Annotated in this window: 63 protein-coding genes and 1 pseudogene (2 of these 64 only partly in view); 58 read left to right on the top strand and 6 right to left on the bottom strand. The window is 55.4% G+C overall.

Features of this window, described 5'->3' with window-relative positions; all coding sequences use genetic code 11:
• Window positions 1-1,110: the 5' portion of a sporulation integral membrane protein YlbJ gene (gene ylbJ, locus CLV97_RS07860; protein WP_245891431.1), read on the bottom strand. Its footprint begins 147 nt before the window's first position; only the first 1,110 of its 1,257 coding nucleotides appear in the window; it begins with the start codon at window positions 1,108-1,110; the stop codon falls past the left edge of the window.
• Window positions 1,111-1,229: 119 nt separating this feature from the next.
• On the opposite strand from ylbJ, the gene CLV97_RS07865 reads away from it, so the two are divergent.
• The 27 genes from CLV97_RS07865 (at window position 1,230) to CLV97_RS08000 (ending at window position 23,733) form a co-directional block, all read left to right on the top strand.
• Window positions 1,230-2,039, top strand: a complete 810-nt coding sequence (locus CLV97_RS07865; RefSeq protein WP_106345039.1) for a patatin-like phospholipase family protein — start codon at window positions 1,230-1,232, stop codon at window positions 2,037-2,039.
• Complete coding sequence (locus CLV97_RS07870) at window positions 2,029-3,135, top strand: SepM family pheromone-processing serine protease (RefSeq protein WP_170070407.1); 1,107 nt, start codon at window positions 2,029-2,031, stop codon at window positions 3,133-3,135. Before CLV97_RS07865 ends, CLV97_RS07870 begins: the two co-directional genes overlap by 11 nt.
• Window positions 3,136-3,147: 12 nt before the next feature.
• Window positions 3,148-3,651: a YceD family protein gene (locus tag CLV97_RS07875; RefSeq protein ID WP_106344977.1), complete on the top strand. Its 504-nt coding sequence runs from the start codon at window positions 3,148-3,150 to the stop codon at window positions 3,649-3,651.
• A gap of 32 nt (window positions 3,652-3,683) precedes the next feature.
• On the top strand, window positions 3,684-3,857 hold the full coding sequence (gene rpmF, locus CLV97_RS07880; protein ID WP_106345040.1) for a 50S ribosomal protein L32: 174 nt from the start codon (window positions 3,684-3,686) through the stop codon (window positions 3,855-3,857).
• Window positions 3,858-4,009: 152 nt separating this feature from the next.
• Complete coding sequence (gene fapR / locus CLV97_RS07885; protein ID WP_245891432.1) at window positions 4,010-4,579, top strand: transcription factor FapR; 570 nt, start codon at window positions 4,010-4,012, stop codon at window positions 4,577-4,579.
• 12 nt (window positions 4,580-4,591) lie between these two features.
• The gene (gene plsX / locus CLV97_RS07890; protein WP_106344979.1) at window positions 4,592-5,590 is read left to right on the top strand and encodes a phosphate acyltransferase PlsX; all 999 of its coding nucleotides are present in this window, start codon (window positions 4,592-4,594) and stop codon (window positions 5,588-5,590) included.
• Window positions 5,587-6,588, top strand: a complete 1,002-nt coding sequence (locus tag CLV97_RS07895; RefSeq protein ID WP_106344980.1) for a beta-ketoacyl-ACP synthase III — start codon at window positions 5,587-5,589, stop codon at window positions 6,586-6,588. Before plsX ends, CLV97_RS07895 begins: the two co-directional genes overlap by 4 nt.
• A 31-nt stretch (window positions 6,589-6,619) precedes the next feature.
• Window positions 6,620-7,558, top strand: coding sequence for an ACP S-malonyltransferase (fabD, locus tag CLV97_RS07900; protein WP_106344981.1), 939 nt, complete (start codon window positions 6,620-6,622; stop codon window positions 7,556-7,558).
• Window positions 7,559-7,599: 41 nt separating this feature from the next.
• Window positions 7,600-8,343, top strand: coding sequence for a 3-oxoacyl-[acyl-carrier-protein] reductase (gene fabG, locus CLV97_RS07905; protein ID WP_106344982.1), 744 nt, complete (start codon window positions 7,600-7,602; stop codon window positions 8,341-8,343).
• A gap of 139 nt (window positions 8,344-8,482) precedes the next feature.
• Window positions 8,483-8,719, top strand: coding sequence for an acyl carrier protein (locus tag CLV97_RS07910; RefSeq protein ID WP_092040090.1), 237 nt, complete (start codon window positions 8,483-8,485; stop codon window positions 8,717-8,719).
• Between the two features lie 103 nt (window positions 8,720-8,822).
• Window positions 8,823-10,079 carry a beta-ketoacyl-ACP synthase II gene (fabF, locus tag CLV97_RS07915; RefSeq protein WP_106344983.1) on the top strand — a complete coding sequence of 419 codons (1,257 nt, stop codon included), beginning with the start codon at window positions 8,823-8,825 and terminating at the stop codon, window positions 10,077-10,079.
• Window positions 10,080-10,084: 5 nt separating this feature from the next.
• Window positions 10,085-10,777, top strand: coding sequence for a ribonuclease III (rnc, locus tag CLV97_RS07920; RefSeq protein WP_106345041.1), 693 nt, complete (start codon window positions 10,085-10,087; stop codon window positions 10,775-10,777).
• 110 nt (window positions 10,778-10,887) lie between these two features.
• Window positions 10,888-11,220 (top strand): tRNA-binding protein, encoded by a 333-nt coding sequence (locus tag CLV97_RS07925; protein WP_106345042.1) that lies wholly within the window; start codon window positions 10,888-10,890, stop codon window positions 11,218-11,220.
• A 35-nt stretch (window positions 11,221-11,255) separates the two neighbouring features.
• Window positions 11,256-14,843 (top strand): chromosome segregation protein SMC, encoded by a 3,588-nt coding sequence (smc, locus tag CLV97_RS07930; RefSeq protein ID WP_106344984.1) that lies wholly within the window; start codon window positions 11,256-11,258, stop codon window positions 14,841-14,843.
• Window positions 14,844-14,858: 15 nt separating this feature from the next.
• Window positions 14,859-15,851 carry a signal recognition particle-docking protein FtsY gene (ftsY, locus tag CLV97_RS07935; protein WP_106344985.1) on the top strand — a complete coding sequence of 331 codons (993 nt, stop codon included), beginning with the start codon at window positions 14,859-14,861 and terminating at the stop codon, window positions 15,849-15,851.
• Window positions 15,852-16,278: 427 nt separating this feature from the next.
• Entirely contained in the window at window positions 16,279-16,776 is a 498-nt protein-coding gene (locus CLV97_RS07945) for a hypothetical protein (protein WP_106344987.1), read from the top strand.
• A 112-nt stretch (window positions 16,777-16,888) separates the two neighbouring features.
• Window positions 16,889-17,260, top strand: a complete 372-nt coding sequence (ylxM, locus tag CLV97_RS07950) for a YlxM family DNA-binding protein (protein ID WP_245891433.1) — start codon at window positions 16,889-16,891, stop codon at window positions 17,258-17,260.
• Window positions 17,261-17,301: 41 nt separating this feature from the next.
• A complete protein-coding gene (gene ffh, locus CLV97_RS07955; protein ID WP_106344989.1) occupies window positions 17,302-18,654 on the top strand; it encodes a signal recognition particle protein in 1,353 nt (450 codons plus the stop codon).
• Between the two features lie 31 nt (window positions 18,655-18,685).
• Window positions 18,686-18,958, top strand: a complete 273-nt coding sequence (rpsP, locus tag CLV97_RS07960) for a 30S ribosomal protein S16 (protein WP_106344990.1) — start codon at window positions 18,686-18,688, stop codon at window positions 18,956-18,958.
• Between the two features lie 32 nt (window positions 18,959-18,990).
• Window positions 18,991-19,218: a KH domain-containing protein gene (locus CLV97_RS07965; protein WP_106344991.1), complete on the top strand. Its 228-nt coding sequence runs from the start codon at window positions 18,991-18,993 to the stop codon at window positions 19,216-19,218.
• A 37-nt stretch (window positions 19,219-19,255) separates the two neighbouring features.
• A complete protein-coding gene (rimM, locus tag CLV97_RS07970) occupies window positions 19,256-19,819 on the top strand; it encodes a ribosome maturation factor RimM (RefSeq protein WP_425440555.1) in 564 nt (187 codons plus the stop codon).
• A gap of 10 nt (window positions 19,820-19,829) precedes the next feature.
• Window positions 19,830-20,579 (top strand): tRNA (guanosine(37)-N1)-methyltransferase TrmD, encoded by a 750-nt coding sequence (trmD, locus tag CLV97_RS07975; protein ID WP_106345044.1) that lies wholly within the window; start codon window positions 19,830-19,832, stop codon window positions 20,577-20,579.
• 90 nt (window positions 20,580-20,669) lie between these two features.
• Window positions 20,670-21,017, top strand: a complete 348-nt coding sequence (rplS, locus tag CLV97_RS07980; protein WP_106344992.1) for a 50S ribosomal protein L19 — start codon at window positions 20,670-20,672, stop codon at window positions 21,015-21,017.
• 94 nt (window positions 21,018-21,111) lie between these two features.
• Window positions 21,112-21,660 (top strand): signal peptidase I, encoded by a 549-nt coding sequence (gene lepB, locus CLV97_RS07985; RefSeq protein WP_106344993.1) that lies wholly within the window; start codon window positions 21,112-21,114, stop codon window positions 21,658-21,660.
• Window positions 21,661-21,672: 12 nt separating this feature from the next.
• Entirely contained in the window at window positions 21,673-22,581 is a 909-nt protein-coding gene (gene ylqF / locus CLV97_RS07990) for a ribosome biogenesis GTPase YlqF (protein ID WP_106345045.1), read from the top strand.
• The gene (locus CLV97_RS07995; protein WP_106344994.1) at window positions 22,550-23,356 is read left to right on the top strand and encodes a ribonuclease HII; all 807 of its coding nucleotides are present in this window, start codon (window positions 22,550-22,552) and stop codon (window positions 23,354-23,356) included. The genes ylqF and CLV97_RS07995 overlap by 32 nt, the downstream gene beginning before the upstream one ends.
• A gap of 5 nt (window positions 23,357-23,361) precedes the next feature.
• Window positions 23,362-23,733, top strand: a complete 372-nt coding sequence (locus CLV97_RS08000) for a YraN family protein (RefSeq protein WP_245891434.1) — start codon at window positions 23,362-23,364, stop codon at window positions 23,731-23,733.
• Window positions 23,734-23,840: 107 nt separating this feature from the next.
• Here CLV97_RS08000 and CLV97_RS08005 read toward each other — a convergent pair whose 3' ends face one another.
• On the bottom strand, window positions 23,841-24,410 hold the full coding sequence (locus tag CLV97_RS08005) for a hypothetical protein (RefSeq protein ID WP_106344996.1): 570 nt from the start codon (window positions 24,408-24,410) through the stop codon (window positions 23,841-23,843).
• A 261-nt stretch (window positions 24,411-24,671) separates the two neighbouring features.
• Here CLV97_RS08005 and CLV97_RS08010 point away from each other — a divergent pair, with 261 nt between their 5' ends.
• From CLV97_RS08010 to CLV97_RS08025, 4 genes and pseudogenes are all read left to right on the top strand, one after another.
• Entirely contained in the window at window positions 24,672-26,012 is a 1,341-nt protein-coding gene (locus tag CLV97_RS08010) for an FAD-binding oxidoreductase (protein ID WP_170070408.1), read from the top strand.
• Window position 26,013: 1 nt separating this feature from the next.
• Window positions 26,014-27,306: pseudogene (locus CLV97_RS08015) on the top strand ((Fe-S)-binding protein); the annotation flags it as partial.
• Window positions 27,307-27,381: 75 nt separating this feature from the next.
• Window positions 27,382-28,800 (top strand): FAD-linked oxidase C-terminal domain-containing protein, encoded by a 1,419-nt coding sequence (locus tag CLV97_RS08020; RefSeq protein ID WP_425440556.1) that lies wholly within the window; start codon window positions 27,382-27,384, stop codon window positions 28,798-28,800.
• Window positions 28,801-28,945: 145 nt separating this feature from the next.
• A complete protein-coding gene (locus CLV97_RS08025; RefSeq protein ID WP_106344998.1) occupies window positions 28,946-30,004 on the top strand; it encodes a YifB family Mg chelatase-like AAA ATPase in 1,059 nt (352 codons plus the stop codon).
• On the opposite strand, the gene CLV97_RS08030 is transcribed toward CLV97_RS08025, so the two are convergent.
• The 3 genes from CLV97_RS08030 to CLV97_RS08040 are packed head-to-tail and all read right to left on the bottom strand — an operon-like array spanning window position 29,964 to window position 33,483.
• Window positions 29,964-31,580, bottom strand: a complete 1,617-nt coding sequence (locus CLV97_RS08030; RefSeq protein WP_106344999.1) for a recombinase family protein — start codon at window positions 31,578-31,580, stop codon at window positions 29,964-29,966. The genes CLV97_RS08025 and CLV97_RS08030 overlap by 41 nt on opposite strands.
• A 42-nt stretch (window positions 31,581-31,622) precedes the next feature.
• Complete coding sequence (locus CLV97_RS08035; RefSeq protein ID WP_106345000.1) at window positions 31,623-32,342, bottom strand: YdcF family protein; 720 nt, start codon at window positions 32,340-32,342, stop codon at window positions 31,623-31,625.
• On the bottom strand, window positions 32,332-33,483 hold the full coding sequence (locus tag CLV97_RS08040; protein ID WP_170070409.1) for a helix-turn-helix domain-containing protein: 1,152 nt from the start codon (window positions 33,481-33,483) through the stop codon (window positions 32,332-32,334). The genes CLV97_RS08035 and CLV97_RS08040 overlap by 11 nt, the downstream gene beginning before the upstream one ends.
• A gap of 296 nt (window positions 33,484-33,779) precedes the next feature.
• Here CLV97_RS08040 and CLV97_RS08045 point away from each other — a divergent pair, with 296 nt between their 5' ends.
• On the top strand, window positions 33,780-34,028 hold the full coding sequence (locus CLV97_RS08045; RefSeq protein WP_106345002.1) for a hypothetical protein: 249 nt from the start codon (window positions 33,780-33,782) through the stop codon (window positions 34,026-34,028).
• Here CLV97_RS08045 and CLV97_RS08050 read toward each other — a convergent pair.
• The gene (locus CLV97_RS08050; protein WP_106345003.1) at window positions 34,025-34,441 is read right to left on the bottom strand and encodes a helix-turn-helix domain-containing protein; all 417 of its coding nucleotides are present in this window, start codon (window positions 34,439-34,441) and stop codon (window positions 34,025-34,027) included. The two genes, CLV97_RS08045 and CLV97_RS08050, sit on opposite strands and share 4 nt — an antisense overlap.
• 138 nt (window positions 34,442-34,579) lie before the next feature.
• Here CLV97_RS08050 and CLV97_RS08055 point away from each other — a divergent pair, with 138 nt between their 5' ends.
• The 26 genes from CLV97_RS08055 to CLV97_RS08175 form a co-directional block, all read left to right on the top strand.
• A complete protein-coding gene (locus CLV97_RS08055; protein ID WP_106345004.1) occupies window positions 34,580-34,861 on the top strand; it encodes a helix-turn-helix transcriptional regulator in 282 nt (93 codons plus the stop codon).
• A gap of 13 nt (window positions 34,862-34,874) precedes the next feature.
• Complete coding sequence (locus CLV97_RS18090) at window positions 34,875-35,018, top strand: hypothetical protein (protein ID WP_170070410.1); 144 nt, start codon at window positions 34,875-34,877, stop codon at window positions 35,016-35,018.
• A 216-nt stretch (window positions 35,019-35,234) separates the two neighbouring features.
• Window positions 35,235-35,621, top strand: coding sequence for a DUF7667 family protein (locus CLV97_RS08060; protein ID WP_106345005.1), 387 nt, complete (start codon window positions 35,235-35,237; stop codon window positions 35,619-35,621).
• Window positions 35,622-35,684: 63 nt separating this feature from the next.
• Window positions 35,685-36,614, top strand: a complete 930-nt coding sequence (locus CLV97_RS08065) for a transcription termination/antitermination NusG family protein (protein WP_106345006.1) — start codon at window positions 35,685-35,687, stop codon at window positions 36,612-36,614.
• The gene (gene recD2, locus CLV97_RS08070; RefSeq protein ID WP_106345007.1) at window positions 36,611-38,800 is read left to right on the top strand and encodes an SF1B family DNA helicase RecD2; all 2,190 of its coding nucleotides are present in this window, start codon (window positions 36,611-36,613) and stop codon (window positions 38,798-38,800) included. Before CLV97_RS08065 ends, recD2 begins: the two co-directional genes overlap by 4 nt.
• A gap of 2 nt (window positions 38,801-38,802) precedes the next feature.
• Window positions 38,803-39,045 carry a hypothetical protein gene (locus CLV97_RS08075; RefSeq protein WP_146130434.1) on the top strand — a complete coding sequence of 81 codons (243 nt, stop codon included), beginning with the start codon at window positions 38,803-38,805 and terminating at the stop codon, window positions 39,043-39,045.
• Window positions 39,046-39,071: 26 nt separating this feature from the next.
• Window positions 39,072-39,413 carry a single-stranded DNA-binding protein gene (gene ssb, locus CLV97_RS08080; RefSeq protein WP_106345009.1) on the top strand — a complete coding sequence of 114 codons (342 nt, stop codon included), beginning with the start codon at window positions 39,072-39,074 and terminating at the stop codon, window positions 39,411-39,413.
• 73 nt (window positions 39,414-39,486) lie between these two features.
• Complete coding sequence (locus CLV97_RS08085) at window positions 39,487-40,146, top strand: helix-turn-helix domain-containing protein (protein ID WP_106345010.1); 660 nt, start codon at window positions 39,487-39,489, stop codon at window positions 40,144-40,146.
• 216 nt (window positions 40,147-40,362) lie between these two features.
• Window positions 40,363-41,094 (top strand): DUF5131 family protein, encoded by a 732-nt coding sequence (locus CLV97_RS08090; RefSeq protein ID WP_106345011.1) that lies wholly within the window; start codon window positions 40,363-40,365, stop codon window positions 41,092-41,094.
• 227 nt (window positions 41,095-41,321) lie between these two features.
• Window positions 41,322-41,840, top strand: a complete 519-nt coding sequence (locus tag CLV97_RS08095) for a Holliday junction resolvase RecU (protein ID WP_106345012.1) — start codon at window positions 41,322-41,324, stop codon at window positions 41,838-41,840.
• A 124-nt stretch (window positions 41,841-41,964) separates the two neighbouring features.
• Window positions 41,965-42,417, top strand: a complete 453-nt coding sequence (locus CLV97_RS08100; RefSeq protein ID WP_146130436.1) for a metal-dependent hydrolase — start codon at window positions 41,965-41,967, stop codon at window positions 42,415-42,417.
• A gap of 809 nt (window positions 42,418-43,226) precedes the next feature.
• Window positions 43,227-43,838: a class D sortase gene (locus CLV97_RS08110; RefSeq protein ID WP_106345015.1), complete on the top strand. Its 612-nt coding sequence runs from the start codon at window positions 43,227-43,229 to the stop codon at window positions 43,836-43,838.
• A gap of 158 nt (window positions 43,839-43,996) precedes the next feature.
• Window positions 43,997-44,269: a hypothetical protein gene (locus CLV97_RS08115; RefSeq protein WP_146130437.1), complete on the top strand. Its 273-nt coding sequence runs from the start codon at window positions 43,997-43,999 to the stop codon at window positions 44,267-44,269.
• 88 nt (window positions 44,270-44,357) lie between these two features.
• Complete coding sequence (locus CLV97_RS08120) at window positions 44,358-45,290, top strand: conjugal transfer protein (protein ID WP_106345017.1); 933 nt, start codon at window positions 44,358-44,360, stop codon at window positions 45,288-45,290.
• 19 nt (window positions 45,291-45,309) lie between these two features.
• Window positions 45,310-45,534 carry a hypothetical protein gene (locus CLV97_RS08125; protein ID WP_146130438.1) on the top strand — a complete coding sequence of 75 codons (225 nt, stop codon included), beginning with the start codon at window positions 45,310-45,312 and terminating at the stop codon, window positions 45,532-45,534.
• Window positions 45,535-45,539: 5 nt separating this feature from the next.
• A complete protein-coding gene (locus CLV97_RS08130) occupies window positions 45,540-45,941 on the top strand; it encodes a TcpE family conjugal transfer membrane protein (protein WP_170070411.1) in 402 nt (133 codons plus the stop codon).
• An 85-nt stretch (window positions 45,942-46,026) separates the two neighbouring features.
• Complete coding sequence (locus tag CLV97_RS08135) at window positions 46,027-48,612, top strand: ATP-binding protein (RefSeq protein WP_106345020.1); 2,586 nt, start codon at window positions 46,027-46,029, stop codon at window positions 48,610-48,612.
• 12 nt (window positions 48,613-48,624) lie between these two features.
• On the top strand, window positions 48,625-49,212 hold the full coding sequence (locus tag CLV97_RS08140; RefSeq protein ID WP_106345021.1) for a hypothetical protein: 588 nt from the start codon (window positions 48,625-48,627) through the stop codon (window positions 49,210-49,212).
• Window positions 49,213-49,307: 95 nt separating this feature from the next.
• Entirely contained in the window at window positions 49,308-51,242 is a 1,935-nt protein-coding gene (locus CLV97_RS08145; RefSeq protein WP_146130439.1) for a CD3337/EF1877 family mobilome membrane protein, read from the top strand.
• Window positions 51,242-51,874 (top strand): hypothetical protein, encoded by a 633-nt coding sequence (locus CLV97_RS08150; RefSeq protein ID WP_106345023.1) that lies wholly within the window; start codon window positions 51,242-51,244, stop codon window positions 51,872-51,874. Before CLV97_RS08145 ends, CLV97_RS08150 begins: the two co-directional genes overlap by 1 nt.
• Window positions 51,871-52,842 carry a peptidoglycan DD-metalloendopeptidase family protein gene (locus CLV97_RS08155; RefSeq protein WP_106345024.1) on the top strand — a complete coding sequence of 324 codons (972 nt, stop codon included), beginning with the start codon at window positions 51,871-51,873 and terminating at the stop codon, window positions 52,840-52,842. Before CLV97_RS08150 ends, CLV97_RS08155 begins: the two co-directional genes overlap by 4 nt.
• A 17-nt stretch (window positions 52,843-52,859) precedes the next feature.
• A complete protein-coding gene (locus CLV97_RS17865) occupies window positions 52,860-54,005 on the top strand; it encodes a hypothetical protein (protein ID WP_146130440.1) in 1,146 nt (381 codons plus the stop codon).
• Window positions 54,006-54,206: 201 nt separating this feature from the next.
• Entirely contained in the window at window positions 54,207-54,491 is a 285-nt protein-coding gene (locus CLV97_RS17870) for a hypothetical protein (RefSeq protein ID WP_146130441.1), read from the top strand.
• Window positions 54,488-55,162, top strand: coding sequence for a hypothetical protein (locus CLV97_RS08165; protein ID WP_106345026.1), 675 nt, complete (start codon window positions 54,488-54,490; stop codon window positions 55,160-55,162). Before CLV97_RS17870 ends, CLV97_RS08165 begins: the two co-directional genes overlap by 4 nt.
• Before the next feature lie 420 nt (window positions 55,163-55,582).
• A complete protein-coding gene (locus CLV97_RS08170; protein ID WP_170070412.1) occupies window positions 55,583-56,743 on the top strand; it encodes a replication-relaxation family protein in 1,161 nt (386 codons plus the stop codon).
• Between the two features lie 18 nt (window positions 56,744-56,761).
• Window positions 56,762-56,988, top strand: the beginning of a protein-coding gene (locus CLV97_RS08175; RefSeq protein ID WP_106345028.1) for a hypothetical protein. The gene runs 274 nt beyond the window's last position; 227 of the gene's 501 nt are visible here — the first part of the coding sequence; its start codon is at window positions 56,762-56,764; its stop codon lies beyond the right edge, outside the window.

Below are 56,988 nucleotides of genomic sequence, written 5' to 3' on the forward strand. Positions count from 1 at the left end.
CTGCTGCAAAAAGGCCGGTATGGCTGCATCGGACAGAAGATATTGATGAACGGGGTCCCAAATGATCAGGGTGATCAGGCCGGCGAGGGCCCCGTGCAGAATCCGGGCGAAAAAGTAAGGCGTGTAGCGGATGTCGGTGCTGCTCAGAATGCTGGCCACCTGGGCGTGGACCGAGAGGCCGCTCCAGGCGGTGACCATGCCGGCGATGGCGATTTTGTAGACCATGTCCACCGTTTCCGGGGCGACGCTGGCCTTCTGGGCTCCCAGGGTGATTTCAAAGGTTCCGGTAATCAGGGCAGGTGCCAGTTCCGTCGGTATCTGCAGCAGGGAAAGCAACAGGCCGAGGAAGCCGGAGAGCAGTTCGGTGACCCCGATTTTCGTCAAGACGTCGGTGATGACGGAGAACATGATGATGTACCCTCCGACGAGGAGAAGGGTTTGGATGGACGAAGTGACGGAGTCCCCCATCAGCTGCCCCAGGCTGCGCCCGTCCTTGAGCCGGGCTTGGTGCATGGCCCGGAACGCTCGCAGGAGAAAGAAGGATTGATCGGCGGGAACAGGCGGCGTCGAATCCCCCCGCGGGTCGTGGAAACGCATCGCCAGACCGACCAGCAGGCTGGAGGTGTAGTGGGCGATGGCGATCACCACGCCGAGGGAAACGTCGTGGAAAAACCCGACGGCCACAGCCCCGAACATGAACAGGGGATCCGCGGTATTGGTGAAGGAAACCAGTCTTTCGCCCTCGGAGCGGGAGAGCAGTTTCTGCTCGCGAAGTCGGGCCGTCAGTTTGGCGCCGATCGGATAACCCGATGCCAGCCCCATCGCCATGACAAAGGCGCCCGTTCCGGGAACGCGGAAAAGGGGGCGCATGAAGGGCTCCAACAGAACTCCCATAAAGTGGACGACGCCGAAACCCATCAGGATTTCCGATGCGACAAAAAAGGGAAGCAGGGCGGGAAAGACCACATCCCACCAGATTTTCAGCCCTTTCAGGGCCGAATCAAAGGCTTGCTCCGGATACAGGAGCAGCGATAGAACCAAAAAAGCCGCCACTGTTCCAAACAGGATCGTTTTCAATTGGTTTCTGTGTACAGACGTCCTGGGTTGCACCTTCTTTCCTCCCGTTCTTGCAGTGTTTGATAACATGTCTACGCGATGGGGGACGGAAATAGACCGCTCGTCTTATCCGTCAGTTGGAGGATGTTTGATGTGAAAAGGAGGCGAATTCCTTGTCACGGCCAAAAGTGGGGCTCGCTTTGGGATCGGGTGCCGCGCGGGGTCTGGCCCACATCGGGGTGCTGAAAGTGCTGGAACGGGAGGGGATACCGGTCGACGCGATCGCCGGGAGCAGCATGGGCAGCCTGATCGGGACGGTTTACGCCAACGGGGCGGATCTGGCGATGATGGAACAGTTGGCGATCCATTTGAAGCGGAACCAGTGGCTCGATTTTACCTTTCCGCGACGTGGATTGATCACCGGCGACCGGATCCGGGAGCTGGTCCGGCTCCTCACCCATGGAAAGAACCTGGAGGATTTGCGAATTCCCACCTCCGTGATCGCGACGGATTTGACCAACGGCGAGCGGGTGGTTTTCACGACGGGGCCGATCGACCTGGCGGTGCGGGCGAGCGTGTCGATTCCCGGAATTTTTGAGCCGGTGGAATGGGAAGGGCGGACCCTGGTGGACGGGGGCGTCATCGACCGGGTGCCGGTTTCGGTAGTCCGGGAGATGGGGGCCGACGTGGTGATTGCCGTCGATGTGATTCCGCCTACGGGCGGGCTCAAAATCCGAAATATTTTCGACGTGATTGCCCAATCCTTAGAAGTGATGGAAAGGCAAATCACCAGCCCGCAAATTTTGACGGCCGATGTGGCCATCTACCCCGAGCTGTCCGATATCAGCCCGACCGCATTCACCCGGGTTGAGGAGTGCATTCGCCGGGGGGAGGAGGCCGCCCTTGCCAAACTGGAAGAAATTCGACAGGTGATCGGCGAGGTAGTGCCGCATGGAAAAAGGTGGAATCCGAATGATCCGTAGAAGGTGGGGAACCCTCGGGTTCGCCGTCCTGCTTCTCGCGATTGCCGCATGGTTTATACCCACTCCCTATTTCGTGCTCCGCCCCGGCACGGCGGTTCCCGTTCTGCAACTCGTCAACGTGGCCGGGGGAGACCTTCGCGAGAAGGGGCAGTTTTTGCTCACCACGGTCAGCGTCAGCGAAGCAAGTGCGCTTCAGTACCTCTTTGCCTGGATGATTCCCGGGAGCAGTCTGGTGCCCCGGGAAAAACTGCTGGAGCCCGGGGAAAGCTCGGATGCGTACCGTCTCCGTCAACGGGAGTGGATGCTGCTCTCGCAACAGAACGCGATCATCGCCGCCTTCCGTTATGCCGGGCGGCCGGTCGAGGAGTTTCTCCTGGGAGTGAAGGTGCTTCGAACCTTGTCCGGCATGCCTGCCGAGGGCGTCTTGGCTTCCGGAGACCGGATCGTGGCGTTGGACGGCCATCCGATCCGTACCGTTCCGCAACTGCTCCGCGTCCTGGAGGGGAAGCGGGAGGGGGAATCGGTCCGCATCAGCCTGTGGCGGAAGGGGAGGAAATTGGAGAAGAGGCTCTCCCTGGTCCGGTTTTCCCGATCCGAGGGAGGACATGTGGGGATCGGCATCGTTCCGGTGACGGAGCGCCGCATCCAAACCGATCCCCAGGTCCGAATCCAGGCCGATCACATCGGAGGTCCCTCCGCCGGGCTGATGTTCGCCCTTGAAATCCTCAACCAGTTGACCTCCGAGGATTTGACGCGGGGGCTGAAGATCGCGGGCACCGGCACCCTCTCGGCCGAAGGGGAGGTGGGACAGATCGGCGGGGTGGAGCAAAAGGTGATGGCCGCGGATCGGGAAGGAGCCGACCTCTTCTTTGTCCCCGCCGATGTCCATCCCGGGGATTCCAACCAGTTTAAGGCGGAGGCGGTCGCCCGGGAGATCGGCAGCCGCATGAAGATTGTCCCCGTTCACTCCCTGGAGGAGGCCGTCGGCTATCTGAAACGATTGAAGGAAGAGCGAGCAAAGGTGTCGAACATTGACACACCCGCCAACTTGGCATATAATAACCCTGTTTTGGTGGCCCGGGCGGGTGCCCTGTGAGGTGTATAAGCCATGCGTCTCTATCTGCCGGAAATAGTCCGGGCAAACAAGCCCCTGGTTCGTGAGGAAACGATTGAACTGAGGGGGATTGAACGGGAAGTTCCGCAACTGGTACGGCTGGATCCCGTTTGGGTTCGTGTGACGGCATCGGAAGAGAGCGGTCTCTTTCACGTGCATGCCGAGCATCGGACCCGGGCGAGCCTCACCTGCTCCCGCTGTTTGTCCCCCTTCGAGAAAACCTTGTCGGGGCAGTGGACGCAGGAATTCACGAATCGGGCGGACCGGGCGGATCAGGATCAGATCTGCTTTGTCGAGGGAGATCACATCGATCTGACTCCCTATATTCGGGAAGCGGTTCTTCTTGAGCTTCCCTACGCACCTGTCTGCCGGGAGGGGTGCAAGGGTCTGTGTCCCGAGTGCGGCGTGGATCGAAACAGGGAGACCTGTTTGTGCCGCACCGAGCGGATCGACCCCCGGCTCGCCGTATTGAAGGAACTTCGAATCCCCGAGGATTGACGGGGCTTTTCGATCAAGGGGAGGTGATTCAGGTGGCGGTACCTTTCAGGAGAACGTCCAAAACGCGGAAACGCAAGCGTCGCACCCATTTCAAACTGTCCGTTCCGGGGATGGTGCGCTGCCCCCAGTGCGGCGAGTGGAAGCTCGCCCACCGGGTCTGCAAGGAGTGCGGTCATTACAAGGGCGAAGAAGTGGTGGAGAACTGATGGAAGCGGGGAACCGGAGCACAGGCCGGCTCCCCGCTTCTTTTTATGGATCTCCTCTGCCCGTGGGCGGCTTGTTTTTCAGAGGGGTTTTGTATATACTGAATTGGGACTTGGTATTAACACGTGGTCCTAAAAGGGTGGTGAACCCGGCAGTGCGACTCCCCAAAAAGGAACGGCAGCGGCAGTTGAAACTGGCGCTTCAAGCCAACCCTTTCCTCACGGATGAGGAGATGGCCCGGCGACACGGGGTCAGCGTCCAAACCATCCGCCTGGACCGGATGGAGCTGGGAATCCCGGAACTGCGCGAACGGATCAAGGACATGGCTGAAGGGAATTTTGACCGGATCCGTTCCCTGGCTCCGGAAGAGGTGATCGGCGAGATCGTGGATCTTCAGCTGAATCGAAGCGGCGTTTCCGTACTGGAGATTCGCGAAGAGCATGTGTTTTCCCGCAACCGGATCGCCCGGGGGCATCACCTGTTTGCCCAGGCCAACTCTCTGGCCGTCGCCGTCATCGATGCGGATGTGGTGCTCACCGCATCGGCGGCGATCCGGTTCGTGCGACCGGTGCATCTGGGGGAAAAGTGCATTGCCAAGGCCCGCGTCGTCAAATCCACCCCTCACCGGATTCAGGTGGACGTGGAGACCTTTGTCAACGAGGAGAGGGTGTTTCAGGGAGTGTTCGACATGTACCGCTCCAGGGAGGAGAAAGGCAGGAAGTGAGGAGGAGAAGGAATGCGGATTGCATTGGACGCCATGGGCGGTGATCACGCTCCGAAGGCGATCTGCGACGGAATCCGCTCGGCGGCTCAGGAGTGGAGGGACGACGAGTTCGTTCTGATCGGTCCTGAAGAGGTTCTGCGGCCGCTTTTCGCGGACGGGTTCCCGTCCAACGTACGGATTTTGCATACGGCGGAATGGATTGGACCGGACGAAGAGCCGGTGAAGGCCGTCCGACGAAAGAAAGGATCCTCCTTGGTAGTCGGTTGCCAACAGGTGAAGGAGGGGGAGGTTGACGCCTTCATCAGCGCGGGGAACACCGGCGCGTTGATGGCGGCGGGCCTCTTATATACCGGTCGGATTCAAGGGATCGACCGGCCGGCGCTCGCCCCGATGTTTCCGAGCGTATCCGGCAGGGGAACGCTGGTGCTCGACGTGGGGGCCAACCCCGATGCCAAGGCGCATCATTTGGCGCAATACGCACTGATGGGAAGCATCTATTCCGAAAAGGTGCTGGGATTTGAAAACCCCCGGGTGGGTTTGCTCAATATCGGGACCGAGGAGGGAAAAGGGACCGAGCTGATTAAAGAGGCTTACCGGTTGATCCAGGAATTGCCGATCCATTTTGTGGGAAATGTCGAGTCCCGGGACATTCTTCACGGCGTCTGCGACGTATTGGTTTGCGACGGATTCAGCGGGAACATCCTCCTCAAGACGTCGGAGGGCGTGGCCAAGGCGATTATGGACCGGCTCAAACAGGAGTTCACCCGAACCTGGTGGAACAAGCTGGCTGCGGCGGTGCTGAAGCCGGGTCTCAAGCGCTTCGCCCGGGAGATCAATTACAAGGAACACGGCGGAGCTCCCCTGTTGGGGCTGTCCGGTCCGATCATCAAGGCGCACGGTTCCTCGGATGCCAAAGCGGTCTTTCACGCCGTCCGCCAAGCCCGTCTGTTCGTGGAGCGGGGGGTTATCCCGCGGATCACCGAGGATTTACATAGAATCGAGAGGGGCTGAACAGCTTGAAACCGGTGGGGATCATCGGGACAGGTTCATATCTGCCGGAGAAGGTCTTGACCAACAAGGATTTGGAAACCATGGTAGATACGACGGATGAATGGATCGTCAGCCGGACGGGAATCCGGGAGCGGCGCATCGCCGCGGAAGAGCAGGCCTCTTCCGATCTGGCGGTGGAAGCGGGCCGCAGGGCGCTGGAGGCGGCGGGAGTGACGGCGGATCAGCTGGATTTGATCATCGTGGCCACCGTGACTCCCGACATGATGTTCCCGGCGACGGCCTGTCTGCTGCAGGACCGCCTGGGGGCGAAAAGGGCGGCCGCGTTCGACCTGTCCGCGGCCTGTTCGGGATTTTTGTACGGCATAGCGACCGCGACCCAGTTCATCCAAAGCGGCATGTACCGGTATGCCCTGGTGGTCGGTGTGGACTGCCTTTCCAGAATCACCAACTGGGAGGACCGGAACACCTGCGTGCTGTTCGGCGACGGAGCCGGAGCGGTCGTTTTGGGGCCGGTGGAGGAGGGACGCGGTTTCCTCTCCTTTGAACTGGGGGCCGACGGGTCCGGCGGGGATTTGCTGAAGCAGCCTGCGGGCGGATCCCGCATGCCGGCGAGCCGGCACACGGTGGATGAGCGCCTCCACACCATTTCCATGGCCGGCAGGGAGGTTTTCAAGTTTGCCGTCCGCGTGATGGGAAATGCTGCGGAGGAGGCGCTCTCGAAGGCGGGGATGACGAAGGAGGACATCGATTTCCTCGTGCCCCATCAGGCCAACATCCGCATCATCGATGCCGCCGTCAAGCGGTTCGGACTGTCGGAGGAGAAGGTGATCGTCAATCTGGACCGCTTCGGCAACATGTCCTCGGCGTCCATCCCGGTGGCCCTGGATGAAGCGGTGCACCAGGGACGGATCAAAAAGGGGGATACGCTGGTTTTGGTCGGCTTCGGCGGCGGTCTGACCTGGGGGGCGGCGGTGCTGAAGTGGTCGATGGACACCTGATGGATGCGTGCTGAGAGGAGGGGAGAGAAACATGGGGAAAACGGCATTTCTTTTTCCGGGCCAAGGCTCGCAGAAAGTGGGGATGGGGCGCGATCTCGTCGAGGCGCACCAGGGAGCCCGGGAGATTTTCGACAAGGCGGATGAGGCTCTCGGCTTTTCCCTGTCCGGGCTCTGTTTTGAAGGACCCGAGGAGAAGCTCCGTTTGACCGCATATACCCAACCGGCCATACTTACCACCAGCATCGCGCTGTACACGGCCTTTTCCGACGGGGGAATCGTCCCGGTTCTGGTGGCCGGGCACAGCCTGGGCGAGTACTCCGCCTTGGTGGCGGCCGGTTCGCTGGACTTTGCCGATGCCGTCCGCATCGTACACCAGCGGGGGAATTTCATGGAAGAGGCGGTTCCCGCAGGAAAAGGGGCCATGTCCGCCGTGATGGGCCTTGACCGGGAAGAGCTGGAGCGGGTGTGCCGCGAAGTTTCCCGGGAAGGCCGCGTGGTGGAGCCCGCCAACCTGAACGCACCTGGACAGATCGTCATCTCGGGGCACAAGGAAGCGGTGGAGGAAGCGGGAGAGCGCGCCCGCCAAGCCGGTGCCCGACGGGTGATTCCGCTGGCGGTGAGCGGTCCCTTCCACTCCAGCCTGATGAAGCCGGCGGCAGAGCGCCTCTCGGAGGTGTTGGCCGGCGTGACCGTGCTTGATGCATCGGTTCCCGTGGTGGCGAACGTTTCGGCCCGTCCGGTGACGGAGGCCCGGACGATCCGGCAATCCTTGATCGATCAGGTGGCCTCCCCCGTGCTGTGGGAAGACAGCGTCCGCTGGATGATGGAACAGGGAGTGGACACCTTCGTGGAGATCGGTCCCGGAAACGTGCTGACGGGTCTGGTGAGAAAGGTGGATCGCCGGGTGAAGGCCCTGTCGGTGCAGGATGTTCCCTCCCTGGAAAAGGCGCTGGCGGAACTGAAGGGTTAGTCCTTGGACGCAATCCTGACCTAAAAGGAGGAATGTTCCCCATGTTGTCCGGAAAAGTGGCGATTGTGACCGGCGGATCCCGGGGGATCGGACGGGCCGTTTCCATCGCCCTGGCCGACGCGGGCGCCGATGTGGCCATCGTGTACGCGGGTAATCGGCAGGGGGCGGAAGAGACGGTTGCCGAAATCGAGAAGCGGGGTCGCCGGGGAGTGATGATCCAGGCGGACGTTTCCCAGGCGGACCAGGTGGATTCGGCGGTAAAGCAGGTGCTTGACGCCTTCGGGCGAATCGACGTTCTGGTGAACAACGCCGGGATCACCCGGGACAATCTGGTTCTCCGAATGAAGGAGGAGGATTGGGACCGGGTGATCGACACCAATCTGAAGGGGACCTTCCTCTTCAGCAAGGCGGTGATCCGGACGATGATGAAGCAACGGTCCGGACGGATCATCAACATCAGTTCGGTGGTCGGGGTGAGCGGAAATCCGGGGCAGGCCAACTACGTGGCGGCCAAGGCGGGGGTGATCGGCATGACGAAGTCGCTGGCCCGTGAATTGGCCAGCCGCGGGATTACGGTGAATGCGATCGCTCCGGGCTTCATCGAGACGGATATGACCGCCGTATTGGGGGATGAGGTGCGCGATCAAATCATGAACCAGATTCCCCTCGCCCGGTTCGGCTCTCCTGAGGATGTGGCGGCGGCCGTCCGGTTTTTGGCCTCGGACGATGCCGGCTACATCACCGGTCAAACCCTGCATGTGGACGGCGGAATGGTGATGGTTTGAACCCCGTTCCCGTTGAAAGGGGGGATGCCGCCTTCATATCGCCGAAGGAGGGGAAATTGTCTTCTTGTACCCTCACCTCTGTTTTTGCTAATCTTTAAGAGGTGTATCCCTTATCACCATAAAGGGGAGGTGAACGGAGATGTCCGATACGCTGGAGCGCGTGAAGCGCATCATCGTCGACCGGCTGGGCGTGGATCCGTCACAAGTGACGCCGGAGGCGTCCATCAAGGAGGATCTGGATGCCGATTCCCTCGACGTGATGGATCTGGTTCTGGAGCTGGAAGATGAGTTCGGTTTGGAGATTTCCGATGAAGAGGCGGAAAAGATCTCCACGGTGGGAGATGTGGTTCAATACATCGAATCTCATCAGAAGTAAGTCAGGCAAAAAGTCCCGTCGTGTTTCAGCGCGGGACTTTCTCCCTGTCCTTAGTATGATGAAGTTTTCCGATTCATTTTGATGACGAAAGGCGGTAGCCGAAGTGAGACGGGTAGTGATTACCGGAGTGGGAGTCATCTCCCCGATCGGGAATGATCGCTCCACGTTCTGGAACAACTTGACCGCCGGCAAGTCCGGAGTGGGGCCCATTACGCAGTTTGACCCCAGTGATTTTCCGGTTCGGATCGCGGCCGAAGTGAAGGACTTCGATCCTCTGGACTTTTTGGATCGAAAAGAGGCGCGGCGCATGGATCGATTCGTTCAGTTTGCCGTGGCCGCGTCCCTGATGGCGTTGCAGGATGCCGGTCTGGACATGTCCAAGGAGGATCCCGACCGGGTCGGTGTCTACATCGGGTCCGGAATAGGCGGATTGTCCACCTGGGAGGAGCAGCACAAGATTCTGCTGGAAAGGGGTCCGAAGCGCGTCAGCCCCTTTCTCATCCCGATGATGATCGCCAACATGGCCTCCGGACAGGTGTCCATCGCCACCGGGGCGAAGGGGCCCAACAGCTCCGCCATTTCCGCCTGTGCGACGGGCACGCACTCGGTTGGTGACGCCTTCAAGATCATTCAGCGCGGCGATGCCGATGTGATGATCGCCGGAGGCGCGGAAGCCACCATCCGGCCGCTCGCCTTTGCCGGTTTTTGCGCCGCCCATGCTTTATCCAAGAGAAACGAGGAACCGGAAAAGGCGAGCCGTCCCTTCGACCGGGAGCGGGATGGATTCGTGATGGGTGAAGGGGCCGGAATTCTCATCCTGGAAAGCCTGGAACACGCCCTCAAGCGGGGAGCGTCGATCATCGCGGAAGTGGCTGGCTACGGGATGACCGGAGACGCCTACCATCTCACGCAGCCCGCTCCGGAAGGGGAAGGGGCAGCCCGGTCCATGTCCCGGGCGATCCGAGATGCCGGTTTGAAACCGGAAGAGATCGACTACATCAACGCCCACGGAACTTCGACGGAATACAACGACAAATTTGAGACGATGGCCATCAAGAAGGTGTTTGGTGAACACGCCTACAAGCTGGCTGTCAGCTCCAACAAATCGATGATCGGCCATCTGCTGGGAGCCGCCGGCGGTGTGGAAGCGATCGCCACGGCGCTCACCCTGAAGGAGCAGGTGATCCCGCCGACGATCAACTACGAGCATCCCGATCCCGATTGCGATCTGGACTATGTCCCGAACGAAGCGCGGCGGACACGGGTGCGGGCAGCCCTGTCCAACTCCCTGGGGTTTGGCGGTCACAACGCGACGCTGGCGTTGAAGGCGTTTGACGACCAAGAGCGGAACCAGGGGTGACCGCGATGGACCTGACCGGACTGGAAAAACAGCTCGGAATTTCGTTCCGAAATCCCGAGCTGTTTCGCCAAGCTTTCACCCATACCTCCTTCGCCCACGAACGGCGGGACGGAGACGCCCCCGACCACAACGAGCGTTTGGAGTTTCTGGGCGATGCGGTGCTGGAACTGCTCGTTTCGGAGCATCTGTTTCACCGGTATCCCGGGAAGAACGAGGGGGACCTGACGAGGATGCGGGCCCGGGTGGTCTGCGAGCCTTCCCTGGCCCAATTTGCCGAAGAGTTGGGTTTTGGTCAGCTCGTCCGCCTGGGAAAGGGGGAGGAGATGACCGGAGGCCGCAGGCGCCCCGCCCTGCTGGCGGATCTTTTCGAGGCTTTTGTCGGAGCCCTTTACCTGGATCAGGGATTGGAGGGGGCGAGACGGTTTCTGCAGAAGGTCGTCTTTTCCCGGATCGACGAAGCTTGGCTGTCCCGGATCGTCGACGCCAAAACGCGTCTTCAGGAAGTAGTCCAGCAGGAGCGGACCGGTTCCCTGACCTACCGGATCGTCGATGAATGGGGGCCTGCCCACGATCGCCACTTCGTGGCGGAGGTTCTCCTGGACGGGCGGACGTTGGGACGGGGAACGGGCCGTTCCAAGAAAGAAGCGGAGCAGGAAGCGGCAGCGGTTGCTCTGAAGGAGCTGGATCCCGGATTTTAAGGATGGATGTAAGACCACCGAACCCCGATGGAAGGTCGGTGGTTTTCCCGTTTTTTTGCTTGGAAAGGATTCCGGATCATTCCGGAGAAATGGAAGAAGAGGGGCGTGCGATGCAAGCGACTTATGCCGATTTTGAAAAGATCGAGATGCGGGTGGGCAGGGTGGTCCGGGCGGAACCCTTCCCCCGGGCGAGAAAGCCCGCTTACCGGTTGTGGATCGATTTCGGTGCGATGGGCGTCCGCAAGAGCAGCGCCCAGATAACCAAGTTGTACAAGCCGGAGGAACTGGTCGGCCGTCAGGTGATCGCCGTGACCAATTTCCCGCCGCGTCAAGTGGCCAATTTCATGTCGGAGGTGCTCGTCCTCGGCGTGGTGCTGGAGGACGGGGAAGTGGCCCTGATCGGCCCGGACCGGGATGTACCCCCGGGAAGCCGGATCTTGTAGGCAAAGCGCATGCCGGAAAGGAAGGGGGGAGAGGAGTGCATCTGAAAAGGCTTGAAATGATCGGCTTCAAATCCTTCGCCGATCGTTCGGAATTGGAGTTTGTCCCGGGCGTGACCGCCATCGTGGGACCCAACGGCAGCGGCAAGAGCAATGTGACCGACGGCATCCGCTGGGTGTTGGGGGAGCAGAGCGCCAAGCTGCTGCGCGGCGCCAAGATGGAGGATGTCATCTTCTCGGGCAGCGAGACCCGAAAGCCGGTGGGGTATTGCGAGGTATCCCTCACCCTGGACAACTCCGATCACCGGTTGAACATCGACTTTTCCGAGGTGACGATCACCCGTCGGGTGTATCGCTCGGGGGAGAGCGAGTACGCCATCAACCGCAGGCCCTGCCGGCTGAAGGATATCACCGAGCTGTTCATGGACACGGGCATCGGGAAGGAAGCCTATTCGATGATCGGTCAGGGACGGATCGACGATATCCTGAGCACCAAGTCGGAGGATCGGCGGGCCATCTTTGAAGAGGCGGCCGGGATTGTCAAATACAAAACCCGCAAGCGGGAAGCACAGCGGAAACTGGAAGCGACCGAACAAAACCTGGAACGGATCCGGGATTTGATCAGCGAGCTGGAAAACACGGTCGGACCCGTCGCGGAACAGGCGGAGAAGGCCCGTCGATACAAGGAATTGCGGTCTCGGCTTGAGCAGACGGAAGTGGGCCTGTACGTACATAAGATTGAGGATCTCCACCGCAAATGGCAGGAATCAAAGGGGAAAGCGGAGGAGCTTGAAAAGCTTCATCTGGAGCTTTCCACCCAGCTGAGCGCCCGGGAGGCCGCCCTGGAAGAGCTTCGGTTGCGCCTCAGCCGTCATGAGGAGGAGATGGACCGCCGACAGGGAGAACTTCTCCAAATCAGCGAGGAGCTGGAGAAGGCGGAGGCGCGCCGGGAGGTGGTGGAGGAGCGGATCCGAAACCGGGAAGCGACCCGAGACGGACTCCTGTCGAGAATCCGCGAACTGGAGGAAGAACGGGAGCGCCTGAGGGGCGAATGGGAACGGATCCAGGCGGCATGCCGCCTCAAGCGGAAGGAACTGGAGGAGTCCGAAAATCGCCTCAAACAGCTGGAACAGAAGTTGTCCTCCGCCGGTGACGATGCCGAGAGCCGCCTTCACCAGCTGAAATCCCGCATGTACGAGCGCTCTGCGGAATTGGCATCCCTCTCCAGCGAAAGCCGGCGCCTGGAAGAGGCCCTGGAAGAAGAGGATCGTCGCCTGGCAGCCTTGTCCCGCCAAGATGAGGATTTGATGAAAGAGGCGGCCGGTTTGGATCAAAAATCCGACGCCCTCCGGCGGGAAATGGACCGGGTGGCGGCCGACTTGAAGAAAGCGGCCGACCGCTACCGGGAACTTTCGGGGGAGCTCGAAAGGGTGTCCTCCGATGTGGAAGCCGCCCTCGGCGAGTTCCGGCAGGCCGAGGAAGAGTGGGGCCGACTCCGTTCCCGGCACGACCTGGTGAAGGAGATGGAGTCGGAACACGCCGGCTTTTTCCAGGGAGTCAAGGAAGTCCTCAAGGCCAGAGACCGGGGCGAACCGGGGCTCGCGGCGGTTCGCGGCGCCGTCGCTCAGCTGATCCGCGTTTCCGCCGAACATGAAGCGGCGGTGGAAACGGCTCTGGGAAGCGCTCAGCAGCACCTGGTGGTCGAGGACGAGGAGACGGCCCGCCGGGCGATACTCTTTCTGAAAAAGCGGCGCCTGGGACGGGCGACCTTTCTCCCCCTCGATGTGATCCAGCCCCGCCTGATTTCGCCGGAGGATCGCGAGCGGTTGGAGGGCGTTTCCGGATTTGTCGGGATCGCCGCCGATCTGGTCGAATGCGATGCGGCGGTCCAAAAAGCGGTCCGGTTCTTGTTGGGCAACGTCGTCGTCACGCGCACGCTGGAGGATGCCAACGAGGCGGCGCGGCTGCTCAGACACCGCTACCGGGTGGTCACACTGGAGGGTGACGTGGTGCACCCGGGGGGATCGATGACGGGGGGGAGCCGGCAGGCTTCCAAGACCAATCTGTTGAGCCGTTCGCGCCAGTTGGAGGAGCTGGGGCGGGAATTGGCCCGTCTCGGCGAAAAGCGGGATGCCCTTCGTCGTCGGGTGGAAGAGCTGAAAGACCTGCGGGAGGATGTGGAGAGGCGGATCGACTCGATCCGGGAGCAGGGGGAAAGCCTTCGCCTGCGGGAACAGGAACTGAAGGGGAGCGAGCGGGAACTGGCCGCCGAACGCCGGGCCTTGGAGGAGCGAATCGCAAGCAACCGGTCGGGGCAAGAGGAATCCCGCTTGCGGAAAGCGCGGTTGCAAGACGAGATCGAGGGATTGTCGGAGCGCCGCGCGCGGCTGGAGCGGGAGCAAAGGGACGCAAGCGAGCTGATCCGCAATCTGGAAAGGGAAGCGGAGCGGCGCGCACGGGAAAAGGGGGAAACCGATCGCCTTCTGACCGAAGGGAAGGTGGCGGTGGCCCGATTGACCCAGGAAGTGACCAACCTGGAGGAAAACGCGGAGCGGGCCCGTCGGGAGGTCGCCCGGATCGAGGAACAGCTGGTTCGTTCCCAGGAGGAAAAGGAACGTTTGGAGGAGGAGATCCGCGCGCTTCGCCAGGAGGTGGATCGCCTGTTGGAACAGGCCTCCGAACTGCGGAAGGCCAAGGCCTCGGCCCAGGAACGGCACGCCGAGGTTCGGAAAGAGCGGGATCGCCTGTACGGCGAGCGGGAGATCGGCGAGGGGGAGGCCCGCGAACTGCGGAAATCCCTGCGCCGGCGGGAAGAGGAATTGCGTCAGCTGGAAGTGCGGGTCAACCGGCTGGATGTGGAGCTGAATCATCTGCTTCAGAAACTGGCGGAGGAGTATGAGCTCAGTTTCGAATTGGCGCGCCGCCGATACGGCATTCCTGAGGATCCCGCCGCCGCCGAAGGGGAGGTTCAATCCCTCAAGCAGAGAATGGCCGCCCTCGGTGAAGTGAACCTGGGGGCGATCGAGGAACACCGGCGGCTGACGGAACGCCTCACCTATCTGAAGGAGCAGCAGCAGGATCTCGTCGAAGCGAAAAACACCCTGTATGAAGTGATCCAAAATATCGAGCAGGAGATGGCGCGCCGCTTTTCGGAGGGCTTCGAAGCGATCCGCCAGGAGTTTCAGGAAGTGTTTCGGCACATGTTCGGCGGCGGCCGGGCCGATCTTTATCTGACGGAGCCGGAGAATCCCCTGGAGACGGGAATCGATATCGTGGCGCAACCTCCGGGTAAAAGGCTGCAGCACCTGAGCCTTCTGTCCGGAGGGGAACGGGCTCTGGCGGCGATCGCTCTCCTGTTTGCGGTCCTGCGCGTCAAACCGGTGCCCTTCTGCGTGTTGGACGAAGTGGACGCCGCCCTGGATGAAGCCAATTTGGCCCGTTTTGTCCGTTACCTGCGGGACTTTTCCCGAAACACCCAATTTATCGTGATCACCCACCGGAAACAGACGATGGAGGGGGCCGACGTCCTGTACGGAATCACGATGGAGGAATCGGGGATTTCCAAGCTGGTTTCGGTCAAACTGGAAGATGTGGCGGAGGAAAGCGCCGTGACAGCAAACGGATGAAACGGAGGAGCAAGGATGAGCTTTTTTAAACGATTGAAGGAACGGGTGTCCCGCACGACGGAATCGGTCACCCGCACCTTCGTATCGGGACTGAGCAAGACCAGCGATTCCCTCGTGGGCGCGATGGATGATCTTTTCCGGAGGAGCAAGATCGACGAGGAGATGTACGAGGAGCTGGAAGAGATCCTGATCGGTGCCGACGTGGGAGTGACCACCACGATGGAGTTGACCGACCGGCTGCGCCAGGAGGTGAAGGAGCGGAAAATCAAGGATCCGCAGGAGCTGAAGCCGCTCCTGTCGGAAATTTTGTCCGATCTCCTGCGCGGCGACGAAGGGGATTTGAAAATGAACCTCGCCCAGGAGGGGCTTTCGGTCCTCCTGTTTGTCGGCGTGAACGGCGTGGGCAAGACGACGACGATCGGGAAGCTGGCCCACAAATTGAGGGAAGACGGAAAGAAACCCCTGTTGGCTGCCGGGGACACCTTCCGCGCCGGGGCGATCGAGCAGTTGGAGACCTGGGGGAAGCGGGTCGGCGCCGACGTCATCAAGCACCAGGCGGGGGCGGATCCCGCCGCGGTGATCTACGACGGCATCCAGGCCGCCCGTTCCCGCAAAGCGGACGTCCTCCTGTGCGACACCGCCGGCCGCCTGCAAAACAAGGTGAACCTGATGGAGGAGCTGAAAAAGGTGCACCGGGTCATCCGGCGGGAAGTTCCCGATGCTCCCCATGAGGTGCTCCTGGTTTTGGATGCGACCACCGGGCAAAACGCCATCCAGCAGGCGAAAACCTTCCGGGAGGCGGTCGGGGTGAGCGGCATCATCCTGACCAAGTTGGACGGCACCGCCAAGGGCGGGATCGTCGTCGCCATCCGCCGCGAACTGGGGATTCCCATCAAATGGGTCGGCCTCGGGGAAAAGGTGGAGGATCTGCAGCCCTTCGACCCGGACCAGTTTGTCCACGCCCTCTTCGCCGATTCGATCCGGGAGGAAGAGGAGCAGGGAGAGTGACGGCTGGTCCTCAGGCTGTCGAGAATCTCGGCAGCCTGCTTTTGTTTGATCAAAAAAGGAGATAAGGAGGGCAAATTCGTAAATTGAATCCGCTTTTACTTCAGGATGTGATCTTGCTATGATTGATCGCGGGTGTTAATGGTTAAATTGCTGAAGAAGGGGCATTGAAAAGGCCTCGGTTTTTTGTTGCCGAACAACCGCGTTATCCGGAACTTGCAAGCAAATCGGGATCCTTTATCGCTTTGTGTGGCTTTCAGAATCCTTGCATTCTGGAAAAGGGGGAACAGGACCGAACGACCGGCTATTCCTTCTTTTATGACGAACAGCATACCCGAGGGTACCAATTTGGAAAAGTCTCGACTTAACTGAGTCGTTTCGCGATTCGCATTGAAGGTGTTTGGAATTCATGAAATCAGGAGTAGCACATATGCTTCAAATCAATACTTACATTTATGTACGATTCGATCTGAAACAATGGGCTTCGGAAATGGCGATGGATGAAATCGATCGTTTAAAAACAGCGGAACCTTATATTAATTTTGACTTCGAGGAATTGGAAGGGTATATTGATCTATCCTATTATGGAGCACCGATACTGGATGATCGTTATGGGGATTTGATTTACTTTACCTGGTATGAGATGGTTGATGCCATAGATTCCTTTGTAAAAACGGGACGGGGCTGTGCGGGTCTGTGGTCGATTCCCACTTCGATCTGCTTGGAGCAGATAAAAAATTCCGATCTTGTTTTGTTGAAAGTAGATGGAAAGGGCTGGTTGTTGCCCCAAAATGAGTTGTTGACGATATTGATCGATGGAGCCATCCAATTCTATGGAAACATGTTCAAAGTGTTCATGAGAAATAAAAAGGATTATCATGATTGTTTGAAATTGAAGGGACGACTTATCCGGGAAGGGATCATTTAAGCGGAAATATTACCCAAATTTTCATCATGTTCCGCAGCACTATACCGATTAAACAATTATTAGGTCGTCTTTCAAGGAAAACAACTTGACACCCGCTTTTGGTTTCTATATGATGAGGTACTGTGAGGCCTCCGGTGCCGAGGTGACGGCCATGTTGGAGAAAACCACCCGGATCAATCTGCTTTACGACTTTTACGGTCCGCTGCTCACGGACAAACAGCGGGCGATGTTGGAGCTCTATTATCACGAGGATTGGTCCTTGGGGGAGATCGCCGGACACTACGGAATCTCCCGCCAGGCGGTCTACGAAGCGGTGAAGCGGGCGCAGGACGTGATGATCGATTTGGAAAGCCGTCTTCGCCTGCTGGAGAAGCACCGCAGGAGGCGGGAGATTGCGGAGGAAATGTTGCGCCGGCTCGAGGAGATTCCGGAAGGGAAACGGGTGGCGGAGCCGCTCATCAGACAATTGTTGGACCTGGATTGACCGGATGGCAGAGGGAATTCGCCGAACGGGGAGGCTAACAGATGGCTTTTGAAGGGTTGTCCGAACGGTTGCAGGCCGTCCTCGGGAAGTTGCGTGGCAAGGGCAAGGTGACGGAGGCGGACGTCAAGGCGGCCATGCGCGAGGTGCGCCTTGCCCTGTTGGAAGCCGATGTGAACTTCAAAGTGGTGAAGGAATTCATCGACCGCGTCCGGGAACGGGCGGTCGGTCAAGAGGTGTTGAAAAGCCTGACCCCCGGTCAACAGGTGATCAAGGTGGTCAACGAGGAGTTGACCCGCCTGATGGGCGGTGAGCAGAGCAAGCTGACCTTTTCCTCTTCCCCGCCCACGGTGATCATGATGGTCGGGCTGCAGGGGGCCGGAAAAACCACCACCGCCGGAAAGTTGGCCCTCTATCTGAAAAAGCAGAACCGCCGTCCCATGTTGGTGGCCGGGGACGTTTACCGTCCCGCCGCCATCCGCCAGCTGGAAGTGCTGGGACAGCAGATTGACGTTCCCGTCTTCTCCCTGGGCGATAAGGAAAACCCCGTTCGCATCGCCGAGCAAGGGGTCCGTCGTGCCAAGGAAGAGGGATGTGACACGGTTCTCATCGACACCGCCGGCCGGCTGCACGTCGACGAAGCGATGATGGAGGAGCTTCGGTCGATCCGGGAATCCGTCAATCCGCAGGAAATCCTGCTGGTGGTGGACGCGATGACCGGTCAGGATGCGGTCAATGTCGCGGAACAGTTCCACAACCAGCTGGGCCTGACCGGCGTGGTGCTCACCAAGCTGGACGGAGACACCCGGGGCGGTGCCGCCCTGTCCGTCAAGGCGGTGACCGATTGTCCGATCAAGTTTGTGGGAACCGGGGAAAAGATGGAAGCCCTGGAACCCTTTCATCCGGACCGGATGGCTTCGCGCATCCTGGGAATGGGCGACGTGCTCACGCTGATCGAGAAGGCCCAGGCGGCCGTCGATGAGGAGCGCGCCCGGGAGCTCGAGCGGAAGATGCGCACGCAGCAGTTCACCTTCGACGATTTTCTGGAGCAGCTGCAGCAGGTGCGCAACATGGGTCCCCTTGACGAAATCCTCGGGATGATACCGGGCCTGAGCCAGGCGAAGGAATTGAAGAACCTTCAGGTGGATGAGAAGCAGCTGAGCCGGGTGGAAGCGATCATCCGGTCGATGACGCCCCAGGAGAAGCAACATCCGGAAATCCTCAACGCCAGCCGCCGCCGCCGGATCGCCCGGGGGAGCGGAACCACCATTCAGGAAGTGAACCGGCTGATCAAGCAGTTTGAAAGCATGAGGAAGATGATGAAGCAGTTTTCGACAAAGGCCAAAGGCGGCAAGAAGAAGTGGAAAAGAGGAGGATTCCCTTTTCCCTTCCGCTGACGCCGAGATTCTGCAAAGGAGGTGAGATGGAATGGCCGTACGAATTCGCCTGAAACGCATGGGTGCCAAGAAAACGCCCTTCTACCGGGTGGTGGTGGCCGACGCCCGCGCACCCCGGGATGGCCGGTTTATCGAGGAGATCGGATATTACAATCCGCTCACGGATCCGGCCCAGATCAAGATCGACGAGGAAAAAGCCCTCAAGTGGCTGGCGACGGGCGCACAACCGTCCGACACGGTGCGCAGCCTGTTCCGCAAGGCGGGGATTTTGAAGAAGGCCCATGAAGCGAAGAATCTGAAGTGATTCCCGCAGGTCAATGAGCAGGGGGGATTCCCATGGAAGAACTGATCCGGGTGATTGCCCGGTCGTTGGTGGATCACCCGAATCAGGTCAGCGTCGTCAAGCGGGAAGGGGAGCGAGTCGACGTGTATCAGCTGTCCGTCGCCCCCGAAGACATGGGCAAGGTGATCGGCAAGCAGGGGCGTGTGGCGAAGGCCATCCGCACCGTTGTCGGCGCGAAAGCGGCGAAGGACAAGAAACGCGTCGTGGTGGAGATCGTCTGAGGGCGGTCTTCGAGCTTCCCGCCCGGCAAATCCGGGTATGATCGAAAACTGGCTGAAAGGGAAGGGAATGCGGGTGATGAACCAGCCGGAGTGGCTCACCGTCGGCCAGATCGTTGGAACACACGGGATTCGCGGAGAAGTCCGGGTGATTTCCCGGACGGATTTTCCGGAAGAACGCTTCTCGCCCGGCGTCCGATTGATCCTCCGCCACCCGCGCCTTGAAAGTCCCGTTCCCCTGACGGTGGAGAGGAGCCGTCCGCACAAGCGGGTCCTCCTCATCAAGTTCCGCGAATGGAACAACATCAATGAAGCGGAGCCCTACAAGGGCGGCGAGTTGGTGGTGGAGGGCTCCGAGTCGTTGGATCTGGATGAGGGAGAGTATTATTTTTACCAGATCATCGGGTGTGAGGTGGTCACCACCGAAGGGGAGCGGATCGGCGTGGTGGAAGATATCCTCCAGATGCCCGCCAACGATGTGTGGGTTGTCCGGCCGGATGATGGAGGCCGGGACATTCTGATTCCCTACATCGATGATGTGGTGTTGCGTGTCGATCCGGATGCGGGACGCGTGACGATCCGCTGGATGGAAGGGTTGAGATGAGGTGGCGCAGATTCGATTTGACGTGCTGACGCTGTTTCCGGAGATGTTTTCCGGCTTCCTCTCCACCAGCATCATCGGAAGGGCGCGGGAAAAGGGATTGATCGCCGCGGAAGTGATCGATTTCCGACAGTTCAGCACCGACAAGCACCGCACGGTGGACGACACCCCCTACGGCGGAGGGGGCGGAATGGTGCTGAAACCGGAGCCGATATTCCGGGCGGTGGAGCACCTTTTGGCCGATGAGAGCGAGAAACCGCCCATCCTGCTGATGTCCCCCCAGGGGGAGCCCTTCACGCAGCGGAAGGCGGAGGAGCTGGCCCGTCACCGTCGGCTGATCCTGATCTGCGGCCATTATGAAGGTTATGATGAGCGGATCCGGCAACATTTGGCCACCGAGGAGCTGTCGATCGGGGACTATGTGTTGACCGGGGGAGAACTGCCGGCGATGGTGGTGATCGACTGCGTCAGCCGGCTCATACCCGGGGTGTTGGGCAACGAGTCCGCGGCGGCGGAGGATTCCTTTTCCACAGGACTTCTGGAATACCCCCAGTATACCCGTCCGGCCGATTTCCGGGGATGGAAGGTGCCCGAGGTGCTGCTTTCCGGGAATCACCGGAAAATCGACGAGTGGCGCCGGAGACAATCCCTCCGGCGCACCTGGGAGCGCCGGCCGGATCTGCTGGAGCACGCCGAATTGTCCGAGGAGGATCGGGCCTATTTGAGAAGCCTGGATCGGGAGGGCGAGCCTCCCTCGGATTGAGTTCCAACCGTGCCTGTGATAAAATATGCATTGTTTAAAGTGCTTTTTTCGGTTGGGCGCGCACTGTTTGCGTGGGAAGGAGGGATAGACATGCATCCGATCGTTCGGGAAGTGACGAAGGAGCAGCTTCGTAGCGATATCCCCGATTTTAAGGCGGGTGACACCGTCCGCGTGCACGTCAAGGTGATCGAAGGTCAACGCGAACGGATTCAGGTGTTCGAAGGCGTCGTCATCCAGCGGCGGGGCGGCGGCATTTCCGAGACCTTCTCGGTGCGGAAAGTTTCTTACGGGGTCGGTGTGGAACGCACATTCCCCCTGCATTCCCCCCGGATCGACAAAATCGAAGTGGTGCGCCGCGGAAAAGTTCGCCGTGCCAAACTGTTCTACCTGCGGAAACTGCGGGGGAAAGCGGCCCGGATCAAAGAAGTGCACCGCTGATGCGCGCAGGAAAAAAGGGCTTGAATTTCAAGCCCTTTTGTTTCACGTATTGGAAACCTGAAAATTGGGATGTTGAGAAGTCAGGAGGAGCTTTATGGAACCGTACGTTCCCCGTTCCGCCAGGCACCGCAGAAAAGGCGGAAATGAGGCGTGGGAATGGGTGCAAGCCCTGGTTATCGCCTTCATACTGGCGTGGATCATCCGCTCTTTTGTGTGCGAACCCTTTCACGTTTCCGGCCCGTCGATGAGAGAGACGCTTCATGACGGTGACCTGGTGTTGGTCAACAAACTGGTGTATGAGTTTCGCGAACCGAAGCGTGGAGAAGTGATCGTATTTGATTATCAAAAGGAAAAACGGGATTATATCAAGCGGGTGATCGGTCTTCCGGGCGACATCGTAGAGGTGCGCAACGGCAGGGTCCTGGTCAATGAGAGGAGCATACCCGAACCGTACATAAAACCGGGCACCCCGACTTCCGACATGCCTCCCACAAAGGTTCCCGAAGGACATCTCTTCGTCATGGGGGACAACCGCGGGAACAGCAGCGACAGCCGGGATATCGGACCGGTGCCGATCGACTGGGTGGTGGGGCGGGCGGACCTCGTCTTTTGGCCCATGACGGATTTCGGTTTTCTGTGGTGACGGGTGATGAAGATGGCGATACAGTGGTTTCCCGGCCATATGGCCAAGGCCCGCCGACAGGTGGAAGAAAAAATCAAAATGGTGGACGTGGTGCTGGAGCTGCTGGATGCACGCCTCCCCCAGTCCAGCCGTAACCCCTTGATCGATCGGTTGGTGGGCGACCGTCCGCGAATCGTCTTGATGATGAAAAGCGATTTGGCGGATGAAGCCGTCACCGAGGAGTGGATCCGGTTTTTCCGCGGACGGAACGTCGAAGCGGTGCCCATCGATGCCGGAAACCGGCGTCAGATCGCGGAGATTCCCCGGGCCGCGGATCGTTTGCTGGAAGAGAAAAAAGCGGCTCTGGAGCGGAAGGGCATCCGCTTCCAGCGGGTCCGTGCGATGGTGTTGGGGATTCCCAATGTGGGAAAATCGACGCTGATCAACCGGTTGGCGGGCCGCAGCGCCGCCAGGACGGGGGACCGTCCCGGGGTGACCCGGGGACAGCAGTGGATTCGGGTGGGGAATTCCATGGAGATCCTGGATACTCCCGGAATTCTGTGGCCCAAGCTGGAGGATCCCCGCGTCGGCCTCCGGCTGGCCGCCAGCGGGGCGATCCGGGAAGAGATTTTGCCCCTTGAGGAAGTGGCCCTTTTTTTGCTTCGGTATTTGCGGGAGCGGTACTCCGAACGTCTCCGGGAGCGGTATCGTCTGGAAGATCTCCCCTCGGCCGAAGGGGCCGAACTGCTGGAAGCGGTGGGTCGTCGCAGGGGTTGTGTGGCAAAAGGGGGAACCATCGACTGGGAAAAGGCGGCGGAGATTGTTCTTCGCGATTTTCGTTCGGGACGGTTCGGCCGCGTTTCCCTGGAACGGCCCGAAGATTGGCTGGAGGACGGGGAGGGAAAATCGGATGAAAGTGCGGGGGACGATCCGCGAAATTGAAGCGTGGCTCGCCGGAAAATCCGACGTATCCCGCGAACTGCTGGAGGAAATGCTTCGGGATTCCCGGGCGGGCGTGCGCAGAATCGCCCTTCGCCATCTCAGGAAAATCGAACGGATGGAGCAGGAAGCGGCCCGTCTCGAGAAGATGTGGCAGACGGAACGTACATACTGGGCGAGGGGCCTTAGGGCGGTTGCCGGATTGGACGAAGCCGGACGCGGGTGCCTCGCCGGTCCCGTGGTGGCGGCGGCGGTGATTCTTCCCGAAGATTTCGATGTTTCCGGATTGAACGATTCGAAACAGCTGAGCCCCTCGGAGCGGGAAGAGCTCCGGAGGCGGATTGACCGGGAGGCGACGGCCGTCGGGATCGGCATGGCGGACGTGGAGTATATCGATGTCCACAATATTCTGCAGGCCACCCTCGAGGCGATGCGGAGGGCGGTCTTGAGTCTCCAGGTTTCCCCGGATGCGCTTTTGGTGGATGCCTTGACGGTTCCCGGCCTGGCGATTCCCCAACAAGCGATCATCAAGGGGGACAGCCTCAGCCACTCCATCGCCGCGGCCTCCATCGTGGCCAAGACGGAGAGGGACCGGTTGATGGAGGAAGCAGCCGCCCGCTACCCCGAGTACGGGTTTGATCAAAACAAGGGGTATGCGACTCCCGACCACATGGCCGCGTTGGAACGATGGGGGCCGTGCCCCCTTCACCGGCGCAGTTTTGCACCCGTCCGGGAACGGCTGCAGGGATCCCTTTTTCCGGAGCGGTCGATGGGGTGATTCCGTTGCGGGAAAGAGGTGATCCCCGCCGGTCGACCGGGCGTATCGGGGAGGAATGGGCCCGGCGCTTTCTCGAATCCAAGGGATGGGAGATCTTGGACACCAACTGGCGCACCCGCTGGGGGGAATTGGATATCGTCGCCCTCCGGGACGGCCAGCTGATCGTGGTCGAGGTGCGGACGACACGGGGAACCCGGTTCGGATACGGATATGAATCGGTGGATTCTCGCAAGAGGCGCCAGGTTCGCCGGCTGGCCCTTCGCTATCTCCAGGAAAATGGCCTTTACCACCTGCCGGTTCGCTTTGACGTGATTTCCGTCCTGCTCGGCCGGGACGACCGGCCGAAGAGCATCCGTCACCTGGAGGGCGCCTTTTGAACAGATCGCCGGTCGAAGCGCTTGATGCGCTTTTTTTGTTTATGCCGAAGGAAAACCCCCTCCGCATTCCGCGGAGGGGGTTTCATGCATGGGGCTCGGGGGATCTTTCACACGGCTTTCGAATAGGTGTCCAAAAGGCGCTGGTACAGTTCGTCCCCGCCGATGTGAATGCGAAGGGCCACTTCGTCATTCCCGATGTTTTGCCATTGATAAAGCTGTTGAAACACCAGGTAGATGCATTTTTTCACCTCGGGATGGGGATACCGCTTCAGGTCGACGAACAGGCTGTACAAATCCGGCTCGTCCACCAGGTGAGGGGTGACTTTCATTGTCTCCAGGGTTTGTTCCAATCCCTTCAGCATCCAGTTCATCCACATGGGACGAGTGTTTTGCTCCTTGGTATGAGGAAAATACAAGGTGAAACCCATCATCGGATACCGGTGAATGTCCGTTTCCGTGTAGGTGGATTTTCCCTTGCTTTTGGAATCGTAAAGGAAAAATTCGATATGTACTTGAAATTGCTCTTCTTTTGCTCCCCGATCAACGGTCCTGGCCCGTTCCGCCCGTGGGCGATTGTCCATCCGCTCATCGCGGGGTTCCGGATCCGTCGGATGCTCCTCCCCTTCGGTGGCATGTTGATTCTTCTGGACGATCAGGCGCTTAAAAAGTGACTTCACGGAAACCACCTCTTTTCAATGTTCGGCCAGGGGTTGTCCCGTTCGACTCCGTCCTTTCCCGGGGGTCGAAGAGGGGTTGTCAACGGAGTTTGCTCTTCGTACCGAGTTCCTATATCTATAACATTAATATAGTACATTTTTGGAGCTTGTGCCATCAGCCCGGATTTCTCGTGTGGATTCTCAGTTTTTTCGCAAGGGCGGATACTCAGAAAACATCGGCAAAATGTGATAATCTATTTACAGATGAAAGGAGGGACGGCATTGGCTCTGTCGGATGATCGGTTGGAGGATCTGACCGCAATTCTCGGAAGCGATCGGGTCCATCGGAATGCTCCGGAGGCATCCCTGTGGGGATCCTCGCCGGCGCCCGTCGTTTTTGCGGAGTCGGAGGAGGAGATCCAGAGGGTGGTCCGTTGGGCGGCCGAAACGGGTGTGTCGGTCGTTCCTCGGGGCAGGGGAGCGTATGCCGGATACGGCAACCGGGTGAACCGGGATTTCGTCATCCTTTCCCTTGAACGGATGAGCGGCGTGCTGGAACACTCGGCGGGCGATCTGACGGTTACGGTGCGGGCGGGAACTTCTCTGGCAACCTTGCGGGATCACCTGTCCAGGCGGGGACAGTTTCTCCCTCTGGATCCGCCCCGGCCGGAGATGACCACGGCGGGCGGGGCGGTGGTGACGGGGATGACCGGACCCAAACGCCTCAAGTACGGAACCGTACGGGACTGGGTGATCGGCCTGCGGGTGGTTCTGGCCGACGGCCGGGTGATCCGAACCGGCGGAAAAGTGGTGAAAAATGTGGCCGGATACGACATGAACAAATTGTTTGTGGGATCTCTGGGCACCCTGGGGATCATCACCGAATGCACCTTCAAGCTGCGTCCTGTGCCCCCCGTGGAAATCCTGATTCTTCTGGAAGCCGACGATTGGAATGCCGTGCAACGCTTGAGCCGCCGCCTTTTGGATTCGCCCATGGAGCCGGCGGCGGTGGAGGCGGTAAACGGCGAAGCGATGCGTCTGTTCTCCGAGGCATGGCAAGCGCCCTGCGGCGTGATGGTCGGCTTTGAGGATGAACGTTCGGCAGTGGAGGCGCAATGGGACCGGTTGAAGTCTTGGGCGACGGAGGAGGGGCTCCGTTTGCACTTCGCGCTGGAGGGAGGAGACGCGGCGGAAGGTTGGCGGGTGTTGGGAGAGGCGGTTCCGGGCGCCCTCGATCCGCCGGAGAGCGAGACGGCGGTGGTGGCCAAGGGCATCACGCTGCCCGACCGGGTTCCGGAAATGCTCCGGGCGGTGGATGAGGTTTCCTCAGAGGAAGATCTGCGGGCGATTGCCCACGGAGGAGCGGGAACCGGGGTGGTTCGGGCGGTACTCCGGGCGCCGAAGGAACGGCTGAATGCCCTCACAGCCGCCTTGAAACGGCTTCGGGGACGGTTCGAGGAGCCGGGGGGTTATCTGGTATTGGAGCAGGCCCCCCTTGAAGTGAAGGAGCGGATCCCCGTGTGGGGTCGGTCGCCCGGCGGGCTATTCATGATGCGGCGGCTGAAGGAACGCTTGGATCCCGACGGTCGGCTCAATCCGGGACGCTTTGTGGGAGGGATATGATATGGCTGCGGCAACCGGCTATCCTTATCCGGATCCCCCGGACGAGGGGAAGTGGTCTGTCTGCATTCACTGCGGGATGTGTCTCGACGCCTGTCCCACCTATCAGGAGGAAAAACTGGAACACCAGTCGCCGCGGGGGCGGGTGTATTTGATCAAGGCGGCGGGCGAAGGGCGGATCGGGCTGGATGAGGGTTTGTACGACCCGGTTTTTCAATGCCTCGATTGCCGGGCCTGCGAAACGGCTTGTCCCTCCGGCGTGCAGGTGGGAGCCCTCATCGAGGAGGCCCGAGGGCAGCTGCATCAGGCGATGCCGCCCCGCGGGTGGAAGGGGATGGTCAGCCGCCTCTTCCTGCGGCACATCTTTCCCAAGCCGGAGCGGCTCCATTTCCTCGGGAAATTGCTGAGATTTTATCAGCGTTCGGGACTGCAAGCGGCGGCCCGTAAGCTGGGCCTCCTTTCGCTGTTGCCCGACCATCTGCGCGGGATGGAGGCGGTTCTGCCGGAGATCCCGGAAGCCCCCTCGCGGAAGCGCCTTCCGAAGGTATCCCCCGCTCGGGGGGAACGGAGGTACCGGGTGGCTTTGCTGACGGGTTGTGTCATGGATGTGGTGTATGGCGGTATCAATGAGGCGACGGTCCGGGTGCTGACGCGCAACGGATGCGACGTGGTGATCCCGGAGCGGCAACGCTGTTGCGGCGCCCTGCAGGTCCATGCCGGGGATCGAGAGACGGCCAAGGAACTGGCCCGACAGAACATCGACGCCTTTCTCGATGCGGGGGTGGACCGGGTGATCGTCAACGCCGCCGGTTGCGGTTCCGCGATGCAGGAGTACGGGGAACTCTTGGCCGGCGATCCGGAGTACCGGGAAAAGGCGGCCCGGCTTGCCGGCATGGTGCAGGATGTGGCCAGCTTTTTGGATGAGATCGGTTATGAGCCGCCTTCCGGAAGAGTGAACGGAACCGTCACTTATCACGAAGCATGCCATCTGGCCCACGGGCAGCGGGTGAGGCAGCAGCCGCGGAAACTGCTGAAGAGCATCCCCGGCCTCACCCTGGTGGAGATGCCCGACGCGGCCCGCTGTTGCGGCAGCGCGGGGGTCTACAATCTGACCCATCCGGACATGGCGGGGCGACTGCTGGAGAGGAAGGTGGACGACATACCCGAAGGGGTCGATTATGTCGCCATGGGCAATCCCGGCTGCATGCTGCAGATCGCCATGGGAATCCATGAGCGGGGCGGGCGGGAACGGGTGGTGCACACGGTGGAGCTGCTGGATGAGGCTTACCGGAGAGAGGGGATGCCGGAGGAGGAAGTGGCCGCCGCTGTGGAAGCTCCCGCAAGGGGCGTTTCCGAACCCCGGGATGAGGGGCTGATCGAAGAATTGATCCGCCTTCTGGGCAAGGATGCGGTTCTGTTCAGAAAAGAGGATCTCCTCGCCTACGAGTGCGACGCTTACACGCTGGAAAAGGCGCAGCCCCGCGCCGTCGTATTTCCGAAGGATACCGAAGAGACGGCTGAAGTGGTCCGCCTTTTGAACCGGATGAAGATTCCCTTCATCCCGCGGGGAGCGGGAACGGGGTTGAGCGGGGGGGCCACTCCCCGGGGCGGGGAAGTGATCATCAGCCTGGCCCGGATGAACCGGCTCCTCTCCGTCGATCTGCCCAACCGGATCGCCGTGGTCCAGCCCGGTTACATCAATCTGCACCTGACGCAGGCCGTGTCGGACCGGGGATATTACTACGCCCCCGACCCCTCCAGCCAACAGGCCTGCACCATCGGCGGGAACGTGGGGGAAAACGCCGGGGGCGCCCACTGTCTCAAGTACGGGGTGACCACCAATCACGTGTTGGGGATCAAAGTGGTTCTGCCCGACGGAGAAGTGGCGGAACTGGGCGGACTTCCGGACACGCCGGGATACGATCTGGTGGGGCTGTTTGTCGGTTCCGAGGGAACGATGGGCATCGTTACGGAAATCACCGTCCGGCTGATGAAGAAGCCGGAAGGAGTCCGGACGGTGTTGGCTCTCTTTGACCGGGTGGAGGACGCCAGCGAGGCCGTGTCCGACATCATTGCCGCGGGAATCCTGCCCGCCGCCCTGGAGATGATGGACACCCTGGCCATCGAGGCGGTGGAGAAGGGAACGTTTCCCGTGGGCTACCCCAGGGATGTGGAAGCGGTGTTGCTGGTGGAAGTGGACGGGGTGGAAGCGGGCCTGGAGGAGCAGATCCGGAGGATCGTCGATGTCTGCCGAAAACATCGCGTCCGCGAAGTGCGCCCCGCCGCCTCGGAGGAAGAGCGGGCCCGCTGGTGGGCCAACCGGAAAACCGCCTTCGGGGCGGTGGGAACCCTTTCCCCGGATTATCTGGTGCAGGACGGAGTGATTCCTCGGAGCCGGCTGCCGGAAGTGCTGGCCCGGGTGGCGGAGATCGGGAAGGAAAAGGGCGTGCGCATCGCCAACGTGTTCCATGCCGGCGACGGCAACCTGCATCCCCTGATCCTGTTCGATTCCCGGGTTCCCGGTAAAACGGAGCGGGCCATTCAGGCCGGGTCCGCCATCCTGAAGGTTTGCGTCGACGTGGGCGGCAGCATCACCGGCGAACACGGGGTCGGTTTGGAAAAGCGGGAAGAGATGAAATATCTTCTGACCGAGGAGGAACTGGAGGTTCAAACCGCCGTCCGCGAAGTGTTCAACCCGGAGGATCTGTGCAATCCCGGAAAGATGTTGCCCCGTCCCGCCCGCTGCGCCGAGGTGAAGAAGCATGCGAAGGATCAGGATTCCGGGGGATGATGCTCTCCAGGCCGAACGGAACCGCATGTCGCGGCGTCATGCCGCGGGATGCGGTTTTTTTCTTCCTGCCTGCGGAAGGATTTCCCAAATCAGGGATCGAAATATTCTTTCTTGAACTGATGGTTTCTTTTTTTCGGAGGGTTTTATGTACGCGAAGCTGTACAGCGCGACCGTTTACGGAATCGACGGAATCATCGTCGAGGTGGAGGTCGACATCCATAATGGCCTGCCGGCCTTTGATGTTGTGGGGTTACCCGATTCCGCCGTGCGGGAATCCCGCGAACGGGTGCGGTCGGCCATCAAAAACAGCGGCGGGCGGTTTCCCCTTCAGCGGATCACCACCAATTTGGCCCCGGCGGATCTGAAAAAGGAGGGGTCCGGGTTTGACCTGGCCATCGCCCTGGGCGTGATGGGGGCCAGCGGCCAGGTTCCCCTGGAGCATGCGAGGGACCTCCTCCTGCTGGGAGAATTGGCCTTGGATGGCACGCTCCGCCCGTTGACGGGAGTGCTTCCGATGGTGATCGCCGGGCGGGAACGGGGAATCCGCCGGGTGATGCTTCCCCGGCAGAACGCTTCCGAAGCGCGTCTGGTCGAGGGGATGGAGGTGATCTCGGTCGGGTCCCTTCGGGAAGCGGTGCAGGTGCTGCGGGGGGAGATCCGGCCGGAGGCTCCGGAACCGGAACCCGGGGAAGAGGAGGAGCATACGACGGATGACTTTGCCGACGTACAAGGCCAGTCCCATGTGAAGCGGGCATTGGAGGTGGCTGCCGCCGGCATGCACAACCTACTCATGATCGGACCGCCCGGCTCGGGCAAGACGATGCTGGCGCGGCGCATTCCCTCCATCCTGCCGGAGATGACCGATCGGGAATCCCTGGAAGTGACCAAGATCTTCAGCATTGCCGGACTGTTCGGCGGCCGCGGGAAGCTGATCACCCGGCGTCCCTTTCGCAGTCCCCATCACACCATTTCGCAGGCCGGATTGATCGGGGGAGGCAATATCCCGAAGCCAGGGGAAGTTTCTCTGGCCCATCGAGGCGTGCTGTTTCTCGACGAAATGCCCGAGTTTTCCAAGAGCGCCCTGGAGGTGCTTCGTCAGCCCCTGGAGGACCGGGAGGTGACCATTTCCCGCGCCCGGGCCGTGTTCACCTATCCGGCGGAGTTCATGCTGGTCGGTTCGATGAATCCCTGTCCGTGCAGTTAACAACTTGGGAGAAAGTGAAGTTGACGGAAACATTGGCTTGGAGTTTGCCTCTTTCGTCGGTCTCCGTGTTTACCCGAATCTCTCTCACCAAAGTCTTAACGATTTGCCGACGGTCCTCGAAAGATGGATTCTTTTCTAGCTTGGATCGGAGGTCTGCGAGGAGTTCTTCCGCGTTGTTGAACTGCTGCTCCACTTCCTTTTCCATCTCAATCTTTCGGGCCAGTTCCGCGTCCTGTTGCTGGAGGGCTTCCTTTTCCCGAGCGATCTTAAGGAGCTGCTCTTCCACATCTGCCGATGTGATGAGCTGCTTTCGGTACAGGTCGAGGATCTGTTGCTTTTCCTTCTCCTTATCCTCTATGGCCTTCCGGATCATTTTTTCCTCAGCTTCAAGATCGGCTTGGCCGGATTTTCTCTCCTCAAGACTGGTAGCCAGCTCCTTCATCGCGTCACCCGGGTTGGTGATGAAGTCGACGCACTGTTTCCACACCATTTCCTCAATCCATTGAGCGGGGATGTTTTTCGACGGGCATTTGCCTTTATACTTGCCGCGGTATGTCGTTTTCCCGTTACAGACGTAATAAACCTTGGGTTTCCGACCCGGCCCTGGGAACTGAGTGCCGCAATAGTTAAGACCGCACAACCCGCATTTAATGAGTCCCCGCAGAAGGTATTTCCGCTTGGCGTTTCGCATGGCCTCCAGATGATTATCCTTCAAGACCTTTTGGGCTTTTTCCCATTGATTGGAGGATACGATTGCGGGAACCTCCCGGGTGATGATCTCCCGTTGTTTGTTTGTGCGCTTTCCATACTGGTGGATTCCCTTGTATGTTGTGTTGACGATCATGTTCCGGATCCGGCTGGGTGTCCACACCCCGGCAGTGTTGACCTTGCGTTTACCCTTTTTGACTTTGCGGCCGTCTTTTTTATACGCTGGCGGAACACCTATTGAGTTCAAATAGTCCGCAACCCGGATGGTGGAGTAGCGCTGTTCGGCGATCAGGCGGAAGATCAGCCGGACCACATCCGCCTCACTCATGTCCATCCCGGGGAGAGGATCCTCGTTGATCTCCAGGTACCCCTCGTCATTGACCCTGTAGCCGTAGGGAACGATCCCCCCGAGCCACTTGCCCTTTCGAGCGGCACGGTTGGCCCCGTACCACAACCGCTCCAGGATCGTCTCCCGATCCAGGTCCGCGACACCGGCAAGGATCGTGAGGAGAAACCGGCCACTGGGATCGCCGGTGTCGAAGGGTTGGGTCATAGACCGGATTTTTACGCCGGTCTGTTCCAGTTCGTGGACGGCGTTGAGGATGACACGGGCTGATCGGCCAAGTCGGTCAAGCTTGTAGACGAGTAGGAGCTGAAACTTCCCGTCTTTTGCGTCGGCCAAGAGCCTGGCGCCGGCATCGCGTTCCTCCAGGGGAATGGTACCGGAAACTCCGTCGTCCTGGTACCACTCCACCACGTCGATCTTGTGGAGGTCACAGTATTTGCTGGCAAACTCCAACTGGGTTTCGATTGTCCGGCGCTCCTGCTGGTCTTCGGATGAAACTCGGGCGTAGACGGCGGCTTTCATGGTTAAGCACTCCCGGTCTGAGTTAAAGGGGCGCTAGGGGGCTTACAGAAGATCTCCCTTTGCTTTGTATAGCTTAATTCGCTCCACTTCACTACTCACTAGGTTACGGTGTTCTTTGGACAGAAACCAAGTTGCGGGATGCCACTCGCCGGTATCTGCATAATAGTTGGTGATTTCTATATCGTATGGCTGAAAGACTTTGGCGAAAGTGAGGTAAGTGCGTAACTGATGAAATGGTGATGTGACTAGGATCACATGGGAAAAATGATGTTTTTTCAGCAAAGTGAGTACGTACTCTGCATTTTCACGTGTGTGTAAAGACTCATTTTCGACCAGAATATTTTCCGCGGGAACTCCCATAGCCAAAGCCTTATCTCGCATGTATTTGGCTCCAAGATTAGTATCCCACGTTTTTGCCGCATTAGCGATATCTTTTTCCTGTATACGTCCGTTCGAAGCTGCGGTTTTAAGCTCTTCCAGAGGAATAAGATTAGGCGTTTCTGTTACTTTCACACTGAATTTCCCACTACAAATAATGTATGGAGCCCATCCTTGGTGAAACAGACTCACGGCAGTACGTATTTTACCGTCCAGAAACTTGATATTTCCGCGGGTGCCGGCGAGTACAACAATAGCATCAGCTTTTTGTAGACGATCCCTTAATGCAAACCGTTTTCCTTTCTTATAGAATATAAACCAAGCTACTAGGTTCAACAAAATGAAACCAATGAGCAACATAATAATTTCTATTTCACTCACCACTTTCAACGAGACTCTCAGTGAGTACGTTGCCCAAATCAGCGATGTTCGGGTCTTTTCTCCATTTAGATTGAATCAATTTAGTGTGTAATGTCTTTACCTTATTCATGATCTTACTTGATCCAGCTGAACGCGCAAGCATAAACGCATCTTGTGCATTGTGAACGCAAGCATCAAGGATACCGAGCCCATAATAAGCTTCCGCTTTTTGAGTAAGTAATCTTGCACGGCCTCGAATAAGCGCAGGATCATAACCGGCAAGGCTGTTATCGATCAACTCAATAGCCTGTTTATAGTCATGCAAGAGCATTGCATTTACTCCCTTTTGGGCTATTAAAGATGCTGTATTGAGGCGTATCAAACTTTGTTCAGGGATGAGGGGCTGACGTTCAAGGGTCTTCTCTGCAAGACTAATACTATGCCAGCTTTCCCGTGATTGCTGCGCTTTAGCTTGTGCCTCTGAAAGAGCCTGTAGGATATAGCCTTCCAGTTTGATGTATCCAAGGTGTTTGATGGTTTCAACGGCAAGGTTGAAGTAGGTGATAGCCGCTTTTGGGGATTCTTGCTGATTAAATGTGATCCCCTCACGTACAAGAGCGGCGGCTATTAATTCAGGGTCGAACAATTCTCGAGCGACAAGAAGTGCTTTCCTATGAGCCACATGTGCTTCAGGGTAGCACGTTAAATCCCGGTACACAGATCCTTGCAGTTGATATCCTAAAGAAAGTAATCTTAATGCACGCTCATACAAATGATCACCACGCAACAGATTAACACAGTTTAAAATATGTTGCACCAATGTATTTAGACCTTGATAGGCCAGATTTGTTCCTCCTGTATGATATAATGACCAACGACTCGTTATGTCATTTTCGAGGATGGATAAATAGTCGCTACACAAAACGGTATGAAGTTGGTCTTGATTCAAAATTTGTGGAGTGTCATGTTTTTCAGGAGCAAGCAACCCTAATTGTTCGGGTGTTTTTTGAAGGCATTCACACAATCGCTGAATACTGTCCACTCTGATCGGTTCCCCACGTTCTGCCCGCTCAATGGTCGAGCGGGAGAGTCCGGCAAAGTCTGCCAGCTGCTGCTGACTCCACCCTTTCTTACGCCTTGCTGCGCGTAACAAAGAATTCTTCATCATCGCACCTCCCCGTACGCCTTTGCTGCTCACCCTGTTCGACATATGTCAAAAGTCAAGGATAAGTGACGGATTAGTGAAGGATAAATGATGGCTTAGTGGAGAATTTAAATCCCCATTCCAGTTTTATAATTCTCAGTAAGGACTTTTGGTGAGAAAATAAGGCCTCATCATGGCGGGAGGGTGTCGCCAGACACCTTTTTTGACAATAGAATGTGGGACACCACCAAATACGAAATTTTCATCATAATCTTTTGCCCCGCTAGAAGAATGGGGGTTTAGGGAGGGAGAAACAAGTGGGACAAGTTTTAAGCAAACAGACAATGGATGGTAAGAAAAAACAAGAAAGACAGATCTTTCCAAATAAGTTTTCGAAACAAATGATCAGTTCTAACGACATAAAACTCTTCGGTACATTCCATTGTACAAAGATAGACGCGGAGACCATTATTGACTATCTCATTGGAGAAGGTTGTTTCACGGTCGATGAAATCAAGGAGTTAAACTACCGTCGTTTTGAAATAAAACGAAGAGAATTAGCTTAAGCTTTTTCTTTTGTAGCAGATTGTTCGTCCTTATCATCCCGCTTGTATTTCCTTTCAATCGCGAGTCGGATCATCTTTGCGATAAATTCGCGATCTTCTTCTGTTAATTCGTGTCCTCCGAAGTGTGCCTTTCCTTTTTCGATCATTTCAATTGCCCTTTCGAGATCAAGGATACTCAATTCAGTTACATTTCCTTTAGGATCGTCTGTGCGACCTAAGAGATAATCGACAGTCACATCAAAAATACCGGCTATTTTTTTCACCATTTCCAAAGTTGGCTCTCGTTTGCCTTGCTCATAAAATCCATAAGCGCTTACAGTTATTCCTAATTTCTTCGCCATATCCTTTTGTAACATATGATGTTTTATCCTCAGCGCTTTTAGTCTTTTCGCAAATAGCCCCATTGTAATCATCCCCTCCGATATATTATACAACACAAAGTTGTATCGTAAACGTTATTGATCATATTCAACAAAATGTTGTTTTTGTGGTTGACAATCAACATAATGTTGTATATGATAGAAACAACAAAACGTTGGAAGGGTGAAAATATGCCACGTCGTCAAAACTTAATTGCATTACGGAGACAAAGAAAATGGTCGCAAAGGGATACGGTGGAGAAACTATGTGAAAAATTCGGCATAAATATTACGATTAGCTACTATGGAATGATTGAACAAGGAGTGAGGACACCTAATCTTGAACTGGCATTGGCGATTGCTGATCTCTTTGAAAAACCTGTACGCAAGATTTTTTTTGAACAGATAAACAACGAAATGTTGGATGACGTGGTTCAAGGAGACAATCCCGATGCCCACACCCAAACCGGATAAAGGAGGAATTCCGATGCTCAAGGCTCCCAAGGGCATCACAATTCAATTCACCTATGAACCGGACATGAAGCGGATGGTCGAGGCCCTGCGGATCTTGTTGTTTTCCAGACCGGAAAAGGCAGATGAACAGAATGGGAAAGAAGTGATCGCCAAATGAAATCCATCGTCGTCAAGTTGTTCACGAGGAGGCGATGTCATAAAAGTCAAGGCCGGCCAGTGGCAGGCGATCCCGAAGGAGATCCGGCTGATAATTCTGCGGATGGCAGCGGATCTGAACGGCGGAACACAGAAAAAGGGCCGCGGGTAATGACGGCCCACGAAAAAACCCCAATCACCGCCAGTATATCACACTGGCGTACCGGGAGGAAGCATGATGGAGCCCGTCCACAAGCGAGTAGCGGAGTTGTGGTGGAAAAACAGGAAACTGCGGATGCGGCTCAGCGTCAATGAAATCAATGACTGGAATACATCCTTGGACTGGATCGTGCACTACAAGCACAAAAAGCACTGGTTCGAGTTCACCATCGCCAACATCCGGGCACACGAAAAGGAATACGGTCGGATTCCGGATTCGATCCGGGAGTACTGGGAAGAAGCACTAGACGCCAACCTGGAGCACTGCTGGGCGGTTCACAAGATGCATGAAATGGGTCGGCTGGCGGTGGCGATCGGTCAGACGGAATGGGCGCATGAAATATGCGCCGTGCTGGACGAGATGGGAGAGGGCGAGGGAGCAAAGAGGACATGGGCGGAAGGCTGAACTCCCTGCCATTCCCCGGTCTTGAGAGAACGGGAAGAACCGCTTTCAAAGGAGGGTGAAAACATGTCGTCGGTATTCGCCGTGCAGGTACGAACCGGGCAGGAAATCGAAGCGAAACAAATGCTTTTGACAGTACTGAACCGGGCTGGAGATAGGATGGTGAAGGCCGTCTACGCCATGGAATCCGTCACCCATGTGCTTCCGGATGCTCAGGAGGATGTGCCGTCGACATTTGATCCGGATGCCGTTTCCTACCATCTACATCTAAAACGACTGAATGAATACCTCGGGAATCTCCGAATGCAGTATGCGGAACTCCGGAAATCCGCTGGTCAAAGCGCGGAACAAAACACTCTGCGGGAAACATACAGGGAAAGCATCCGCAGGGTGCAGTCTTTAATCAAAACGGTCAAAAGGAACGCGAAGGGTCGTATGAAAAGTGTTCTGCCGGGGTATATCCTGGTCGAATTGCTCCCCAACTTTCACACTCTCCCAGCCACGTTGTGGCACCTGATCAAAACCACCCCCAATGTGATCAGAGTTGTATCCCGAAACAACATCCCGGAAGATCAACTGAAACGTTTTTTTGAAACCACAGAAGAGGAAATGGAGCCCGTTGTGCAAGTGGCTTTCGAAGAAGAAGTCCGGTTAGTGGAAGACAGAATTCGCGAGGCCCGCGAGCTCCTGCATCAGGCGAACACAACTGACGACATCAAAAAGAAAAAGGAGCGGTTTGAAGCAGTCGAGCAGGAGTCGAAGACGATGGTTGAACAAGTGAACGAGATCAAAGAGAACATCGATTCCAGTGACAGCCGCCTGAAACGTCTGGTTCAACAGTGTAAAGCCTTCATATGCCGTAAGAAAGAGACGTTTCCAGTTTGCCTGTTTGAAATGGTTCGTCATCGCCTAAAACAAGTACGAAGTAATATAACCACTTCCGAGATCGTCAAAGAAATCGTCGAATCCTTGCAATATGAGGTTCTGGTTGAATGATGGAAACCTACACCGGGAAGGTCGGTAGAATCATCTACCAAAAAGACGATTTCTTGATTGCAAAGTTTTCAACCGGCGATGATGATATGACGATCAAAGGTTCCATATACGGCGTGGAACAAGGCGAAGAACTGACGGTTTACGGCGAATGGGAGCATCACCCGAAATATGGGAAGCAGTTGGCGGTGGAACGTTGGGAACGTCCGATCCCGCAAACTGAGGAGCAAGCAATTGCTTTTCTGGCCTCACCTCTGATCAAAGGATGCGGGGAAAAACAAGCGAGACAGATCGTGGCCCGCTTGGGGGCAGAGGCTTTGCAAAGGATTACGAACGAGGGAGAAGATTGTCTCCTGCCGATCAAGGGTATCGGTCAACAGAAGGCCCGGAAAATCGTAGACAGTGTTCGATCCACTTTCGAGGTACAGAATATCATGGCAGAATTGATGGTATACGGTATTACCACCAACATGGCAATGAAGCTGTACAAGGAATACGGGTCGAACACGGTGGAAGTGATTAAACGAAACCCGTACAACCTGACGGAACTGAATCTGATCGGCTTTCTGAAGGCGGACGAAATCGCCAGGAAGATCGGGATCCCCCCTTCGTCCAGATACCGCATCGATGCCTGTGTGGACTTTGTCCTCAAAGAAAAATGTTACACTTCGGGACATTGCTATTTGCCAAAGGATGAGTTGATACAGGAAACGGAACGGATTTTGAACCACAACACGGACGAAAAGGTCAGCGCAAACGAAATCGCCCGAAGTCTGTACTATTTGGCAGACAGGAAATTGGTAATTGAAGACGATTGTGTATATCCCAAATCTCTGTACCGATACGAAAAGGATCTTGCCCGGAAACTCTCGGAAATGAGAGGTTCCAGGGATGGCGAAGCTATGCCCTTGGTCGAAAACCATATCAAGTGGTACCAGAAGCAGAACAACATTGTGCTGGCCGAAAAGCAACGGGAAGCCATTCGAAAGCTTTTCAGGGAACAGCTTATGATCTTGACCGGGAACCCCGGAACGGGGAAAACTACGGTTATCCGGGCGATGTTGGATATTTACAAGAAGATATACCCGGATCATGATGTGGCTCTTGCGGCTCCAACAGGCCGGGCCAGCCGCAAATTGGCTGAAGTAGCCGGTCATGAGGCGTCCACAATTCATCGGCTGATCGGATACCGGGTCGGATGTGAACCGGATTTCAACCGGGATTATCCGTTACCGCACCAGTTGATCATCATCGACGAAATGTCCATGGTGGATGTGCAGTTGGCTTTCTTGCTGATGGATGCCGTGAGAACGGATGCCAAGGTGCTTTTTGTGGGTGACGTGGATCAATTGCCGTCGGTAAATCCGGGAAACGTGTTAAAGGACATGATCGAAGCTGGGCTACCCAGTGTCAAGCTCACGGAGGTATTCCGGCAGGCGCAGGAGAGCCAGATTATCACCAATGCCCACCGTGTCAACCAAGGAAAGCCGCTCTTGATTGATGAGAGCAAATCAGACATGTATTTCATACACCAAGAAGATCCGGAAAAGATTACACAATTGATCGTCAAGAGTGCCCTGCGCTTCAGGCAATTGGGATACGACACGGCGGACATTTTGATCCTCAGCCCCATGAAAAAAGGCCCGATCGGGACGCAAATCCTGAATCAGAAATTGCAACAAGCCTTAAACCCGCCTCATCCGACAAAAAAAGAGTGGAAGATCAAGACGACCACATTCCGCCAGCACGATAAAGTGATCCAAACTCAAAACGACTATACAAAAGACGTTTTCAACGGGGATGTCGGTATCATTACAGATATCACCCAAATGACCAATGACGAAGGGGATAAGGTGGATGTTCTTATCTGCAATTTCATGGACCGGGAAGTTGTCTACACCAAGGAAGATTTGAAGCAGTTGCAGTTGGCGTATGCCATTACGATCCACAAATCCCAGGGCGGGCAGGCTCCCGTCGTGATCATTCCGGTATCGACAAGTCATTATGTGATGCTCGCCCGAAACCTGATATATACCGGCATGACACGGGCGGAGAAAAGACTTGTCTTCATCGGAACGAAAAAGGCCATGAATATGGCGATTCAGAACAACAGGATCAGTCAGCGGAACACGCGGTTGGCGCAGCGAATTGCTGTCGCGGAGACAGCAGCCAAGGAGGTGATCCTATGAAAATGGCGAATGAAGTTGAGGCAACTGCCAGAGTCAAGCTGAACGGAGCTGACAGCACCAACTGTGACTATTACGCGGGTCAGGTTCTGGAAAGTACGGATACGGCGGGAAATCGATTCTTGGCGTATATCAAGGAGATCAAGTCCGTCAAAAAGGTGGAGGATGGCTATCTGCACATCCATGTTCTTGCCGTCCCGATTTACATGATTGTACTTCAGCTTCTAAATGTCGTCCAAAACCCGTAAGACCGTCGCCCCCAAAGCCCCCGACCATGTTAAACCGGGTGATATTACTCGGTCGGTTGGCCTCGGCTCCAAAATTGATGCATACTTCCGACGGAGTGGCGGTCACTATGTTTCAACTGGAAGTGGATCGTCCTTTCGTCAATCAGCGGGGAAATCGGGACACGGATATTATCAACATGGTAGCTTGGCGGAAACAAGCGGAAAACGTGGCGAAACACATGAAGGAAGGCCACATGGTGGCGGCGGAAGGCCGACTGCAAGTACGAAGCTTTAGACGTAACGGTCGGAAAGTCCTGGTAACGGAAGTGGTAGCGGACAGTGTTCGTGTCCTTGAAGAAGAAACAACGACAAAGACAGAAGACCAATAGACAACCCAGGACCCAGGATCAGAAGTTTCAATCCTGGGATCCTGGGTTGTTTTCGAATACGAGGGGGGAACGGATGGACCTGAAACAAGCAATTAAACAAACGGATTACAACGCCAGAAAACGGGATTTATGCTCCATGGTAAACCTTGAACTGGTGGCGGCGGAAGAAAGGAAAGCCAACGAGCAGGGATTTACAATCGTCAAAAAGCGGGATACCAACAAAGCCGGATTTGTACAATCGATCAAGGAAAACATCGGAATACTCGTACAGAGCCGGTATTTAACCAATGCGGAACTGGCGTTCATCTATTCGCTGCATCCGTTGATTGAAATCCACAGCAACGCAATTGTCGACCCTGAAACGGGTCAATTTTTAACGGTTTCGGAAATTGCCAGGCGCCTAAACCGCAATGTAAAAAAAACCAGTACGATGATTAACGAGTTGATTAACAAAGGGATTATCTTCGAATTCGTCAACGCCCATGAATTGAGGGAGTTCGGCAGGGCTGTTTCAGAACGTCCGTTTTTTATGAACCCCGAAATCGCCCTGTGCGGAGATCGAAACAGGATCAACGCGACATTGTCCCGATTAGTGTTAGTAAACGACAAGTTTGAGAAAAGGAAGATCTTCCTCAGTTGGAAGTTGTGGTTACATAAGGGGGACGAATACGGAAAATTGTATCGGAGGAAGACCTACCTGAAGTACAAAAAAGAGGCGCAAAAAAGACCCTAGTTTTTTTCAAAAAAGCCGTATACCAAGGGGGAAGTGTCGAAAGGGGGTGTTCCCATTTGGGAACACATGTGTCGCCATATGGGAACACCCTAAAACGTCCAAAAAGCCTGTTATCACGGGCTTTTTCCGGGATCGGGCGATGGTGTCCTTTCTCACTCTCTATATATACCGTCGCCGAAGCCTCCAAGATGACCGAATGAAGAAAGGAGACTAATAATGGCGAACCCCCAAAGCGAGATTGAGTGGACGAATGCAACCTGGAACCCGGTGACCGGCTGCACAAAGGTGAGTGCCGGGTGCCGGAACTGTTACGCGGAGAGAATGGCCCGGCGTTTGCAGGCAATGGGGGTGGAGCGTTACCGGAACGGTTTTCAACTCACTCTTCATTGGGATTTGATCGATTTACCTCTTCGATGGAAGAAGCCAAGAAAAATCTTCGTCAATTCCATGTCAGATCTTTTCCATCCAGAAGTTCTCGATGAGTTTATCCTGAAAGTTTTCGAAACTATGAATCGTTCGTCTCAACATGTTTTTCAGGTTCTGACCAAAAGGCCGGAACGGGTCGCAGCGATGGCGGATCGTTTGAACTGGACGTCGAACATTTGGATGGGAACCAGTGTGGAGAATATGAGGGTAATCGAACGGGTCGATCATTTGAGAAATGTACCTACACAAGTTCGCTTTTTATCCTGTGAACCTTTGTTAGGGCCTTTACATTTAAATCTGGAAGGGATTCACTGGGTCATTGTTGGTGGAGAGTCCGGCCCGGGTGCTCGGTCAGTGGATGGCCAATGGGTCAGGGAGATAAGGGATCAGTGCATCAAAGAAAATGTCGCTTTCTTTTTCAAGCAATGGGGAGGTGTTCGGAAAGATCTTACAGGACGGATGTTGGACGGTAGGACATGGGATGAGCTGCCGGATCAGGGGCCCCGTTACAACATAGGGTAGACAGGAGAGATGCATTCTCTCCATCAAGTCTCCTTTCAGCCCAACAGGTGCTTGGTGGGGCTGGAGAACGAATCGCACGGACCCGCGATCCGCTTGCCGAACGGTTTCCCTTTACCCGGGGAGGTTGGGCTAGAGGATGAAACCAGGGGTGATGATCCCAGCCTGGCCTATCCACCTTTCAGCCCCATTGGTGCACTATTTCAGATTTCTAGTCCGACGGGAGGGTGATGTTCATCTTGTCTATCGCAAATATGAGTCCTTCCAACCGTGGAATGCGAACACAAGCTTTCATAAGGGAGGTGATCGAGCGGTACAATGCACTGGGACGATCCTGTATCCAGGAAGTTGATGTGCCGAAGACGATCGGTAAAAACGGGGCCTTCTACCGGGAAAAGTCCACCGTTGATTTTGTCGGGATTGCGTATAATCGTCCGGTTGCTTTCGAAGTGAAATCCACCCGACAGCGGACACGGTTCGACCTCAGCTTGGTGAAAGAGCACCAGTACCGATACTTGAAAAGTTTTCACGAGCAGGGTGGTGTGGCCTTCATCCTGCTTGAAATGATCAAGCATGCGGAATGGTTCGTCATTCCGTTCCAGAAGCTGAAGCCAGCCATGGAAAGGGCATGGTCGGGAGGAAAGAAGTCGATTCCGTATTTCGATCTAAAAGCGGAGATGATCACGGTCAAAGAGGGTGGGCGAACAGGGCTGGACTTTTTGGAGTTCATCCGCTCGAAAAAAGTATGAAGTTGGTCCGTAACTTTTGGCGAATACTTTTGGTCAATCGCAAACATATCAATGTAAAATATATATAACAATACAAATAGAGCCTGATATCATATCCTTTTTAAGTTTGCTGAAAAGAAAGGAGGTGAGAAAAATCGAATGGACGACGCACATGTTGTCCGGTGCTCTTGCCGGATATGCAGTCACGTCGGTCTTGAAGGGAGCCATAATCGGTGGAATTGCCGGAGTGATTCCCGATTTGGATGAACCGCGCTCCAAATTCGGCAGGATGCTCCCCTTTGTGTCAATCTCACTGAATCGGTTGGTCGGACATCGGACATTTACCCACTCGCTGTTGTTTGCAGGAATAGCGGGCCTATTCCTCTGGCCTTTCATCGGTCAGCCCCATGCCCTTGCCGTAACTCTGGGAATACTGGCGCACGTGGCGGGGGATTTGCTGACCGGGAAGGTGCAGGTGTTGTATCCGAATCCAATGCGAATCGGAATTTCCGTTTCGCGTTTCGGCTTTCTGGTTATGGACCGTTTGGTACGGATAAGTCTCATAGTCATCATCGTAGCATGGATTTTCACAGGATAAAAAACGAGAATTAATAAAAAGGGGCTGGACGGGGATTATATCATCCCCGATCCGGCCCCGTTTTTCTTGTTTTCCATCCTTTTGCCGATCGGGGAGCTGTCAGGAGGTAAGCGATGGGTAAGAAAAAAGTGGTTGTCCTGATGTTTTCCGCGCTCTCTTCGGCTTTAGTCGGGAGCGGAATCTATGATGCTTATGCGGACGATAGCCGTCCGCTCCCGCTTGTGGAAGGCGTTCTTGATTCCGCGCAGGATGCCTTGATCCCTCCGGGGGAAATCCGGAAGGCTCCGAAACGGAAAGAACATTCCGTACCTGAAACGCCTGAAACGCCGCTGGAACAACCCGACTTGATGACGGAAGATGATCCTGTTCCATCGTCCCAAAAGGACGAGAAATCGGGTGAACCCGGACCCGTGTCTCCCGCGCCGAAAGCAGTTCAGTCCGAACCGGTAATCAGTCCCGTACCAGTACCTGATCCTAAACCGACACCCGAGAAAGAATCGGAACCGAAATCCCAACCGAAAGCGAAAACCGAACACGAAATCCACAAAGATTCCGTATCCGAATCCTCGTCCGACACTTCCGGCAAAGACAGTATCACAGCGGCCGGAACGGGCGGGAAAGCCGAATCCGCCGGAAAATTCGACGGAAAGTCCCGGTCCGTCAACAGCGGTGCCGATGGGGAAGTGAAGGGGGAGAAAATGGCGAAGACCGGATTTTCTCCCCTGCCTTTGGTTCAGATAATCGGAGGGCTGTTCGGCTTGGGAGGAGCAGCCCTTTACGGAATGCGGCGGAAATCGGACGGATGACGGATGCGGCGCTGGGTATTGGGAACAATCGCCGCAATTTCCTTCACCTCGGCGATCACTCTGACCGGATACCTCGGATGGATGTACTGGGAAAATCATCGGCAGGTTGAACGATTCTATGGCAAAACCGCTGAGGCAACCAATACCGTTGAGATATCGGGTTCAGAGGATGAACCGAAAACGGAACCGCGGACCATCACGTGGGAGAAGCGTCCGAAGCGGGGCCAACGGATCGGAACGCTTCGAATCCCGTCGATTGGATTGAAGGTTCCGATGTGGGCCGGGACGGACCATGCGCAGTTGAGCAAGGGTGTCGGAGTGCATAACCTCGGCATGCCGGGGGAAGCGGAACTGGTCGGGATTGCCGGACATCGAAATACGGCTTTCCGTCACGCCGGAAAGATCCGGCTGGGAGATCTGATTATTTTGGAGACGGATCGCGGGCGATTTGTATACCGGGTACGAAGGACCTGGATCGCGGACAAAGATGACCGATCCGTAATCAGGCGGACCGGCGAACCGGTAGTTGTGGGGTACACTTGCTATCCTTTCGACTCGCCGAATTCGCCGCAGCAACGTTACATCATTGAAGCAGAGATGTTGGCTGATCAATAAAAAATATCCTGCTCCCCGATCGGTAAAGGGATGGAGAAGCTTCATCCCTTTTTTCAAATCTTCTTTTGACCGTTCTTTTGATTGAAGGAAAGGAAGGAGGAAAAGAATGCAAAGAATTGGGTTAACGCTCCATCTGTTTCCATGGAAGAGCCATCCACGTGGCAGAGCAGAAAGCGGAAAGGATGGGTGAGAAAATCTTGTTGCGGGATATCTTTTTCGGGATGCTGATGGTCTTTGTGATCTTGGTTGTGGGCAGCATTATTCTGGATCAATTTCCTTCCCTTTTACCGGTTTGGGAGGCGATGCAGGTGCACGGCAAGAACCTGTATGACATCTCGCTGGAAGAATTCGGCCCAACCCGGACGGTATTGCTTATCATCGGGATCATTATCTTGATCGGCACAAGCACCGCCGTGGGAAGACGATTTTAAGAGGTGATTCGAACTGGGTACCAAGCAAGGGCTGCTAAGCAAAGAGGAAAAGAAGGAACGCCGACAAAGGAAACGGGAGCAGCGAAAAATGATGATTAGAAAGTGGCTTCAGCCCCATCCGCCCAAACGTGAAAAACCGCCTCGTCCGCGAGGCTATATCGCCCGTCGTATCGGGGTGGTGATTTTTTGGGTGTCCTACGGGTTTATGTTCCTGGTGGTCACAGTTACGGTTACAACTCCTCCCACGGAGGGTATAGACAGGCCGCTGGAGGCGGTCGTTCAACAAGAGGTAAACCCTGCGACCAAACCGGAAGCGATCGATTTCGCCCGGAATTTTACCGCCCAGTATTTTACGTGGGAGAGGGGGAAAAAGAAGGAGCGGGAGAAACGGTTGAAATGGTATTTGGCGGAGGGGCTGGACCCCTACGGGGGATTGGAGATGGAGAACCTGGCCTCTGACAGCCGGTACCTGGGCTCTTCGGTGAAAAGGGTTGAGGAAAAAGGGGAAAACCGGGCATACATCACCTTGTCGGTCATCTACGAGATCAAAGGCGGGGTGTCCGGAGAAGGAACGGGCAAACAGTATGTAACGATACCGGTGGAGTACAACGGAACCTCTTATGGTGTCTATGAATTGCCGAAGTTCACCTTCATCGATGAACAGACGACGGTTAAGGCCGAGGAGACGAAGAAGAATCTGAAACAGGCGGAGAGCGGTACGGCTCAGAACATCCGGCTCTTCCTGGAAACGTTTTTCTCCAGCTACGCCGAAGACCCGAAAGACAAGCTGGCGTATTTCCTGGAGGACAAAAAACATCTGAACGGTTTAAATCAAGCTATGTGGTTCGTTGAGGTGCGTCGGGCAGACGTGTATGAGGGTGAAGCTAAAAACCAGTACGTTGTAGTGTGCGAAGTGGTGTTTCAAGATCCCGTTTCAGGTGCACGGTTCGCAACGAATTATGATCTTGTTGTTGAGCAGAAGGATCAGCGTTATGTTGTCCGGTCCATGGACAGCGACTAAAAAAAGGGAGGAGACAATCGTGACATTGGAAGCCCTTTTCGAGTGGTTCAAGGAGCAGGTTCAGTACGTTCTGTTTTTCACACTGATCGTCGTACTAATAGTTACCGGGTATCGCCGGGCGTGGATTGCCATGATCGGCTCTCTGATCGGTCTGGCGTTCATCGGAGTGTTCGTGTTCAACCCCGACGTCATCCGACCCGTCTCGGAGTGGTTGGGTGAGAAACTGAACCTCGGGAAAAGGTGAGAAATGTGGAACGGGTACCTCTTTATGTAATCAATCGCTTTCTCAAATTCGAACGGAAGATCTATCAGATATTCGGAAAGAGACTGGGGAGGCCGATTCGTTTGAAATCGGTTCTCTTTTATCTCTTTTTCGGGTTGTTGGAGCTCCTGCTTTATTTCACACCGATCATCGGTGCGCCCGTCCGGGCGACCCCGGTGGGGATTCTGGTGGTGTTCCCCGGTGTTTTATCGTATCTGCTATCCGATATCGGTACCGAAGGCCGAGTACCGCTGGCGTATTTCCGTTCGTTTCTCCTGTATCACTGGCGCCGGCTGAGACGGGTCACTTATTTCCGAGGTCGGGAGCTGCCCAAACCCGGTTCCTACGGTTTCCGGGGATACTTCACGTACCGGGAATCTTCCCGGTGATCCCGAACGCTGGCATCAGTGCCACAGCGACTTGTACGGTGGGTGGGAGACGATCGAATTCTGAACGGATCAGGGAGGCAAACTCATGCGAAGCATTCTGGAATTTCCCGTCAAGCATCTGGACGGGAACCTTGTGTTTGGTCGCGACGGTACTGTATGGGCATACTACGGCATCGAAGGGTTTGGCTATGATTTCCGGGAGGACGAGGAGAAGATGTGGCCGTTTCAGAATCAACTCTCTTTTCTCCGGAACAACGAACACGATCTTCATTTTCTCGTGGTGCCGAATCCGACAGATGTGACGGAGGTATGTGAGGAGACCATCCGACGGATCGCGAAGGATCACTACGCGCTCCGGGATTACGGTATCGAGTTTCTGCGGCAGCAGAAACAGGCCGTATCGCAACAGCGGAGTCGAATCGAGTCCAACGAATACCGTGCTTATCTTGGGATCCAGTTGGACCCGAAAAGAAATCAGTATAGGGAAGGCAACATGGGAACGAATCTGATCAGTTCCCTGCGGGAGATGATCGAAGGGTTCAAAACCCCGGTGTACCGGGCGGCGGGATTGGAACCCTACGATATTCCCACAACCGATATTGCCGCCTATCGGGAGCAGGCGGACAGCCTGCTGGACACAGTCCGCGGGGGTTTTTCCTGTGCCGCGCGGAAACTAACGGCGGTCGAAACGGTCTATCTGATTGAAAAGGTGTTTTCAGTCGCCAACAACGATGTGAAGATGCGGGAGTCCTTTTCGGCGGGGATCGAGGTAAAGGGAGAAGATGAGAAAGGGCAGGTCCATCGGGCGATTCGTCCCAATGATGAAGCCTTTTTCGACCTGCAAAACGCGAATGTCGATGAAGTGGGACCGAAAACCCTGTTGCTGAGTAAGATCATCGACAACGAAGTTCAAAAGACCTATGTACAGTACTTGGTTTGTCACGATATGGACGCCGTCAATTACCACCCCGGTTTCGAGTGGCTGTACCACATTCAGTCGGTTCTTCCGTTTCCCGTCAGCATATCTGTCCGAGCGCACCATCAGACTAACGCGCGGATGCTGAAGCGGTTGAGCGATGTGCGGCTGGAGTTCCAGGATCAGCGGGAGGAAGCGCAGAAAGGAGGAACGAACGTCGATTTAAGTGTTTCCGAATCAGAGAGCGGCGCCATTCAGATGGAGAGCTACTTCCGAAGTTCGGGCAAGCCGGGTTATTCCTGTTCGTTCGTCTTCCGAGTGAACGCTCCGGACGAAGCAACACTGAAGTCCCGGGTGGATCGCTTGAGAAACGAACTCATGAAGTTCGGCATTCGGATCGTTTCCCCCTACGGGGAACAGATCAATCTCCTGATGGAGACGATCCCAGGGTCTAAACCGTATAACCAGGATTACAGGATCGAAGTGGAACCCGGTGTCTTGGCTGGGATGATGTTCGGTGCGACGACCAACATCGGAGACGGACAGGGATTCTACATCGGATATACGAGGAATCTAAAGCGTCCGGTATTCATCCGACCGGATCTCGCCGCCAAAGCCTTTGATTCGGTCAAAAACGTGATCGATTCCATTTCGATCATGGTGGCCGGGGCAACGGGAAAAGGCAAGTCCTTTCTCATGAATCTGCTTGTGTATTTGTCCGTGTTGACCGGTTCGATGGCGCTGGTCATTGATCCGAAGGGAGACCGGAAAAAGTGGGTCAACGGTCTGCCGTTCATTCCGAAGGAGCATGTTTCCGTCTGGACGCTGGGATCGAGCGAAGCGGATGCCGGATGTCTGGATCCTTTCCGGACAAGTGTAAATTTGGAGGAAGCAAAAGACATTGCTATGGACATACTCGCATATTTGGCGGGTGTTGACATTGAAGATCACCAGTATACAATTTTAAGTGAAGCGATTGAAGCAGCGAGCGAAGAAAAGGACCCCTGCATTGGAGCTGTCATCAATTACGTAAGGGATTTATACGATAACAAGCCGGAAAACATGTCCGAAACGCGCCATGAAGAGGTGGAACGGCTTAAATCGACACTGGAAACGCTGGGACGGAACCAGTTGGCCCGCTTGTTGTTCGGGGAGCCGGGACAGGACTACCGGGTGTTGCGGGTGGAGAAGCCACTTCAGGTGATCATGGTGCAGAATCTCAACCTGCCGGATGAAAAGGTTAAGCAATACCGGATTTCGCACAAGATTTCGGAAGCGATTCTGATATCTTTGGCAGCCTTCACCAAGCAGTACATGTTCAACCAAGACCGGCACCGGCACAAGATCATCCTGCAGGACGAGGCGGAAAGCATCGACCGCAGTCCGGTGGGATCGGAGCTGCTGAACTTCGTCGTTCGGAAGGGCCGCTACTACAACACGACGTTGCTGAAAGGGACGCAGAATGCCTCGGACTACAAAGAAGAGGTCGCGAACATGGGGATGAAGTTCAGCTTCGGTCTCCGAAAGACGAGCGAAGCAGAAAAGATGCTGGACTATTTCAACCTGCCCCGGACGGAAAACAATGTGGAGACGTTGAAAAACCTGAGACGCGGTGAGGCTCTGTTCCAGGATATTTACGGACGGTCCGCCGTCATTCGGATCGATCCGGTGTTCAGGGACCTGCTGGATGCTTTCGATTCGTCCACGGCGACGAAGGAGGAGCGGGAACGGGAAAAGAAAAACCACGCATCATAGGAGGAAAGAAGAGTGGACCGGATCAGGAGCGTAATAAAAAGATACGGAATCGTCGTGGCGGTGACAGTCGCGGTGACGGCTGCCGCCACGACATTTTTGTTGACGGTATACGGCGAGGAGGGTGAGGAGAAGGGTTCAGAAGCAGTGACTGAAGCCGAAAGATTGAAGAGGGAAAAGGATCTTGAGGCGGCGGATCAAATAGTGTATGAGTGGATTGCAGCTAGGGTTGAAGCAGATGATGATAGACAGAGCAAAGTAATGTTTAAGGAGGAGATAAAGAAAGATATAAAGTACAATATCATTAAACCTGGGAGACATGAATTCCCAGGAGCGGAAGAGAAGATGGGTGAGCGATATTTGATAGAAAGGTATGATAAGTACTACGAAGACGGGAAACTGTTTTATCGCATAAAGTATTACCATCCGAATAATGATAAAACATACGTGGATTATTTGCTTGTGGAAAAAGAAGACGGGAAATGGAAGGCTACAAATCGTTCTGAAGTAATAATAACATTTTCCCGCTTGTTTCCTGAACGAAAAAATGTTCTAAAAGCGGAGGAGATTGGTGGGGTAACGGTACACGAGATGAAGGAGTGACGTTTCAGCCTCTTGAGGTTTCCGGAAATCCGAATAGATTGAGAGGAGGGAATCGGCCCGACCCTTGTTTCCAGATGGAAACGGGGGTTTTTCTTTTGGCCGAAACTATGAACATTAAACGAATCATCGCGGTTCTGATGCTGGTGGCAGTTTTGGCTTCCGTTCCGGGAATTACGTTGGCAGAGGGCGAAGATCAACAGCAATTGAGGGACGAACGGGAAAAGGTAGGGAAGGTCGGGATTTTGGACACGTTGTTCGGATCAGATAACTCCGGTCAGAAGGAGTACTACTATCTGGATTTGGCTGAGAAGGAGGAGGAGGGTGAAGAAAGTTTTTGGATGAAGCTCATTCCGTTTGGCGGGATCATCTCAGCGGCAGAAAAACAAACGGTTTTTACAGCGTTATACGTAACCACCAACTGGTTCAACAACCTGATCCTCCGCTACAACGAGATGATGACCGGCATCATGCTGGCGGTGTGGAATTTCGCCAACGAGTTCGATTTCGTTGATCGGGTGATCGTGCATCTGGACACCATGATGCAGAATCTCACAGGGATTTCCGGGACGTTGTTCGGCGAGGGAAAGGGCTTATTCAACGCCTTCCTCGGAATCGTCGCCGTTCTGACGGGAGCTTATGCAGCCTTCATGTTCCTGTGGAAACGGTCGTCATTGGAGTCCCTGGGAACAATCCTTCAGACGGTGACCGCACTGACGCTGGCGCTGCTGCTGTTCAGCAACTACGGTACGTTCCTCATGAACGCGAACAAGCTCACGACGGAAGCGAGCGGGCTGATCATGACGGGCTCCGCAGACAAACTGACCGGTAACGACAGGACGAATGAAGAGGTTCTGAGGGAAACGAACCGGAATATCAAACGGATGTTCATTCATCGTCCGTACCTGTTCATGCAGTACGGAACAGACAATGAAGAAGCGATCGGCAGGGAACGAGTTAATGAACTACTCAAAATGAAACCAGGGAATGAAAGACAGAAATATGTCAGGGAAATAGAGGTTGAAAAAAGAGGCAACCAACTCATGACCTCTGCGTATGTCCTGGAACGGTTCGTATTCAGTTGGTTTTACACCGGGATGAATGCCTTGAACTCGGTCCCGATCTACCTGATGGCACTGCTGCTCATCGTGCTTCAATTTTGGTTTTTGGGGATCGCCATGGTGGCTCCGTTTGCTTTTTTGTTTGCGGCACTGCCGGGGCAGTTCGGCGTACTTCGCCGTTACATGGCCCAGTTGTTCCTTCCGCTTGCATTGAAACTGCTCGTGTCGGCGGGTGCGGTTTTCGTGTTTTTCATCACCTCCCTGCTCTATGCCGAGAGGGGATTCGGTTCCGTCAACAGCTATATCGCCGTCGGAGTGGTCCAGTTCATCGTTCTGATGCTGGTCTTTTTCCTACGCAAGCGCATTTACAGCATTTTCTCGGAGGGATCGCGGGAACTGAGGATGCTAAGGGCGGAGATGGCTCTTCTTCGGAAATCGATGTTGAGTCCAGTCAAGACCGGGGTGCAGACAGCGACAACGGCGGCGGGCGCGGTAATCGGAGCCGTAGCGACTGGTGGAGCTGGCGCATTGGCCGGAGCGGCCACCGGCAGCAAAGTCGGGAAAATGGTCACGGGAGAAGGCGATATGTCCGATGTGGCTTCCGAGGCGACCCGTCTTTCCCGGCTGAAACTGCCGGATAAGGACGGAAAGAAAGGAAAAGAGGGACAAGAGAAAGGAAAAAAAGAACCGCGGCAGGAGGATTTGGAAGGAATACCCACTGTGAAGGATCTGAGATCCAAAGAGAATATTGATTCTTTGGTGAAGGATAGTGAGGTGCCGGATCTACCCTCTTTGGAAGATCTGAAACCGCCGGAAGATTATGAGAAGGCCATACCGGGAAGGGTTAACGATTCTCTTCCCGTGATCGATTCAGATGGGCTGAGTACGGAGCCTGGCTTGGCTTCGTTGGAGAGTTATCTTCCGGGAAACGTCCTTCGTTGGGAGAACAAGCCGCGAGGGGGAAACCGATAATGTTGAGTGATCGGACACGGAGGCTCGTCGTCAACGCCATGGTCGTCTTGGGGGCTGTGGTGTTTTCTTTGATCCTGGTTCTTGTTGTCTTTGGCGATGAAGAACGGACACTGGAGAAAAGGGACCGGGATAACGCAGCTGTTTATAAGTATGGCGGGCGTACGGTCCTTGAAGAAGACAACCGGGAAGAACACGACGGCGGAGTTGTAGGGGAAACCTCCGTCGATGATGACGTGAGGAGAAAGACGGAAGAAATCGCTGTGGAGTTTGTCAAGACGTTTCACAACTACGATGGGGATAAGCCGCTTCAGCACATCGAGGCCAGTAGGAAATGGATGTCCGACGAATTGTACAAAGCGATTACATCCACGTATCCACAGGAAGTGGAGGAAACAACGGTCAACAGACGGTGGAAGCAAGTGAAGGCATCTTTGCCGTCCGGTCAACCGGACGGCTTTATTGTGTGGGATGTGGAAGTTCTGGGGGAAGTTACGGACAGTCAAGGAAAGGAAAAAGAAAGCGTTGATACCTACTTGGTGAAATTGGAAAAGATAGATGGCGAATACAGGGTCACGGACTTTCTCGTCAACCATCCCGTTGAGCGGAACGGGAACGGAGAGATCATCTTATGAGAAAGGCCGTTTCTTTTTTCTTTCTGCTAACGCCGGTTTTAGTAATAGTCCTAGTCATCAGTCTGTTGGGTTTCGCCGTCGTTTTCATTTCCGTATTGATGGGCGGCGGTGATGAATTGACGGACGGATACAGTGGATATTTGGGAGGTGTACCGTTTGCGGACCTGATCAACAGGACTGCGGCAAGGTACGACATCAGTCCCGCATTGATTGCGGCAATTATAGACCAAGAATCGAATTTCAATCCGAAGGCGCACTCATCCGCCGGGGCGATCGGCTTGATGCAAATTATGCCAGGCACGTGCCGGGGAATTGGATATCCGGCGGATGAATGTTGGAAGCCTGAAAACAATATTGATGCGGGCGGGAGAATCATTGCCGGCCACTTGAAGTCATACAGGGGTAACTTGGAACTCGCGCTTGCAGCGTATAACGCGGGCGCGGGGAACGTGAGGAAGTACGGAGGTGTTCCTCCGTTCCCTGAAACCAGGAATTATGTGGTGGAAGTTGCAAAACAGTACGAGAAGTACAAAAAGAAGCTGGTCGGTGGAAAATTTGAAACGGTTGGCGGGTTCCCCACAACACTGATGTTCCCCGCGAATGGGGAGATTACGTCACCGTTTGGATGGCGTTGGGGGCGGATGCATGAAGGTGTGGACATTGGCGCGCCGGAAGGAACGCCGATTGTAGCCGCGGCGGACGGGGTCGTTATAAAAAGTGGCCCGGCCAGTGGGTACGGGTGGGTGATCGTGATTGATCACGGCGGCGGCTTGACCACTGTTTACGGCCATATGTACCACAGTACCGTTGTTGTGAGTCAGGGGGAAGCCGTATCGAAAGGCCAGAAAATCGCTTCGATCGGCAATAACGGGCGCTCCACCGGACCGCACCTTCATTTCGAAGTGCGCATGAACGGCAACTCGCTGGATCCGCTGAAATACTTAAGAACGAACTGGAAAGATGGTTGAAAGGAGAAGATGAATAAATGCAAAAGATGGCTTATTTGCCGCCGATCGAGGATAAAAGGCCGCCAAATTTCGTTGTTCGCGCCTTATACTCAATATTCCGGTGGTTCGGTGATTTTGTCCCGATGTTTTCAGCTTTATTTGTTTTTATCGGGCGATCACTGATGGTTGTGGTTAATTTTCTGATTTTGTTGGGGATCATTACTATTTCTTGGGCACATTCACTGGAACTTCTGCGATATGCAGGACTGCACTACGGTCTCGAATGGGTTGGGGTTTTTGTGTGGGATGGGAGTTTTGTTTATTCGTCTATAGTGCTTTCAAGAGATTTCAGGAACGGGACCCCACTTGCAGGTTGGGCACCATGGGCGGGTTTTCTGATGGGGATGTGTTTCGTCATCACAAGTAATTACTTGGGGATGTCGGATAACAATGCCGGACGAGTTATTGGGGTAGCCACTCCTTTCCTACTCTTGGTTTTTAAAGGAGTAATGGCTCACCAGTTTCGCCAAAGCCGAAAAGACAACAGGCGAGTAGATACCAACGTGGAGAGGGAGATGCCCTCTGCCTCCACCGAAAATCGAGAGGTAGAGATCTCCTCAGCAAGACATGGAGTAGGAGTTGTGGAGGCTTCTTCATCTCAGGTGGAGGGAATGGAGAAATCTCCCTCCATGTTGGAGGAAGTGGAAAATGCTATTCCCTCCACAACCTCCACCATGGAGACTGGGGTGGAGGGAGAGGTGAAGGAGAGAGTGGAGGTGGAGACTCCTCCTACTTCTATTGTGGAGAAAAAGGAGGAGACCTCCACACCTCGTGTGGAGGGTGTGGAGGATGTGGAGGAGGAGACCTCCCGGCGGAAAGTGGAGAGGGTGGAGAAGGCGGGAAAGAAAAATGTGGAGGTTCCACCTTCCACCTCTGCCGAAGAGCGGAGGGAGGGAGACCGGGAGAACTGCTCCTCGTGCAAAGTGGAGGAGAAAATCACTCCCGCTTCTACTTTCAATGGAGAGAGGGAAAAGGAAACCATTCCCGGTTCTCCATTGGAGGTAGCGATGAAGATTATGAAGGAGGAGGGGAAGGTGCCGGGAAGAAAGCGGCTGATGGAGGAAGGGTTTTCGGAATGGGTAGCGCGGCAGACGGCGAAAGAGTTGAAGAGACTGGCGGGATAATTTATCCCGCTTCCACCAAAAAGGCGGAGGCCTCAATCTCCGCTTTTTTGGTGGGAGGCTGAAGGATTGGAGCCTTCCGATCAGATTAGTGGAGGGAATGAGGGGTGGAGAGGATGGAGGTGGAGATTTTCAGGTGGAGGGAGGCGAGGGGTGGAGAATGGAGCATTCCTCCACCTAATAATCAGGTGAAGAGAAAGGGCTATGGAGATGAAGGTTAACTTTCCCTCCATAAGGAGGTGGAGGTCTCCACCTTCCTCCATAAAGATGGAGAGAAAAGGAGGAGCACATGGAGAGGGGGTAAAGGTGGAGGGGAGTGGACATCCTATCACCTCCCACGTGGAGAGATGGAACTCTTCCTCTCCAGGTGGAGAGGGTGGAGGTGGAGAGTATGGGGAGGAGAATTTTTCTCCATCTCCACCCTGGAGAAGGTGGAGATCTTTCCGGGATGGAGAGGTCTTATACAATATGGAGGTGGAGATGTCATGAGCAAATCTCGTCTGAAAAGCGCCTTGTTTTATACGGAGCGTCTGCGGGCTGAATTGTTGGATTCTTTAGCGGAGTTGGAGGAGATGGAACGCTGGAGAAAAGAAAAGCCGCCGGCCTGTCCGATAGCTTCCGCGGAACCGATGACGGTACACGGCTACCCCGTATTCCGGTTTTCTTACGATGGAAGATTGCCGTCTTATTATGGGGACTTTCAATATCGGGCGAAAGTACGGGACTATTACCTTGCGGCAACGCTTCGGGCATATGACTGGTCAAAAATCGATTTAAGGTTTGATCGGGCAGCTGTGTTTGTCGCCCATTATTTCAAAAGCATACGCACTCGTGACTTGGATAATCGAAATCGCAAATATTTGATAGATGCTTTGCGACGAACATTGCTCATCAAGGATGACAGTTGGCATCATCTGATGTGGGCGGAACGGGGGTTTTTGGATCGTATCGATCATGTGCAGATGTTCGTCATGGAAATGGATAATTTTCATGACTTTGTCAAACTGATGAATGAAAATCCCAAGGAGGTGGTCAAATATCCCGAATTGTCTATGGAAGAAATGCTGAGTCAGGAATCCGAAGAAAAGGAAAGGGAGAAACAAATAAAACCGCAAAAATTCGGAACAGGGGAGGGAAAGGTGAAGGGCTTTTGGGATTAAACGGGTAAAAACTGCAAGGGTTTTAGCGGGAAGGAAAAGCAAAAAAGAGGAAAATTTGCGGGTAAAAATTAGGATGGGAAAAACGGGGCAAATTCTTATTTTTGCTTTTTACCCGGTGGATGATCTCTGTTCCTTACAACAAAACAGAAAAACGGGTTGAAGATCCGATTTCAATTTCTTACCCGGTTTGAGAGCAGGAAAACCCTTGTCAATAAAGGGTTTTTCATTTTCTGAAGAGGAGCGGGAGGATCCGAAAAGTTATATGAGTACAATCGCGAATACTGGAGCGATTGTACTCATATAACAGCCCGAAGATCAATCGGAAAAAACAACAGACAAGGAGTTGGGACCCGACCTGACCTGAAAGGAGGCGAACCGATGCCGCAGCATCCGAGGGTCAAGCGGGTGCAACAACGGGACGTGGCGATTTTGCAGGACTTGTATCGTTATCGTATACTGACGACCGATCAACTGAGGAGGAGATACTTTTCGAACAGCAAGAGCTATGTATATCAAAAAGTGCACGCGATGAAGAAAAGCGGGCTCATCATCTCGATTCACAGGGAGTTTGGAGGGACCGCTTATTACCGACTGACGGATGCAGGGATATCTTTCCTGAAAAAACAGGGAATTCCCGTAACCAAAGGCACAAAGGATTTGTACGTGTCTCCCCGCTTGCTCCCGTACCTGGTGATGAGCAACGACATCATGGTGGAATTGTCGCCCTACGGATGGGAGATGCAGGACAGTAGGGAGACGAAGGCGCGATACAGGGGACTGAACCGCAGCGGAAATATCCAGGGTACGTTGATAAGCCCGGACGGGACCGAGTACGGCTTTTTCGTGTTGATGGAAAGCACCCGTGATCAGAACATGTTGAAAATGATCAAAGAAATCGAGACATCCGGGATCACAAACTTCCTCATTTTCGCCAAAGGGAGGGACTCCATCTGGCACTTCATTGAACGATCGAGAGAAAAGAAGCTCGTAACAAACGGGGCTCTATGCGTCATGGATTATGCCTTTGGAGTGGAATACCTGAAATCCCGCCTATCCGACAAAAGACATTTCAAGCGAATCTTTCAGGACGAACAAGCCCCGGTACACTGGCTCGCACCCTCCGACAGAACCCGTTTTGAATGCATCGCCCGATACCGAGATGAGGAGGTGTACCTTGTCAACCTGCTGGATACCGATCTGATGAAAGTCGAAGCGGTTCACCACTACCTGGGAGACATACCCCGGTTGCAGCGGTTTGGAGAAAAACTGCGCCGGGTCCTCGTGCTGACCGAACCGGGTTTGCGGGACCTGCACGGGGAATTGTTGGGGGAAAGCCAGTACATTTGCTATCTGGAACTGTCACGCAATCGAATCAACGCATTTAGGCGACCGAAAGGGGAAATGAACAATGAGCCTCATCATACCGGAACTGAAATCGATCACGAAGCACATCACGGGCAGGAAAGCCATCGAACAAGAGATTGCCGCTCTGCCGAAAGAAGCGCAAAGAAACATGTACAATCTGATGAAACGCATATTAAAGGACGAACTGATCTTCGTCCTTACCGTCGAACAAAATAAAAGGAGATTTGAACAAATATGATTCAAGTCTTTTTTTTACTGTTCGGGCTGGTGGAAGGAGTCGCCATGTTCATGGGATGGTATCTGCCGCCGCCGGTCCCCCTGATGGTCGTCGGGGGAGGGATGGCGGTTCTGTTTTTGTTTGAACTAATCAAAGGAGGGAGAGGCCGAGCCACGACGTCCCTGGCGGCCACCCTCCTCTTCTTCGGCCTGGCGTTGTCGATGCGGCTTTATGAGACATGGCA

The sequence above is a fragment of the Planifilum fimeticola genome (assembly GCF_003001905.1).
Lineage (GTDB): Bacteria > Bacillota > Bacilli > Thermoactinomycetales > DSM-44946 > Planifilum > Planifilum fimeticola.

Coding starts and splice junctions, on each gene's coding strand:
- CLV97_RS07870 (WP_170070407.1), top strand. CDS start 2,029: ATGATCCGTAGAAGGTGGGGAACCCTCGGGTTCGCCGTCCTGCTTCTC.
- CLV97_RS07875 (WP_106344977.1), top strand. CDS start 3,148: ATGCGTCTCTATCTGCCGGAAATAGTCCGGGCAAACAAGCCCCTGGTT.
- plsX (WP_106344979.1), top strand. CDS start 4,592: ATGCGGATTGCATTGGACGCCATGGGCGGTGATCACGCTCCGAAGGCG.
- fabD (WP_106344981.1), top strand. CDS start 6,620: ATGGGGAAAACGGCATTTCTTTTTCCGGGCCAAGGCTCGCAGAAAGTG.
- fabG (WP_106344982.1), top strand. CDS start 7,600: ATGTTGTCCGGAAAAGTGGCGATTGTGACCGGCGGATCCCGGGGGATC.
- CLV97_RS07910 (WP_092040090.1), top strand. CDS start 8,483: ATGTCCGATACGCTGGAGCGCGTGAAGCGCATCATCGTCGACCGGCTG.
- rnc (WP_106345041.1), top strand. CDS start 10,085: ATGGACCTGACCGGACTGGAAAAACAGCTCGGAATTTCGTTCCGAAAT.
- CLV97_RS07925 (WP_106345042.1), top strand. CDS start 10,888: ATGCAAGCGACTTATGCCGATTTTGAAAAGATCGAGATGCGGGTGGGC.
- ftsY (WP_106344985.1), top strand. CDS start 14,859: ATGAGCTTTTTTAAACGATTGAAGGAACGGGTGTCCCGCACGACGGAA.
- CLV97_RS07945 (WP_106344987.1), top strand. CDS start 16,279: ATGCTTCAAATCAATACTTACATTTATGTACGATTCGATCTGAAACAA.
- ylxM (WP_245891433.1), top strand. CDS start 16,889: ATGAGGTACTGTGAGGCCTCCGGTGCCGAGGTGACGGCCATGTTGGAG.
- ffh (WP_106344989.1), top strand. CDS start 17,302: ATGGCTTTTGAAGGGTTGTCCGAACGGTTGCAGGCCGTCCTCGGGAAG.
- rpsP (WP_106344990.1), top strand. CDS start 18,686: ATGGCCGTACGAATTCGCCTGAAACGCATGGGTGCCAAGAAAACGCCC.
- CLV97_RS07965 (WP_106344991.1), top strand. CDS start 18,991: ATGGAAGAACTGATCCGGGTGATTGCCCGGTCGTTGGTGGATCACCCG.
- rimM (WP_425440555.1), top strand. CDS start 19,256: ATGATCGAAAACTGGCTGAAAGGGAAGGGAATGCGGGTGATGAACCAG.
- rplS (WP_106344992.1), top strand. CDS start 20,670: ATGCATCCGATCGTTCGGGAAGTGACGAAGGAGCAGCTTCGTAGCGAT.
- lepB (WP_106344993.1), top strand. CDS start 21,112: ATGGAACCGTACGTTCCCCGTTCCGCCAGGCACCGCAGAAAAGGCGGA.
- ylqF (WP_106345045.1), top strand. CDS start 21,673: ATGGCGATACAGTGGTTTCCCGGCCATATGGCCAAGGCCCGCCGACAG.
- CLV97_RS07995 (WP_106344994.1), top strand. CDS start 22,550: ATGAAAGTGCGGGGGACGATCCGCGAAATTGAAGCGTGGCTCGCCGGA.
- CLV97_RS08025 (WP_106344998.1), top strand. CDS start 28,946: ATGTACGCGAAGCTGTACAGCGCGACCGTTTACGGAATCGACGGAATC.
- CLV97_RS08030 (WP_106344999.1), bottom strand. CDS start 31,580: ATGAAAGCCGCCGTCTACGCCCGAGTTTCATCCGAAGACCAGCAGGAG.
- CLV97_RS08040 (WP_170070409.1), bottom strand. CDS start 33,483: ATGAAGAATTCTTTGTTACGCGCAGCAAGGCGTAAGAAAGGGTGGAGT.
- CLV97_RS08050 (WP_106345003.1), bottom strand. CDS start 34,441: ATGATTACAATGGGGCTATTTGCGAAAAGACTAAAAGCGCTGAGGATA.
- CLV97_RS08055 (WP_106345004.1), top strand. CDS start 34,580: ATGCCACGTCGTCAAAACTTAATTGCATTACGGAGACAAAGAAAATGG.
- CLV97_RS18090 (WP_170070410.1), top strand. CDS start 34,875: ATGCTCAAGGCTCCCAAGGGCATCACAATTCAATTCACCTATGAACCG.
- CLV97_RS08060 (WP_106345005.1), top strand. CDS start 35,235: ATGGAGCCCGTCCACAAGCGAGTAGCGGAGTTGTGGTGGAAAAACAGG.
- CLV97_RS08065 (WP_106345006.1), top strand. CDS start 35,685: ATGTCGTCGGTATTCGCCGTGCAGGTACGAACCGGGCAGGAAATCGAA.
- recD2 (WP_106345007.1), top strand. CDS start 36,611: ATGATGGAAACCTACACCGGGAAGGTCGGTAGAATCATCTACCAAAAA.
- CLV97_RS08075 (WP_146130434.1), top strand. CDS start 38,803: ATGGCGAATGAAGTTGAGGCAACTGCCAGAGTCAAGCTGAACGGAGCT.
- ssb (WP_106345009.1), top strand. CDS start 39,072: ATGTTAAACCGGGTGATATTACTCGGTCGGTTGGCCTCGGCTCCAAAA.
- CLV97_RS08085 (WP_106345010.1), top strand. CDS start 39,487: ATGGACCTGAAACAAGCAATTAAACAAACGGATTACAACGCCAGAAAA.
- CLV97_RS08090 (WP_106345011.1), top strand. CDS start 40,363: ATGGCGAACCCCCAAAGCGAGATTGAGTGGACGAATGCAACCTGGAAC.
- CLV97_RS08095 (WP_106345012.1), top strand. CDS start 41,322: ATGTTCATCTTGTCTATCGCAAATATGAGTCCTTCCAACCGTGGAATG.
- CLV97_RS08110 (WP_106345015.1), top strand. CDS start 43,227: ATGCGGCGCTGGGTATTGGGAACAATCGCCGCAATTTCCTTCACCTCG.
- CLV97_RS08120 (WP_106345017.1), top strand. CDS start 44,358: ATGATGATTAGAAAGTGGCTTCAGCCCCATCCGCCCAAACGTGAAAAA.
- CLV97_RS08135 (WP_106345020.1), top strand. CDS start 46,027: ATGCGAAGCATTCTGGAATTTCCCGTCAAGCATCTGGACGGGAACCTT.
- CLV97_RS08150 (WP_106345023.1), top strand. CDS start 51,242: ATGTTGAGTGATCGGACACGGAGGCTCGTCGTCAACGCCATGGTCGTC.
- CLV97_RS08155 (WP_106345024.1), top strand. CDS start 51,871: ATGAGAAAGGCCGTTTCTTTTTTCTTTCTGCTAACGCCGGTTTTAGTA.
- CLV97_RS17865 (WP_146130440.1), top strand. CDS start 52,860: ATGCAAAAGATGGCTTATTTGCCGCCGATCGAGGATAAAAGGCCGCCA.
- CLV97_RS17870 (WP_146130441.1), top strand. CDS start 54,207: ATGGAGATGAAGGTTAACTTTCCCTCCATAAGGAGGTGGAGGTCTCCA.
- CLV97_RS08165 (WP_106345026.1), top strand. CDS start 54,488: ATGAGCAAATCTCGTCTGAAAAGCGCCTTGTTTTATACGGAGCGTCTG.